Raw genomic sequence first — 54639 nt, 5'->3', positions numbered from 1 at the left:
TGTTGCACCTGGCATTGGGCCCATCCGGCCTGGCAAGCGCAGATGCTTTCGGCTCACGGATTGGAGGTTGATACATGTGCCGCCGTGGCCCGCAGTCGGCAGGCGGATTTGCTCGCCAGCCTCGGCATCATCCCCAGTCAACCGCCGGCACCGGACGCCGATGTGCTGTTGTGGTTGTCGCTGAGTGCGGAACAACGCCAGCAAGCGTTGTCCCTCGCACAATCGATCTGCTGCGCGCCAATACGCGCCGAAACCACGGTTACCGCACGCCACGATCCATGGTGTCGAAGCCTGGCCAAGGCCTTGCGCCCGGGACTTTGGGCCGACCCTCAAGCGACGGACATGCGCCCGCTGCTCGGCGCCTGGCTGGGCCCCGCAGTTTGGTCGCGCTTGCGACTGAGCTGGGCGCCGGGGGATGTCCAGGAGCCCGCGACAGACCTGCCACCGAACAAACTCGACACCCTATGGCGCGCGGTACTGTGGCGAGTCCAGGCACCATGAACACCACCCGAGTACTTCGCTGATGCTGGTTCGACGACGTTTGTCCCTGGGCGCCGAAGCGTTGCTGCGCGAACCGATCCTGCGCCATGAAGACCTGGCAGACGCGCAGCGGGCCAGTGATTTGTTACTCGCCGCCCAAACCGAGGCCGAGGCGTTGATTGCCGAGGCTCAAGGCCAATGCCAGCGTTCCCTTGATCAAGCGGCCGGTGAGTTCTGGGAGCAAGCCAACCACTTTCTTCAGACCCTGGAAGATCAACGCCTGGCCTTGCAACGCTCGGCGGTCGAGTCGGCCGAAGCCCTGCTCACGCAGGCGCTGACCCAACTGTTCGACGACACCAGCGTGGCTGAGCGCGGCCGGGCGCTGATCAATCATCTGGCGGCGAGCCAGAGTTACGCCTGCACCGCGACCCTCACGTGTCCCCCCGAACTGTTCGCCGATGTTCAGGCCTGGGTCGCCGGCAGTCGCTTCGCCGCACTCTGGCAATTGCGCGAAGACATCTCGATGCCGGCCCAGACCCTGCGCCTGAGCAGCGACGCCGGGGAGTTCGATCTCGATTGGCCGGGGTTGGTCCGCTGTCTGCTGGGGCAGGGCGACTGACCCTGTTGCACCTTCCGTTCGACATCTCATGCAAAAAGTGGAACCCACTGGCGGTTTTGCTCCACTCACTGGCGACCCCCTCCATGGAGCACTCTTCATGATCAGTTTCAAAGCCTTGCAACATCGCCTCGACCATTCGTTCAGCAACAGCCAGACCAGCACCGACGAGGCGGCACTCGACGCCGCCGACAGCGGCTCACCCGAGGACATGATGGCGTTCAGCGACGCGTCGCAAAAAATGGCCACCGCGACTTCGGTCTTGAGCGAAGGCTTGCGCGCCCAGCACGGTTTGACGAAAGCGATCATCGATGGAATTCAATGACTTCGTTGCCGTGGTCACGCAGTGGTGCGAGCAAGGTTCTGGCGCACCGCTGGACTGTTGGATCGACGAGGCCAACGCCCGGCTCGCCCGCTGCGAAGACGGCGTGCGCTGTAGCATCGACGTGCTTGATCCGTATGACGCCGCCGACCCCGATCGATTGACCGCGCTGCTGATCCAGAGCAGCGCCGGTGTGGCCTGCCACTGCGAAGGCGCGTTAGCGATCGATCCCGACAGTCATTGCCTGGTGCTGGTCAGTTGGCAGGCATCGCCCTGTTCCACACCGGGATTGCTGGCACGCCTGGAAAGCCTGGCCAACCAGCGCGCCGCGATGCTCAGCCTGTTACAGACCTCATTGGGTAGCCTGACGAATGCTTCGTTGCCCCGTTCGACCCTCAATACCTGGCAACCAGGAGCGTGAAATGAAGGCCTTTAAGTGGTTGCCTTGGCTATTGATCTGGATGAGTGCTTCGGCATTCGCCGCTGTACCGCCCGCCTGGAAACACACGGCGTATGCCTATGACGCCAGTCAGGCGGATCTCGCGACGGCCCTGGCCGATTTTGCCAAGGAGTTTGGCCTGGGCCTGGAAATGGAGCCGGTGGACGGCATTGTCGACGGCCGCATCAAGGCGCAAAACCCCCAGGCATTTCTTGAGCGGTTGAGCCAGGAGCATCACTTCCAATGGTTCGTCTACAACGAGACGCTGTACATCAGCCCGACCAGCGAGCAGACCTCGGCGCGCATCGAAGTCTCCCCGGATGCGGTGGATGACCTCAAGAGCGCGCTGACCGACGTCGGCTTGCTGGACTCTCGATTTGGTTGGGGCGCCTTGCCTGATGAAGGTGTGGTGTTGGTGCGCGGTCCGGCCAAGTACGTCAATTTTGTGCGTGACTACAGCAAGAAAGTCGACACCCCGGACGAGAAGCAGGACATCGTCGTGCTGCCGCTGAAATACGCCAACGCCGCCGACCGCACTATTCGTTATCGTGATCAGCAACTGACGGTGGCCGGGGTTGCGAGCATTCTCCAGGACTTGCTCGAAACCCGCTCCCGCGGTGATTCGATCAACGGCGTCAATCTGCTCCAGGGCGCGGGGCTGGGCGCCGGTGGCAGTCCTTACGGCGGCGGCTCGACGCTGCTCGGCGGACTCGACACCGACAACCTGCAAAAAGGCCTGGATCAGGTATTGGCCAACACCAGTTCGAAAAAAGGCAAAGGCGCGTCTGGCAGCAAGTCGCGGATCCGCGTCAGCGCCGATGTGCGCAACAACGCGGTGCTGATCTATGACCTGCCCAAGCGTAAAGCGCTGTACGAGAAACTGGTCAAACAGCTTGATCAACCGCGCAACCTGATCGAAATCGACGCGGTGATCCTCGACATCAACCGCGAAGATCTGGCCGAACTGTCCAGCAGCTGGAACATCTGGGCCGGCGGCACCAATGTCAGCGCGTCGTTGCTCGATTCCGGTTCCAGCTCGACCTTGTCCGTGGAAAACTCCGGTCGATTTGCCCTGGCCATTCATGCGCTGGAAGGCAAGGGCTCGGCCACAGTGGTGGGCAATCCATCGATCCTGACCCTGGAAAACCAACCGGCGGTGATCGATTTCAGCCGCACCGAATACCTCACCGCTACCGGCGAACGGGTCGCTGATATCCAGCCGATCACCGCCGGCACCAGCCTGCAGGTGATTCCCCGTTCGCTCAATCACGATGGCAAATCCCAGGTGCAGTTGATCCTCGACATCGAGGACGGGCAGATCGACGCCTCGGTGCTCAATCCATCGCAACCGAGTGTGCGCAAAGGCAACGTCAGCACCCAGGCGGTCATCGCTGAGCACGGATCGCTGGTGGTCGGTGGTTTCCATGTGCTGGAGTCCGACGACAAGGTCCGCAAGATTCCCTACCTCAGCGATATCCCGCTGATCGGCAAACTGCTGTTCACTTCCAGCAGCCATCGCACCAATAAACGCGAGCGCTTGTTCATCCTCACGCCAAGGTTAATCGGCGATCAGATCGACCCGTCGCGCTACGTCGAAAATGGCAACCCGGACGACGTGGATGCGGCGTCCAAACGCATCAGCGGCCGACGTGACGGCGCGCAGCCGACGCGCATCGACGTGCAGAAAGCCTTCACCCAATTGCTCGATGGCATCGCCCCGGCCGGGTTCACCAGCAGCGACCAATTGCCGTTCATCCCTAACACCTTGTGCGACGCAAACTCAGGGGTGGCCATCGATGGCGAACGCGCCCAGTGGTACACGCAAAAGCAATGGGGTGTGGCGGTGGTGGTGGCGCGCAACACCACCGACAAACCCCAGCGAATCGATGAAAGCACCTGCGGTGGTCGCTGGGTGCTGGGCGTCAGCGCCTGGCCCAAGGCCTGGCTGCAACCGGGGGAAGAAAGCGAAGTGTTCATTGCCGTGCGCCAACCCAAATCACTCACGGCCAACGCCCAGGCGCGTGCCTCGTTACTCAAGGGAACGACACCATGAACAAGGTTTTGTGTGGGGCGTTGCTGGCGTTGTGCGCGATGTTGGATGGCTGCGCGGCATCGCGTTCCGGTTGCTTTGCCGAGGCGTGCGAGCGGCCTGACTCCAATGATCGCGAACTGGTGATCTGGTGGCCGACGGACATGCGCCAGGGCCTCGAAGCCCGCGAGCGGACACTCGACTTCACCGTCGTGCCACTAAGGGATTGAACGCTATGATCCGAGTTTCAGAGAAGGCGGCGTTCTATGCAAAAGTCGCCGCAGAACAGGCCGCAGTTTGGCCGGTCGCCGCGGGAATTTCGTTTGTCAGTCGCCGTGAACATCAGGATTGGGGCATCGCCTTGCACATCGAAAGCCGCTCGTTGCAACCCCAGCAACTGCGCACGGCGTTGGAACGGCGCTTCATGCAATCGCATCTGTTTCCCGATTACTTTCTGTTCCTGGATTCCCAGCGCGACTTCGTGGTCTGGCACGCCACGCCAATGGCCTCGGGCAGCAACGCGTCCCTGGACGACATCCGCCAGCATCAACTGCTGCTGGCGGGACTGGATCACTTGGGCGATTGCGCTCACTGACCTTCCCGAACCACACCGCTGTTTTCTATCTCCATGCGCGTGGCATTCGCTCTGCGATTGATGACCTGACCGGCCTGGGGTTCCAGGCTCGCTCGGGCGGTGCTGGGTTGCGCCGCTGAAGGCGTGCGCGGCGGCGGGTTGTCGATGGCCTTGCGCACACTGCCGTGGGCCTGGAACGTCTGGTTCATGGTGCGATAAGCCAGCCCCATGGCCGCTGCGGTGCCGGCATTGCCGAGGAAACTGCCGAGGGCCGCTGAGGTATTGCCGCGAGTGACCTCGCCCATGGCCATGTTGATCGCACTGGCGAGGCTGGTCCATGCCACGCGCGCCGGGGACTGATCGAGTATCCGCCCATAATCCTTGAGCGGCAGGCTCGCTTCGAACTGCTGGGTGGTGCCTGCCTGGCGGGTGTCGAAATGCTTTTGCAGGTGATTGTCCATGATCGCGATCACGGTGTTGAACGCAGCTCGAGTGCCGGCCAGGGTCTGGATCGACTTCGCCAGCGCGTCGCCGCGGAGTGGCAGGTGGTTCGCCCCGGTCAGCGCCGGGCTCGACAGGGTTTGGCCGGGTGGCAAGGTCTGGGGGCTGACCGAGTCCTGGACGAAACCCATGGTCAGGGTCATCGCGCCGTAGGCCCAGCCGAGCAGGGCCATGTTGTCCTGATTGACGCCGTGGGTTTTGGTGTCGTCGTGTTTGCCGGTCATGCTCAGGCTGGCCTGCATGGCTTCGCGCGATACGGCGTAGATCACGTTGCGTAACTGGGTGGAGAGAATCCGCGCACTCAAGGCGCCGTCGCCGCGAGCTGCGCCCAATGCGCCGAGGCTCAAGTAGATCGCTTCAGCCGCCACCTGATTGCGGGTGACGTTGCGTGAGTCGCGTTTCATTTGCGTGCGCAGGGCGTCTTGTTTGTCGCTCGACAGGCCATTCCATTTCGCTTCGCTCAAGGCAAAGTGACCGCGCACGGCGACGTTCGACTCGGCGCCGAGACGCTCCAGGCGCGGTTGGCGCACGTAGACTTGCGTGGCAATCGATGCCAGGGAAATCGCCGCTTGCAGCGCCAGAGCACCACCAGGATTTTTTTTCGCCAGGCCATCGGCCAGCGCACTGTAGGCATGCATGAACGCGACTTCGCGCACGTAGGTCGGCAGGCCGCACGTGACCATCTGTTGCAAGGTCTGGCCGGCCGCCGCGAGGGTGGTGCGCCCCGACGGCAGATTCGCGGCGCTGTCACTCCAGGCCTGTAGCGCGCCACTCTTGAGGTGATCGCGAACCGCACCCCCGGCGGTGCTGGCGGTTGCATAGGCCGGCGCAAGGTAACTACGGTGGAACGTTTGGCCCAGGCTCATCGCCGCTTGCGCCGCCCGGGCAGTGAAGCCCGGTGGGGGCGGCGGTGTTTGCCCGCGTTCCAGGTCCGCCGGGGTTCGGCCGGTGCCGAGGGGGTGTAGTTCGAGGCGCGTTGGCGGGTGCGGGGCAATGCTTGGCGGTGTGGGTCTTATGTCCATGCCGGATTCCTCTTGGGTAGCGCGGCGGGCAAAGGCGCGACGAAACTGTCGGCCAGTCGGGCAAAATCCAGCAGCCAGTCGGCGAAGGCCTCGCCGTCCAGCCCGGTGCAATCCCAGCGCGCTTGCAGGCAACTGCCCTGCGGTGCGAGGGCAACGGCGCAACCGGTCAGCAGCATCAATTGCAGGTTGGCGCGCAAGGCTTGTTCACGTTGTGCCGCACTGTGCAGCGGCGCCTCGATAATTGTGCTGACCAGCACGTTGCGCTGGTCGCCATCGGCGATCACTTCGAACGACCGACCGCCGACCTGGATCACCCCAACGGTTTGAATCTGTGCCATTGGCGGTGGGTCGATACCCAACTGCTGCAAGGCCTGAATCAACAATGGCCGATGCCAGTGCTGGTCCATTGCCGCTTTGGCCGCTGGCGCCGTAGTGGGGCTCGACGCTGGCGGCGGGCCGGATGGCTGATCGGCGCGAGCGGCGGCTGAACTCAGCGCCGTGGCGCCGGCCACCAGGCTTTCCGCCACGGCAATCATATGGTCGAGTTCGGTGGCCAGCCCTCGGTGATCCGAGTAAGGCTGATACGAGAGGCGATTGACCAGCAAACCCTGACCGCGCTCGTCCAGCGCACTGGTGCAAGCGCTCATGGCGCTGATTGCGCAGTTGGCCCGCAACAGCAATTCGTTCCACTGCGCAGGCGCGAGCGAATCGGGGCGCGGTAGCTGCGCCAACACAATCCATTGCGCGAAGGGCTGGGTTTGCCAAAGGACCAGTTGCAGCGTCAGCCCCGGCAGTTGCAACTCGCCGCTGCGGGCGAAGTCCCGGGCCTGTTGTGGCGCCACGCCAAGCTGTTTTGCGGCGTTGAGTAACCAAGGTGCGGCGGCGTCGGGAATGGGCGTGTCGGGCGGCTGTCGATGGGACGAATTCATGAGCTGCACTGCCGAAAGTTTTGAAGGCCATTGAAGCCTTTTAACGTTGCAGTTTCGTGAACGCGCCGCTCTGAATCAGTGCTCTTCGAGTTGAATGATCTCGTCGGTGATTTCGTCGAGCTGACGGATCACTTGGTAGATATGCGCCACTTCCAGCAGCGTCGGGCGAGGGATGTGACGGCCGGTCCTGACCTTATACAACGTGCGCGCCAGCCACACGCTTTGCACGATTGGAATCTTCGCCCGTTTGGCTCGCTCGATCAGCGCCAAGGCGTCTTCGTCCTCGCCCTTGCAGTGGATCAGCGGCAGCGGCGTCTGGCCCGGCCGGTAATACAACGCCACCGCAAAGTGAGTCGGATTGACCAGCAGCAGGTCGGCATCCTCCACCGGTTTGGCCGGCGTCGTCGGTTCTTCGTTGAGCAGTTCGTGGGCCAGTTGCCGGCGATGACCTTTGACGTGTGGATCGCCCTCGGATTCCTTGTATTCCTTCTTGATGTCCTCGTGGCTCATGCGCATTTTCTTGGCGTGAAAGTATTTCTGCAGGGCGTAGTCGACCAATGCCAATACCAGCAACAAACCGAGGGTGGTGCGCAGGATGCTGCGAAACAGCGTCAGCAGCGCATGCCAATAGGTGGTCAGGTCCGAGTCTGCCAGCAGGATCAATTTGCCCAGCACCGGTTTGATTGACACGTACAGCGTTGCGCCGATGGCGATGGCCTTGAGGATGCTCAACAGCAGGGTGGTCAGGTTCTGCCCGGAAAACATCTGCTTGAGATGGCCGATCGGGTTGAGCTTGCCGAGGTCGATTTTCAATGCCTTGGGCGCGAACAGAAAACCGATCTGAATCCAGCTGCCGGCCAGGCGCATCAGCATGGCCATGCCGACACTCAGCAGGATGAACGTGATCAGGATCCAGGTCGCTTCGCCGATCAGTTCGGTCAGGGTGCTGAGGAAGGGTTCGTTCATGCGCTTCAATGAAAGCGTCAGCAGGTACTCCAGCTTCTCCACACTTTGATCGGCCATGCCCAGGCAAACCTCGCTGACCACCATCAATACCAGCAGTTTGCTCAGGTCCTGGCTTTGCCCGACCTGGCCCTTTTCCCGGGCGTCACGGAGTTTTTTCGGCGTGGCTTTCTCGGTTTTTTCGCTCATGGCACCAGCACCAGATGCCCGAGCAAAAATTTGATATCGAGCAGCTTTTGCAGTTGGCCGTTACCCAGTTCCAGCAGGGTCGGCATGTACACCAGCAGGAACGCCAACCCGGCCATGCTTTTGGCCGGCATCGCCAGCACCGAGACATTCAGTTGCTGGGCGTACAAGCCGACGATGGCGAACGCCGCTTCGATCAACAGCAGCAGGCCGATAAAAGGCGCGGCATACAGCAGCGCGTGTTGCAGGGTCAGGTTTAGTTGACCCAGGAAAATATCCAGGCCTTGGGCGTTCATTCCCGGCAGCCACACGGTGGGTGGCCAGACTTCATAACTGTCCCAAATCACCTGGGTGATCAACGATAAACCGCCGGACAGAATCACCAGCATGATCAGCGTTTCCTGGAACAACTCGCCCAACGGCGTAGCGTCCGGCCCGAGCGACGGGTTCATCTGCCCGCCGCTCAGGGCGCCGCGCTGGCTGTCGAGCAACGCGCCGACCGTGGCGAACATCCAGAACGGCGCGTACAGCAGCAACCCCAACAACACCCCCAGCACCGACTCCTTGAGCAGCAGCCCGACGATGGTGTACCAATTGTCGTTTTCCAGGGCCAGAACCCGGCCGATGCTCGGGGCCGGCACCAGTGAGATCGCGCAAGTAACGCCGTAGCGCAACGGCCCTTTGATGTGCTTGAAGCAGAACGCCGGGACCAGAATCAGGCACGGCAAAATCCGCGCGATGGCCAGGCCCATGCCGAGCATCAGCTCGAACAGGTGCTGGGCGTCGAACGGCATCAATGGGCGCCGCCGGAGCGGGCGATCAGGTCGAACGAGAGGTTGATGAACTGGATCAGTTCCACACCGATCCAGCGCCCGGTTGCCGCCAGCGTCAGGCCCACGGCGGCCAGTTTGATGCCGAAGGGCAGGGTCTGGTCCTGGATCTGCATCAGTGCCTGAAACAGCGACGTGAGTACACCCACCAAAACCGCCACGCCGAGGGTCGGCGCGGTGAGGATCACCACCAGGAACATGCCTTGCTTGAACAGTGCCAATGCTTCCACGGTGGGCCTCACATATAGGAATAAAACAGACTGTCGAGCAGCCGCGACCAGCCCTGTACCAGCACGAACAGCAACAGCTTGAGCGGCAGTGAAATGGTCATCGGTGAAACCATCTGCATGCCCAGCGCCAGCAGCAAATTGGAGACGATCAAGTCGATGACGATGAACGGGATGTAGATCAGAAACCCGATCTGAAACCCGGCCTGCAACTCCGAGAGCACGAACGCCGGGATCGCCAGCAGCAGGTCGTTGCTGCTGGCTTTCTCGGCCATTTCGGCCGGCCACATGCGGTGCGTGTTTTCCAGCAAGTGGGCTTGCACATCGGGGTCGGTGTTGCGGCTCATGAAGCGCTGGATCGGCTCCATCACGGTGTTGGCGCTGACCTGGAGTTTTTCCGTGGTACCAATTTCCAGCGGGTTGTCGTGAACCCGTTGTTGAATCTCATGGGCGACCGGGGCCATGACGAACATCGTTGCGGCCAGGGCGATGCCATACATCGCCATATTCGGCGGTACTTGCTGCACACCGATGGCGTTGCGGGTGATCAGCAGCACCATGGAGATTTTCAGGAACGCCGTGCAGACGATCAAAAACAACGGGACCAATGACAACGCGCCGAGCAGCAGCGCGAGCATGATCGGGTTCATGCCCTCCATGATCATCGGTCGAATACCACGCGGGTAATTTGCAGGCCGAGGCGGCCGTCCACGTCCACCAGCTCACCGTGGGCGACGACCCGCTCGCCATGGCACAGGGTTGCTTCGCCGAGCGTCACACCGGCAACGTCCAGCACCGAACCCGGCGCCAGGCGTTGCAAGGCTTCCAGACTCAGGCTGACGCCGCCACTGCGCACCGTCAGGTCCAGGCTCAGGCCCGTTAGGGCCGAGGAGGGCGGGACAGGATCCTCGGTTATCGATTCGGCCGTCGGTTCCTCTTCAAATGTCTCGGCCAGTTCGGCCTCAGCGATGTCGCCGTCCATGACCGGCGGTGCGTCTTCGTACAGTGCGTCATTGTCCATCGTGAAGGTCCTTTTCGCGGATCAGCCGCATCTGCAAGTTGTCGTCGAGTGCCTGGGCAGCGACGGTCCAGTGTCGGGCGCCCAACTGCAGTTGGCCGTTGCCGTCGCTGTCAAAACACGGCTCGGCGGGCAGTACGACATCGCCCACTCGTAACGAGCCCAATTGGTTAATCGTCAAAGTCAGGCGCCCCAGCACCACCGGGTAATGCAGCGGCCAATCCGCCGGCAATGCCTGTTCGATGGCCTGCCACGGTGCGGCGTCGAATATCCGCAGCAGCGTGTCGGCGGCGATGCTCAATACGCCGTGGGCGGTTTCGCCCGCCAGTTGCACGGTGATGCGGCAATCGAGGCGATCAGGCAGCGGCTCGTCGACGCCTTCGAGGGGTTCGAGCGGTGCGAACAGGCCGGCCAATGTCGGGCTCAGTTGTTGATTCACGTATTGCCAGTACCAAGGCTGCAACGGCCCGGCGCACACCACCGGTGCACTGCCAAACAGGCTCAGCAGCGCATTGGCATTGCTCAGGCGCAACAGGCCGCGGGCGCTGCCAAGGGCAACGGTTGCAGCGCTATCGATGGAAAGCATCGGGCTCAAGGTCAGCCGACCGTTGTCGCCTGCGTTGGAAAACTCCAGCCAGCGACCACGCCCCAACAATCGACTCGCGGCGGCGACGCTCGGCGAAACCTGGCGCAGTTTCAGCGGCCTCATGCCACACCCATCGACAGCTCGACGTCGTGCCCCAGTGCGTCGGCAAACGCGTCTTCACAGGCTTGATGGCGGGCACTCAAGCGCTCAAGCACATCACTGCGCTCAAAGCCCAGCTCGATGGCCCAACGGCTATCACGCTTGTTCGCCCGGACCTGCACCTTGCCCAGATTGGGCATCAACAACGTGGCGCTGAAGGGCCGGTCGCCGTGGGACGGCAGTTGCAGCGCCAGTTCGTCGATCAACTGCGTCGGCACACCGTCGGCGGCGGCAAACATGTTGAAACCGCCGCCACCCCCGGCACCGGACTGGTCGCCCTTGCCGTTGCCCGATGGCATCAGCAATTGCGCGAAGAACAAGCCGTCTGCATCCAGGTGGCGGGTGCTGTCGCGGCCCTGATTCAGTCGACTGTCAGCAAAACGACTGCGCTCAGGCTCGTTGCGCCGAGGCTGCGAATTGGCGGCCGGCGGATTGTCGGCCTGAGGCTGGATCGCCGCCGGCGCCGGTTTCTGTGGCGGGCGCGGGGCAGGGTGCTTGATCGGTGCGTTCAACAGCTCATTCCTCATTCAGGTTCTCGCTCATGCAGGCGAGTTTTTCCACGGCCCGCTGCCGGGCCTTGGCCTCCAACTGCGCTTGCTCGATCCGTTGCCGTTGCAGCTTGATGGCTTGACGCAACTGGCTGGCGTTCTGGCGGATGTAGGCGAGGCGATCGAGCATGCGGCGCTCCTTGTCGTGCCAGCGATCGACGTCGCTCAGTTCCATGGTTATTTCCAGGTGTGTGGCGGACAACTGCTGGCGCCGGACCTTCTGGTTGTCCCGTTCCTGAACCCAGGACTGTTCGGTTTGCAGCAGTTGTTGCTGCATGACCGTCAACTCGTCCTGCAACTGGCGCTGGGCACGCTCGGCACGGGCCTGACGGTGTTGACGAAGGGGCGTCAGCACTTTGATCAGTTGCTCCATGGCCACGCGGTCCGGGTCGGCTTCGAGGTCGTCGTCCATGCTCATTCCGGTAATTGCGAGGTGAGTTGCGTGAGCAGTTCCAGGGTGGTTTCCAGTGGCACCGGTTCGCGCAGGTCCTGGCGCAGAAAGTCATTGATCGCGTCGTTGAGTTGCACCGCGCAATCGGTGACCGGGTCGGACCCCGGCTGGTATTCCCCCAGGCGCAGCAGCATCTCCACTTGCCGATAGGCCGCCATCAAGCGACGCAGGCGATTGTTGGCTTGCTGGTGCTCGCGGCCGGTGACGTTGCTGAGGATCCGGCTGATGCTGGCGGGCACGTCGATGGCCGGGTAATGCCCGCGCTCGGCGAGTTTGCGTGAGAGCACGATGTGGCCGTCGAGCAGCGAGCGCACTTCGTCGGCCACCGGATCATTCATCGAATCCTGCTCGATCAGCACCGTGTAGATCGCCGTGATCGAGCCGTTTTCGCTCATGCCGGCGCGCTCGACCAGTTGCGGCAACAGGGTGTACACCGACGGTGGCAAACCACCCCGGCCCAAGGGCTCGCCGGCCGCGATGCCGATCTCGCGTTGGGCGCGGGCAAATCGGGTCAGGGAGTCGATCAGCAACAAGACTTTCATGCCGCGCTTGCGAAAAGCTTCGGCGATGGCCGTGGCGGTGAACGCGGCACGGGCGCGTTCCATGCTTGAGCGGTCGGAAGTGGCACAGATCAGCACCGAACGCTGGCGCAAAGTGTCGTCCAGTTCATGGTCGAGAAATTCGCGCAACTCGCGACCGCGCTCACCGATCAAACCGAAGACGATCACATCGCAATCCATGTTGCGCGCCATCTCGGCCAGCAGTGTGGTCTTGCCGCAACCGGCCCCCGCGAACAGCCCAACCCGTTGGCCTTCGCCCAGCAGAATCGCGCTGTCGATGGCGCGAATGCCGGTGGGTAGCGCTGAGCTGATCCGTGGCTTTTGCATCGGTGGCAAGGCGTCGGCGATCACCGGGGTGGTGGTGCGTCGGTCATAAGGACCGGCAAATGCACCGTCGCCATCCCCCAGCAGCGGCCGGCCGAAACCGTCGAGCACGCGACCGAGCAAACTGTCGTCGACGCCGATGCGGTGGGCCATGCCCAGCGGCCGGATGCGCGCGCCGACCTGGATGCCGTCCGGCGTGCCCAAGGCACTGAGTAAGGTGCATTGCGTGGTGAAACCGACGATTTCGGCAAGCATGGTGCTGCCATCGGCCTTGCTCACTTCGCACAAGTCGCCAATCTTCGCCGCCGGCACCTGGCATTCCAGCAGAATGCCGTTGACTGCCGACACACGGCCACTGATCCGCACCGCCGAGCAGCTCGACAGTCGCGAAGTCTGTTCGCGGGTCCATTGCGCCAGGGCTGCATTCACCAGCGCACCTCGACATGTTGGTCGCCGTCGAACTCGATGCGCTGATCGTCGATGCGGCTCAGGCGCAGACCGTTCAGCACGTCGCCGATGTACAGCCGCTGGCCCTCGCTGGTGACCAGGTGGGCGTTGGTGCCACTGATGATCTGCACGATCACGAAGGGCAGGCCGGCACCGGCCGTGGCGACCTGGTCGAGCAGCGGCACCGGCAGTTCGTAGCGCTCTTTGAAGCGTTGCAGCATCCGCTGATAAACCAGCAACGCGTCATCTTTCAGGCCACCCTTGAGGATCAGGCCTTCGGCGCTGTCTTCGATGCGCACGTCGGTCAACAAGCGATCGCTGAGCAACGCGTTGAGCTGACGACGTACCGCTTCGCGGGTGGCCAGTTTCACCTTCGACGCAGACGTGGCTCCGGGCGTTTTCGGCTGGCCGGCCGAGGTCGGCGCGACGATAGCGGTCGCGGGCGCGGTGATGGCCTCGGTTGACTGATTGGAAGCGCTGCGACTCAAGCCCCAGGCGCTGCCCATGATGCCCACCAGCACGCCGACAATGACCGCGCCGATACGGTCGAACCGCGTCGAGCGTGACGAAACTTTCTTCAGGGGCGGCGAATTTCCGGGGTTTTGCGGGTCGCTTTCGGTCTGTGCAAGCACTGGCACCAGCGGCCAGGCCTGCTCTGCCGCCGACAGGCACAACCAGACATTGCCCAGGGCAAACGTCTGGTTCGGCGCCAGTTCGGTCACCGTGCGTGCATGGCCTTCCTCGTCGTTGATCAGGCTGTCTTCGGCGTTAAGCCGCCAGCCGTCCTCGGTGCGGGTCAGACGGCAATGCAGGGCGGCGACGCCGGGGTCGTACAGCGCCAGATCATGATCGGCATCGGCGCCAATCAGCCACTGCTCACCGATCAACGGCAATGCGGCGCCCTGGTGCAGACCGCTCAATACCCGCAGTTCAAACATCACGACAGTCTCCAGGCATCAGGCCGCATAGTCGTCCTCCAGCACTTCCTGGTCTTCTTCCAGGTCGAAACGGCCCATCACTTTCACCTCGGCGACGTTGCTGATCTCGGCGAAGGACAGCACCGGGACATGGTGGAATTCGTCCTGCAACAAGGTGCGTAAGGGGCTGCGCAAGTCCTGGGCCACCAGCAGCACGGCACGTTCAGCGGTGCGCAGGGGAAAGGCGATGCGCAGTTGCTGCACCAGTTGCAGGCTTGATTCATTGCTCAGGGCAAAGAAGGTTTCGGTCTGGGTCTGGCGCAGGCTGTCGCGCAGGATGCCTTCGCTTTCCGGGGTCAGCAGCCACACCAGCAAACCGTTGGCGCCGCAGTATTGGTTGTAGATCAGCGATTTGAGGGCGATGCGTACGTAGTCGGTGAGGGCGGTGATGTCGCGTTCGTGCTGGCCGTGTTCGATCAGGGTTTCGGCGATCACCCGGATCGCCCGCAACGGCACGCATTCGGACGCCAGCCGTTGCAGTACGGAAGAGAACCGCGCCAGTGGCAGCACTCGCTGCATTTCCTGGGCGAGTTCCGGTTGCTCGGATTCCAGCCAGCCGAGGATCGCTTTGGTTTCCTGCAACCCGATGAACTGCGGCCCGCAAGCCTGTAATGCGCGCTCCATGCGCTCGACGATCAGGGTGCTGGCGCTGATGGTTTCCACCGGGCTTTGTTGCAACTGCGCGGCGTCGGCCGGCAACCACAGCCATTGGCTTTCCTGACGCTCAAGGCTGCCGGCCACTGCGTGTTCGAATTGCCCGGCATCCAGAGCATCGACATCGATGGCGACGTGGGTCTGGTTGAACGTGGCCTTAAGCATCGGCACTTCATAGACCGAGAAACGGAATTCGTCCGGTGCCAGGTGTTCGGCGGTTTCGATGATGAACGACGGTAAGGTCAGGCCGTAATGCACCACCAGGCGATTACGCCGTTGACGGATTTCGCTGACCAGCGCGTCGATCTGCGCCCTGTTCTGCTGGGGATGGAACTGCAACAGAAACTGCCGGCTCGGGGTAAAGGTGCGCAGGTCTTCGTTGCCGTTGTCCTCCGGCGCCACGGCGACCGGTTGCTCCTGCGTGGATTTGGGTTTGGCGCGTTGCAGTTGCAGCACGCCCCCCAGGCTACAGATGATCGCGATCACGATGAACACCGCTGTCGGCATCCCTGGCATCGCCGCAAAACCAAGCATCGCTACCGACGCGATGATCCAGGCCTTGGGCTGGCTGGTGATCTGCTCGGCGATCTCGCGGCCGATATTGGCTTCCACGCCCGGATTGTCGTTGGACACGCGGGTGATGATCATCCCCGAGGTGACGGAAATCAGCAGCGCCGGAATCTGCGCAATCAAGCCATCGCCAATGGTCAGCACGGTGTACAGCTGCACCGCGTCGCCAGCGGTCATGCCGTGCTGAATCATGCCGATGGCGATCCCGCCGATCATGTTGATCGCGACGATGATCAGGCTGGCAATCGCATCGCCGTTGACGAACTTCATTGCCCCGTCCATGGCGCCGAACAACTGGCTTTCCTTGCCCAGTTCCGAGCGTCGGCGGCGGGCTTCATGGACGCTGATCAGGTTGGCGCGCAAGTCGCTGTCGATGGACATTTGCTTGCCGGGCATGGCGTCGAGGGTGAACCGCGCGCCGACCTCCGCCACCCGCTCCGAACCCTTGGTGATCACCAGGAAGTTAACCACGGTGAGGATCATGAAAATCACCATGCCCACCGCCAGGTTACCGCCGACCACGAACTGCCCGAAGGCCTCGACGATGTGCCCGGCGTCCTGATCCAGCAGGATCAAACGGGTGGTGGAAATCGACAGCGCCAGGCGAAACATCGTGGTGATCAGCAACACTGAGGGGAAGGTCGAGAACGCAAGCGGGCGGGGCAGGTGCATGGCCAGCATGATCAGCAGGCAGGAAATACAGATGTTGATGGCGATCAGAATGTCCACCAGCCAGGTCGGCAGCGGCGTGATCATCATGAACACGATGGCGAGCACGACGAACGCGCCGACGATCTCCGAGCGACGCATGGCCGCCAGGGCGATCTGGTTCAGCACATTGATAATCCGTTCCATCAGGCGGGGCTCCCCTTGGGCAGGTCCTGCTCTTGGCGTGTGAGCTCCGCCATCAACGTCAGCAGGTTGCCCAGGGCGTTCTGTCGGGCCTTGAGATCGCGCCACAACAGAATGGGCAGCTGCTGCAGCATCGGACGCAGACCGTTGAGAAAAGCCAGTTGATGCTTGAGGTGTTTGCCGCCAATGAATTGCGCCAGTTGCAGCGTTTCATGCAGGTTCATGCCCTTGCCCGACAGCGTCAGCAGGTGCTTGAGGAAGGTCGGTGCATTCAACTGCAACGCCGGGTTCTTGCCGCGCATGCGGCCGAGCAAGTGCTCGCTGGTTTGCAAAAGGGTCGCGACATGGCGAGCCGTGTTCAGGCCGTGCATGAGGTTGCGCAATTGTTGCTGGGTGCTCGAGGGGCTCAGGGCTGCGAGGTCGTCGGCAATGGCGCCGCGCAGGTCGCGCAGGGTCGGTGCGAATTGCCGTTCGCCTTCTTCTTGGCCGAGCAGGGTGTCGATCAGGCTGGAAATGCTTTGCTGGCCGACTACGCCCGAGTAGTACAGGTCTCGCAGCGTCTGTCGGCGTCGCGGGTTGAGGCTGGACTTGGCAAAGGCCCGGGCGGTGTTGATGCCGGCCTGGGCCTTGTTGCCGTGTTCGCGACGCAGCAGCTTGAGTTGCTGATTCAGGTTGACGTGTTCGCCGCTGGCCCCTTCGTTATAGGCCTGGCGCGAGGCTGCTTGCAGCATCACGTGGGCCTTGGCGGCGTCGTCACCACTGAGTGCCAAAACTTGCGCAAGGGTCGGCGTCTGGTTCTTCAACTGCTTGCGCAGTTCCCGCGCCGCGCTGTCGAGGCCCTTGTCCTGGCTGCCCATCAGCAGCTGATAAAGCTCCCCCAGTTTGACGGCCTTGGACTGCAAGGCATTGGTGCTGGCCATCAAGTCGCGCTGGCTCAGGGTCCGGCTCTGCTGAATCAGCGCCGAAGCAAACCGCGTGACCTGTTGGGTCGATGTCCCCTGATTGGTCGGGGGTGTGCTCTGGGCAAGCAGTGCCGCCGACCTGACAGGCGTCGCCGGGGCCGGTTGCTGGACATGGGGAATGTTCGGAGCCGCGATCTTCATAGCGCATTTCTGTCAGGGGTCATGCGCAGTGAGTGGGTCGTCCTGGCCATCCGGTTCCATGTCGGCGGCAAACGGAACATCTGTGCCAGATCCAGTATTGGATCCAATCGGCTTGTGCAAGAACTTGCACAGAAATCATCAGTAACGGTTTTAAAAATCGTTAAAAATCAAACAAGTACATAAATGTGTCAATTGGCATACAAATCGCTATAGCCCTGGGACATATCCTGAAATGGTTTATAGCGATGCTTTCCAGCAATTCGATGACCTGTCCAGCTCCTGTTTCCGGCCTCCGTCAGCTCAATACCGAGCAGGTGCACAAGCTGAGAATCTTCATCAAAAAAAAGGTGATGAACCTTGATGATGTGGAGGACATCCTCCAATGCACGTTTCTCGAAGCGCTGCGTAATGAGCATAAATTTCGCTACGACTCCCAGCCGCAAACCTGGTTGTGCGGCATCGCGCTGAACCTGATCCGTAACCACTTTCGCAAACTGTACAAACAGCCCTTTCAGGAAAGCTGGGAAGACCGCGAAGAGCTGGAGGTTAGCGATGGTTGCGACATTGGTGCGCAAGTGGATGATCACCGACAGTTGGCGCGCGTCGTCCTGGCGATTGGCGCGTTGCCGGTGACCATGCAGCAAGTGCTGCGGGTCAGCCTGGAAATGGACGGCAACTATCAGGACACCGCCTCGAGCCTGGGCGTACCCATTGGCACCGTGCGCTCGCGTTTGTCCCGGGCGCGGGAGCAACTCAAGCGCAGCGTGCCCTGTGTTTTTTGAAGCTCATTCACCTCAAGTTGGGAACCGCATGAGCCTGTCATGCCACACATCGGCATGTCCGACTGAAAATGGCTAACCCTCATGCGCATTTCCAACACTCCGTTCCCCGCAACCGCCTCTCCATTGTTGGGCGGTGACAAGCCTTCGCGGCCAGCGTTGGAGAATGCCAAACCTAATGGTTCGTCCGCGTCGGGTGGTGGCGTGCAGTTCGGTCAGCAGACCGGGTCCCAGACGCTGGCCAGCCCAGCCAAAGACGCTCAATCGCCGAACCTGTTGGGCCTGGTGATGAAGCGTTTGCTCGGTGGCGATGAAGGCACTACGCCCTCGCGTCCGTTGACCGACACCCCACCCGCAACTCGTACCGCCGCTGCAACGCCGACGACCGACGCCACGGCGCCTTCGTCCAACCCGGCGGCGGCCAGCAGTCCCGAAGCCCGGTTGCTCGACGACTCGAAATACTCCTCACCCAAGGAGCTCGAACGCTGGGCGCCCCTGGTGGCGGACTTGCCGCCGGAGCAGCGGGAGCAAGCGGCCAAGGAACTCAATCGACCGATTGCCGCCGCCCTGATGGCCACCGAAAAAGGCCCGGATGCGGCCAAGGCGATGAAGTTCATCAACGACAATCCAGCCCTGAAAACCGCCGTCGATACCGGCAAACACGGCGGCAAGGCGGACGGCAAAATCACTGACGGCGACCTCAAGGCGTTTGCCAAGAAGATGCAAGGTGCGGCCGACAACGCTGACAAGGACCTGGCTAATTACCAGAAGGACCATCCCAATGCTGATCCTCAGTCGTTGCAGATGGTCCGCTCGGCCTCGTTGTTGCAGGCCAACGGTCCGCTGGCCAATGCTGCCGATCCCAAACATGCGGCCGGCGCGGAGGGTAAAACCAAAGTCGATCAGTACATGGACGCCGACGGCCTCAAGGCTTTGCAGGACAACAACCCCGGGCTCGCCGGACCGCTCAAACAAGCCTCGAAAACCTGGTCGCAGCCGGGCCTGCTCAACATGCTTGATCAGGGTGGACTCAAAGGCCGGGACCTGGCCACCCATGGCCCGGACAAGAAATTCGATGCAGCGAACATCAGCAACTGGATCAAGAACCAGGCTCCCACCAATGGCGGCGAGTTCGCCGGGATGCTCAGCGACGCAGCGACCCTGAATGCTGTCGCTGGCACTGATATCAGCAAACTGGGTAAAGAGGTTTTCGAGCAGCCGCAGAACTACACCGGCGCCGAGAAAGCGGCGGTGATGGTCAAGTTGCAACAGACCCAGCAGAGCGTTGTTGCCGGTTCCGATCTACGCAAAACCGGCAAGACCGAAGACGCTCTGGCGGAAAAGATCGGCCAGTTGCAGGACGATCCCGATGTGCAGACCTACATGAGCCAGGCCATCCCCAGTCAGGAACGAGCCCTGGTGGCCAGCGACCCGTCCCTGGAAAAAGCCGTGAAGGGCCAGTTGCAAAACGTAGTGAGTGGCCAGGCCCTGCGCAACGACATGAACAGCGCCGACAAGACCTCGAAAAAAGACGCCGCTCCCGACTACAGCGGCGCCATCGGCGGGCTATCGGCGCAACTGCAAATGCAGCAGGACTTGCTGGGCCCCGATGCCGACCTGCCGACGGCTGCGCAAGTGGTCGGCAACCAGCCGGACGTCCAGAGCAAGCTGCAACAGTCCTACGTCAGCAATTTCAGTGAGGGCGGTTCGCTCAAGCAGTTGCTGGGACAGAAAAAGGCCGACGCCGGGCAGTCCCTGCAAACCAGTGATGCGCAAAAAGCCGCCTATGACGCGGTGCTGCCACAGAGCTTCGTCCAGCGTCAGCAAGCGAGTTATGTGGACGCCACGGTCGGCCAGTTGCAGCAGTCGAAAAAAGGTCGCGAGTTACTCGAAAACGCCGGTGATGCGACAGGTCAGTCCGGCTCGGTTTCCGATGCCGTTGCGCCGAAAAACAAGGCCCAGCAAGTCAAGGATGCCTACGACAACACCAAGCAGGGTCTTTCGACGGCCAAGGATGGCGTTGATGCGGTGCGCAAATTGGCTGGCCGTGAAGCGTCGGCCGGGCTCGGGCGCATGGCCGGTTCTATCGGCGGACGGATTGCCGGGGCCGTTGCCGGTGAGGCAGCAGGGCTGGCGGCGGCTTCGGCCATCGGCGCGGCTGCCGGTCCTGTGGGTTGGGTGATCGACGCGGCCATGAGCATCGGTTTCGGCATCGCGGCGATTGTCGAGGCAGTGAAAAAGCACTCCGCGCAAAAGCAATTCGACCACAACGTCGATCCGACCCTGGAGCAGTTTGGAATTCCCAAGGCGCACTGATCGAACGTTCTATTTGATCTCAACGCTTCACTCCAACAAAAGGAATGTCCATGGACCCGTTATCTTCCAGCCGTACACAACCTTTGATCGATCGCAACGAGATCGAAATGCAGCCGCCCACATCCACCAACGCTGCCGCATCCACCAGTGCTACCGCAGCGATAACCAGTGGCGATCCGCAGGTCCTGCACGACCTTAAGACAAAAATGACCGAGCTGTTCAGGGGTGACCGAACCGATACAAACGGGGAAGCAATGGACGCGCTGGTGGAAGGGCGGGCCAACAGACTGCATGAATTGAATTATTCCTCCGCTGACGTCGATCGTCTGTTGGACAAGGCCGAACGTATGGACCGAGTGACGGTTCCGACCCAGGGCGCTGTCGGTGGCTTGCCGTTTGGTGTGGTCACCGTGGTGCTCGACAAAGTGCCAGGGGTAACAGCCGACGCCACCGGTAACCCGGGGTATACCGGTTTTATCGCCGGGGCGATGTCCGGCGCGGCCGATGTGGTGGGCGGTGGGGTGCTCGCTAAAACGACCGAAGATTCGCTGTGGCTCAAAGCGCCGGCTGACAAGCTTGAAACGATTATGGCTGACTCCCAAAAGGCCAAATCGGAGGCTCATCCGATCAAGCAGGCCGGGCAAAGCGCCCTGGCCCTCCAGACATTTTCCGTGCGTAACGTCGTTCGTCTGGGGGCAGCGGCAGCGCTCAATGCAACGGCCGGGCCTAAAGTTGCCGCTGCATTCGATACGGCCATTGGTTCGGCCGGCGGGATGGTGGCCGGCGCCGGGTATGCGGTGCTCATGCACAACAATCAAAAAGCCGCGGGACTGGTCGGCGGGGCGCAGTTGTTCGGGCGCAAAGACTGGGAAGATCAATTCAAGGAGCTGGACAAGTGCAGTCCTTCCCGGCCTTACATCAACGGCGCCAAGCGCGCCGCCAAATTCCCACTGGACGTTGCGACCGAGACCTTGAGCTCTGTGCGCAAGGTGTTTGAAGGCGGCAACCTCCTGACTAACGGCGGCGCGCTGGCTGGAGGTTTCGCGCTGACAGGCATGGCGCGTAACGCGGCCAAGCAGGCGGCACTCAATCAGGGGCTGCCGAAGGGGGCCGTTGCCGCGGCGGACCATGCGGTGAACGTCGCGGGTTCGGCGTTGACCTTCGCCGCCTACGGTGCTGCCGGTGTGCTGGCCGGAAAAGCGGCGGACAAAGGCGTCAAGGTTATTCAGGAAGACATTCCGCCCAAGGCTCTGAAGCTGGCCAAAAAAGTCCAGGATGGTATTGAGGAAGGGGCGAAGGATACGGGCGAATTTGTCGAGAATAACTATAACTCGGCCAAGAAAGGCTTTCAGGAGGCCGGCACTGCGATCAAGGGGGCTTATACCTCCGGTACGCAAGCGCTGGGTCTGCGCGAGCGTCGGGTACCTACCGGTGATGGTGCAGACCAGGTGTGATGGGGATGCCCCGACATGAAAATGTCGGGGCATCAGTGAGTTTGTCGCGTTTGTAAAAACTCAACGATCACCCGCGCAGCTTTATCGGGGGTCGCCTGAAGCAGGCAGTGCGGCGCCTCGACTTCGATCACTTGTACCTGCGGTTTTAGTTCGCAGATCCGCAGCGAGGCAGTCTTCGGCACCACCCGATCCTGGGTTGCACGCAGATAAACAGCGGGAACTTTGATTTGGGACAGTTGCGTCGATACATCGACTTTGAGCACCGATCGCAGTCGCTTGCGCATCACCGAAGGACTGACCTTGTTGATCGCCCGACTCAGCGCGGCGCGCAAAGCAGCGCTAGAAAATCGACCGAGCAACATTGGGCTGAGCCATCGGGCAGGCACGAGTCCTATCGGCAGAATATTGAGCAGAAAGCCCAAGTGGCTGAACAGCGGCCGCGGGTTGCTGGCAAAGGTGCAGCAGAGCACCAGCCCGACCTGCCGAGGCAGATTCAAGGCCGTCAGAGCAATGGCGATCGGCCCCGAGAAGGATTCGCCCAGCAACACGAACGGCCGGTCAGTGGGCAGCGATTGCCTGGCAATGGCTTGCAGTTCCCCATAGTTCAACGGGATGTCGCAGGGGTAAGTCAACACAACGATGTCGCAAGCTTGCCCCACGGCCGCCACGAAAGGCTGGAACAGTTCACCCGTTCCATCCATTCCCGGTAGCAGGACCAGCGTCGGCAGGTTTGATCGGTTCATGTATTCCTTCCTTGGCGAATGGCCATTCTGCCCATTTGGTCCACATCACGCTTCGAAAAATCCCCCTTCGGTCTATGGGCAGATTTCCGGGTTTTGGACTACTACTGACGAACCCTTTTCCATTCCCCTGTCTGGAGCATTCAATGCTATCTCACTGGTTTCTTGCGGCGATCCACCTCTTGGCTGTGGCCTTGGGTCTTTGGGCGGTGCTCACTCGCGGCACGGCGTTAAGCCGCTTGGCCGCTGGAACGGCGCAGATTCGTAGCGTGCTGGTCGCGGATAACGTGTGGGGGATTTGTGCCGGGATTTTGCTGGTCACGGGACTGATGCGAGCCTTCGGTGGGTATGAAAAAGGCACCGACTACTACCTTCATCAGCCGCTGTTTCATCTCAAGATGACGCTGTTCGTGATCATTTTGCTAATGGAACTGGCGCCGATGATCACCTTGATCAAATGGCGGATCGCGTTGGGGCGTGGCGCTTCGATTGACCAGGGACGGGCGAAACTGTTTGCCCGGATCAGCCACACGGAAGCCCTGTTGCTGATGCTGATGATCATCGCAGCCACCGGCATGGCGCGCGGTGTGACCTTCGGCTAGCAACGCTGATTCGTCGGGTTTAAAGCGAATAGTCTGACAGCCAAGGCGTGGCCGACGCCGGTAGTATCGGCTTAACGAAAGGGGGGAGGGACAGGAGGCGAGTGCTCAGCAGAACGCCGAGCATGAATCTTTAGCCAGCCATTGCGCTGAAGCGAACGGGCTGGCTACTGATGCAGCAGGACTCAGGGGGTTTGTGGCTTGTCTGGTGCGGTCAGACCGGCCTGAATGCGCTGATAGATTTCTTCGCGATGTACGGCAACATCTTTCGGGGCGTTGATGCCAATCCGGACTTGCTGGCCGCTAACGCCCAGAATAGTGATCGTAATGTCATCACCGATATTTATGCTTTCACCGACTTTGCGGGTGAGTATCAGCATGGTCTTCTCCTTGATTGCTTGTAGGGCACCTGATTCAGACAGTGCAGAGGTCGGTGTAGTTATAGATTAGTGCGAAGTCTCACAGTTTGGGTGCCTCTTTCTGACGCGCAGATGCTGCATTAATTCCCAAGGCGTAACTATACAGAGGCCGCAACCATCATTCTCGTTGTTTTAAGGCCATTTTGCGGCACTCGGGAAGTATTCATGAATGTTAAAATCCGCACTTTCAGCATTCAGAGGGAAACGTTGTGCGCAAAATGGCCTTGGTAATCGCAGTATTGGCGTTGGCGGGATGTGGTGAGGGCAAGGAAGCGAGCACTCAAAAGACGCCATCCAGCGCAGTTTCCGTACAGGCTTCAGCTCCTGTTCCGGCAGCCGGTCCGCAATGGGATCTCGAAGTGCGCGGCGAAACAACCCAGGCAGTCAGCGACCTCAGCGGCTGGTTGATCGAGCACAGCTTCGTTTCCAATGTGGTTCGGGAAAACGGCAAGGACCGGATCCTGCTCGGGCCGTTCGGATCCAAAGCCGAGGCCGAGGCGCGTCAGGCTGACTTAAACGCGGCGCTGACCAAGGCGAAAAAAATGAACATCGAATCGCTGATCATCGAGCGTCCGGCGGCTCAGTAACCGCACAACTGTTCAGGCGCCGTTCAGCAGCGACTCTTAAAAGGGGAGCTGGAGGACGTCAACGTGGACGAGGAGATCCTCAGGGGAACCTCCGAATCGGCCAGCGATGGTTTCTACGGCTGGGTCGCCTCTCAGCCTGATGGGCTACTGGCGCTACAACAAAGTCGGTGGTTAGAAACAAAAAAAGGCCTCGGGTTTAATGCCCGAGGCCTTTGTGTTTTCAGCGGTTGTTCAACCACAGGCTTTCATGTTTACCGGGCCGACAAACTCATTACCGCGACCCATCACGCAGGCCACGCTCTGGTTGCGCTGGCGCTCCCAGGCTTGCACCGGGTAGGTCTTGTTCCAGGCTTCATACAGTTGGCGATCCTGTTTGGACAGCTTCAAGCCGTACTGCTTGCTCATGTAGAAATACGTCCGGGCGATCATCCCGCGTATCGAAGGGCGCGGCATGACCTTCTTGGCCTTGAAGTCGACCTGCGTCAGGCACGAACCGTATTGGCCCGATTGTACCGGCAGCCAGCCAAAGCTGAAGTTGCTGCGGTCGCCATTCACCTCGCCGATGCTCGGCACCAGGTTGTGCAAGTCGGCCTCGGCCTTCTGATAAGTCGGGTCGTAGCGCGTGCAGTTTTTGCGTCCGCCCGACTGCCAGCATTGGCGCTGATGACCGATCTGCCAGGCGGGGACAATGTGTTCCCACTCGATGCGCGAGGCGCGCTTGAGGCTTTTGCGCGGCACATACCCACAGGCGGCGAGGTCCACCTTGTTACCGGTGTATTTGCAGCCGCAATAAAACTCGGTGGATTGCGGTGCGTAAAGCTTCCAGGCGACTTTCTTGGCTTCGTTGAAGGTGCGCGGAGCGCCAGCCTGGGCGCCCATGGCGATGAACAGAAACAACAAAGCAAAACAACGGACACTCATTGACTCAATCTTCCTTCGGCACAACCCAAAAAATCTGCACGCCGCCATCGTCGCGATAGGCGAGGGTGACGTTATCGTTTTCGTCGATTTCTTCGAGCAGTTGTTCCCACTCATCCACCGGTTCGTCAGGAAGACGGAAGATCAGGGCGGCTTTGGCTTTCTGGGCACTTTGGGAATTGATGATTTTTTGGACGCGAATGCCCATGCGTTGATAGGAGTCAGGAGAGGCGGAAGTGGTGGCCACAGGATTATCCTTATTAAGCTGTACGTGCATACAGTATTTAACTGTAAGCATTTTCGCAACTGCTTAAAATTCAAGAAAATCCTCTGACAGTGGTTTTTTCCGTTTGGTGTAAGACGGTCAGGATTTTTTTGTAGGACTATGACCCCTCGCCAGAGTGGCGAAGGGTGTAAGCGGTGCCCGACCGGAGCTGGTCGGGCGAGGGCGGATCAGTATTCCCAGAACATCCGTTGCAGCTCTTTGCTGTCATTGGTTTTGGTCAGCGCGACCATGGCCAGGATCCGGGCTTTTTGTGGGTTGAGGTCATGCGCTACAACCCAGTCGTACTTGTCATCAGGCTGTTCAGCGTTACGCAGTACGAAACCGCCGGCGTTGACGTGGGACGAGCGGATGATTTGCACGCCGTCCTTGCGCAGGGCCTGCAGGGTTGGAACGACGCGCGAAGACACCGAGCCGTTGCCGGTGCCGGCGTGAATGATCGCTTTGGCGCCCGATTGAGCCAGGGCTTTGTAGGCGACATCGCTAACGTTGCCGTAGGAATAGGCGATTTCGACGTCAGGCAGGCTCTTGATGGTTTTGATGTCGAATTCCGAGTCCATGGTGTGACGCTTGGCCGGCAGGCGGAACCAGTAGGATTTGCCTTCGACCACCATGCCCAGCGGGCCCCAGGCACTTTTGAAAGCCTCGGTCTTGATGTTGATCATTTTGCTGACGTCGCGACCGGACTGGATTTCATCGTTCATGGTCACCAGCACACCTTTGCCGCGTGCTTCTTTGCTGCTGGCCACGGCCACGGCGTTGTAGAGGTTCAGCATACCGTCAGCCGACATCGCAGTGCCTGGGCGCATGGAGCCGACCACGATGATCGGCTTGTCGGTTTTTTCCACCAGGTTCAGGAAGTAGGCGGTTTCTTCCAGGGTGTCGGTGCCATGGGTGATGACGATGCCATCGACGTCTTTGCTGTCGGCCAGTTCTGCCACTCGACGACCCAGTTGCAACAGGTTGTCGTTGGTGATGCTTTCAGAGGCGATCTGCATGATCTGTTCGCCACGCACATTTGCCAATTTGCCGAGTTCCGGCACGCCGGCAATCAGTTGCTCGATACCGACTTTGGCCGCTTGATAAGTGGCACTGTTGGCCGCGCTGGCGCCAGCGCCGGCGATGGTGCCGCCGGTGGCGAGGATCACCACATTAGCCAGTTTCTGTTGGGTTTCGGCTTCTTTCGCTTGAAGGGCGGTCGGCAGGAGCAGCAGGAGGGCCAAAGCGCCCGGAATAAAAGTGTTGAATACAGATTTCATTATTTTCTCTCTAGTAGTGACGGTGCTGATGCAGGTTCATCTAGATGCGCCCCCGGCAGATCTGAACGCCTGGGGTGCACGAGTAGGAGCAGGATCTGTACCAGCCGTACTTTGAATGAGAAAAAACTTTAATCTGCTGATTTATATAGGTATTTTTGTGATTGTCGGGACAGGTTCACATCTTGTTGTCCGGGTTCTCGAACACGTTTGGTGTTTGTGTTCGGTTCTCCGAAAAAACCTACGACTTTCGTTGAGAAAATCGCCTTGCGAAATTTCAGACCGCTGCTAAAGAAATTCGCGTTCAGGTCGATGCTCCTTTAAAGGACCTTACTTTTTCAGGAGCTCACATGTCGTTATCCGTCGGTATTCCGAATGCTGCAGGCATCACAATCGGTGGCAAATCAGCCGCTACCATCCGAGCGTTGAACGAAGCTACAGCGGAGGCGGCAGATAAAGCGCTGGGTGTCAGCAAGGACGACGGTAAGCAAGTCAAGACAAGCGCCGTGGGCCTGGCATCGGGTGCAGATGCGCAGGAAGTCCCGGACAACACCAGTGTGACGGTGAAAATGCTGCTCAAGCGCATGCAAGAGCTGCAACAGCAACTGCGCGAGGAGCAGCAACAATTGGCGGCAGCCCAGGCGGCTTCTTATCCAACGCCGGAAGCCAAGACCACTGCGGTCATGGGTGTTCAGGGCCAAATAGCCGAAACCAACGGCGCTTTGATGGAGGTATCCGCCGCCTTGGTCAAGGAGATGTCCAAGGGCTCCGGTAGCGGGTCGGTGGTCAACACCTCGGCCTGATGTGATTGCCCGGTTTTTGCCAACCAGTACAAAAAATTGGTCGTTTCTGCTCGTTGACAAATCCCTGCAGGGTTCGCATAGTTCGGTCTACGCAAACGTTTGCGCGGCGTTCCCGATGACTTGATTCATCGGCGACGCCCTGAAGCTACGCCAGCGCAAGCGTTGCTCACAATAATCATAAGATCGGAGTGAACCCATGAAGCTGCCATTCGCTGGACGTCTTCTCGCTGTCGCTATGCTGGCTGCCGCATCCGCCGCTTTGCCCCTCTCTTCGGCTTTCGCCGACACCCCCGAAAAACCTAAAGTTGCCCTGGTCATGAAATCCCTGGCCAACGAATTCTTCCTGACCATGGAAGACGGCGCCAAGGCCTACCAGAAGGAACACTCCGCCGATTTTGACCTGATCTCCAACGGCATCAAGGACGAAACGGACACGAGTAACCAGATTCGCATCGTCGAGCAGATGATTGTGAACAAGGTCAATGCTCTGATCATCGCACCAGCAGACTCCAAGGCTATGGTCCCGGTGCTCAAGAAAGCCGTCGATGCCGGTATTACCGTGATCAACATCGACAACCAACTTGATCCGGCCGTCGTCAAAAGCAAGAACATCACCATACCGTTCGTAGGCCCGGACAACCGCAAAGGTGCGCGTCTGGTGGGCGATTACCTGGCCAAGCAACTGAAGGCCGGTGACGAAGTTGGCATCATCGAAGGCGTGTCCACCACCACCAACGCCCAAGCCCGCACCGCAGGCTTCAAGGATGCGATGGAAGCGGCCAATATCAAGGTTGTCTCGTTGCAGTCCGGCCAATGGGAAATGGACGGTGGTAACAAAGTCGCCGCTGCAATCCTCAGTGAATACCCGAACATCAAAGCCCTGCTGGCCGGTAACGACAACATGGCCCTCGGCGCCGTTTCCGCCGTCCGTGCAGCGGGCAAGGCTGGCAAGGTTCAGGTAGTCGGTTACGACAACATCAACGCCATCAAGCCGATGCTCAAGGACGGCCGCGTCCTGGCGACCGCTGACCAGTTCGCTGCCAAGCAAGCCGTGTTCGGCATCGAGACTGCGCTGAAAATCATCAAGGGCGAGAAAGTCGACAGCGGCACCAACGGTGTGATCGAAACTCCGGTAGAGCTGGTTACCAAGTAGTCCTTCTGGCGACACAACGGTGCTCGCCCGTCCGGGCGAGCGCATGGAGAGTTTTTTATGTCAGTTTGCGCCCCGAACGCTGTCCTCTCGGTCAGCGGTATCGGTAAGACCTATGCCCAACCGGTCCTGACCGGCATCGACCTGACGCTGATGCGCGGTGAAGTGCTGGCGCTGACCGGTGAGAACGGCGCCGGCAAAAGCACCTTGTCGAAGATCATCGGCGGGCTGGTCACGCCGACCACCGGCCAGATGCAATTCCAGGGTCAGGAATACCGCCCCGGCAGCCGCACCCAGGCCGAAGACCTGGGCATTCGAATGGTCATGCAAGAACTCAATCTGTTGCCGACGCTGTCGGTGGCGGAAAACCTGTTTCTCGATAACCTGCCCAGCAGCGGTGGCTGGATCAGTCGCAAGCAACTGCGCAAGGCTGCGATCGAGGCCATGGCCCAAGTCGGTCTCGACGCGATCGACCCGGACACCCTGGTCGGCGAGCTGGGCATCGGTCATCAGCAAATGGTCGAGATCGCCCGTAACCTGATCGGCGACTGCCATGTGCTGATCCTCGACGAACCGACCGCGATGCTGACGGCTCGTGAAGTCGAGATGCTGTTCGAACAGATCACTCGCCTGCAAGCCCGCGGCGTGTCGATCATCTACATCTCCCACCGCCTCGAAGAACTGGCGCGAGTGGCACAGCGCATTGCCGTGCTGCGTGACGGCAACCTGGTCTGCGTCGAGCCGATGGCCAATTACAACAGCGAGCAACTGGTCACCCTGATGGTGGGCCGTGAGTTGGGCGAACACATGGACTTGGGGCCGCGCAACATCGGCGCGCCGGCGCTGACGGTCAAAGGGCTGACCCGCTCCGACAAGGTTCGCGATGTGTCTTTCGAAGTGCGCGCCGGTGAGATCTACGGCATTTCCGGGCTGATCGGGGCAGGGCGCACCGAGTTGCTGCGCCTGATCTTTGGCGCCGATACCGCGGACAGCGGCACGGTCGCGCTGGGTTCTCCGGCTAAAGTCGTCAGCATCCGTTCGCCGGCTGATGCGGTCGGTCACGGCATCGCCCTGATCACCGAGGACCGCAAGGGCGAAGGCCTGCTACTGACCCAATCGATCAGCGCCAACATTGCCTTGGGCAACATGCCGGTGATTTCCAGCGCGGGCGTCGTCAATAACGGTGACGAGATGGCACTGGCCCAACGTCAAATCGACGCGATGCGCATCCGCAGTTCAAGTCCAACACAACTGGTGTCCGAGTTGTCCGGTGGCAACCAGCAGAAAGTCGTGATCGGCCGTTGGCTGGAGCGCGATTGTTCGGTGATGTTGTTCGATGAGCCGACTCGCGGTATCGACGTCGGCGCCAAGTTCGACATCTATGCCTTGCTGGGTGAATTGACTCGCCAGGGCAAAGCGTTGGTGGTGGTGTCCAGTGACCTGCGCGAGCTGATGCTGATCTGCGACCGGATCGGCGTGTTGTCTGCGGGGCGCCTGATCGACACCTTCGAGCGCGACAGCTGGACCCAGGATGATTTGCTTGCCGCCGCTTTTGCCGGCTACCAAAAACGTGATGCGTTGCTCAACGAAGCAGCGCCTAGGGATCTTCCATGAAAACTGCAGCATCTGCCGGTAAACGTAGTGGCAATTTTTACGGGCTAGGCACCTACCTGGGCCTGGCCGGTGCCTTGCTGGCGATGGTCGCGCTGTTCTCGGCCCTGAGCAGCCATTTTCTGTCGTATGACACCTTCAGTACCCTAGCCAACCAGATCCCCGACTTGATGGTATTGGCGGTCGGCATGACGTTCGTGTTGATCATCGGCGGTATCGATCTGTCGGTCGGTTCAGTGCTGGCGCTCGCAGCTTCAGCGGTCAGCGTGGCGATTCTCGGCTGGGGCTGGAGCGTCTTGCCCGCAGCGTTGCTCGGCATGGCGGTTGCGGCACTGGCCGGGACCATCACCGGTTCGATCACCGTGGCCTGGCGAATCCCGTCGTTCATCGTGTCCTTGGGCGTGCTGGAAATGGCCCGTGGTCTGGCGTACCAGATGACCGGCTCGCGCACGGCTTACATCGGTGATGCCTTTGCCTGGCTGTCCAACCCGATTGCCTTCGGTATTTCGCCGTCGTTCATCATTGCCTTTGTGATCATCATCGTCGCCCAGGCTGTGTTGACCCGGACTGTGTTCGGTCGTTACCTGATCGGCATTGGCACCAACGAAGAGGCCGTGCGTCTGGCCGGGATCAATCCAAAACCCTATAAGATTCTGGTGTTCAGCCTGATGGGCTTGCTCGCCGGTATCGCCGCGCTGTTTCAGATTTCCCGTCTGGAAGCGGCGGACCCGAATGCCGGCTCCGGCCTGGAGCTGCAAGTGATCGCCGCTGTGGTGATCGGCGGCACCAGCCTGATGGGCGGCCGCGGTTCGGTCATCAGCACGTTCTTCGGTGTATTGATCATCTCGGTATTGGCGGCGGGCCTGGCGCAGATTGGTGCGACCGAACCGACCAAACGCATCATCACCGGTGCGGTTATCGTGGTGGCGGTGGTGCTTGATACTTATCGCAGTCAGCGCGCAAGCCGGCGGACTTGATTCATGGCAACGATCAAGGATGTGGCGGCACTTGCAGGGATTTCCTACACCACGGTGTCCCACGTGGTGAACAAGACGCGGCCGGTCAGTGAAGAAGTGCGGGTGAAAGTCGAGGCGGCGATCAAAAGCCTCGACTACGTCCCCAGCGCCGTCGCGCGTTCGTTAAAAGCGAAAACCACGGCGACCATCGGTTTGCTGGTGCCCAACAGCCTCAACCCGTACTTCGCCGAACTGGCCCGGGGCATCGAGGATTACTGCGAGCGTAACGGCTACTGCGTAATCCTCTGCAACTCCGACGATAACCCGGACAAGCAGCGCAGCTACCTGCGGGTGCTGCTGGAAAAACGCATCGACGGCTTGATCGTTGCCTCGGCCGGTGGCGATGCCGTGCTCGCTGAAGGTCTGGCGGGCGTGCGCACGCCGATGGTGATTGTCGACCGTGGCCTGGAAGGTGTGAATGCCGATCTGGTGCGCATCGACCACGAATACGGCGCCTACCTGGCGACCCGGCATCTACTGGAGTTGGGGCATCGGGACATCGCCACAATCGGCGGGCCGGCGGACACCAGTGTGGCGCAAATGCGTCTGGCCGGTTACTGCCGGGCGTTGAAAGAGGCGGGCGTCGAAGTGCCCCGCGAGCGCATGCTGGAAAGCGACTTTACCAGCACCGGTGGCTACACAGCCGCCGCGATCCTGCTGGAAAAGAACCCGCCCAGCGCGATTTTCGCCGGTAACGACATGATCGGTATCGGTGTGCTGCGCGCGGCCGCCGAACGCAATATTCGCGTGCCCACAGAGTTGTCGGTGATCGGCTTCGATGACATCCAAATGAGCCGTTATGTTTATCCGGCGCTGACCACCGTGGGCCAGTCGATCCTGCAGCTAGGTGAGATGGCTGCCGAGGTGCTGTTGCGAAGGATTGCCACGCCGGACCTGGCCACTGATCAACGGATCGTGACCCCAAGTATTGTCTTGCGGGAGTCGACTGCACCGCTGGCTGGTGTGTTTGCTGAGTACCGCTAAACAAAAGCACCGCTGAAACCGAATTGATGAGTAATGATGTATGCCAGCAAAAGTAGTGGTAATAGGCAGCTTGAATATGGACCTGGTGACCCGGGCGCCACGGTTGCCCCGTGGCGGTGAAACGCTGATTGGTCAGTCGTTCACCACGGTCTCTGGCGGCAAGGGTGCGAACCAGGCCGTGGCCGCCGCGCGACTGGGTGCCAAGGTATCGATGGTCGGCTGCGTCGGGACCGACGCTTATGGTCAAGAGCTGCGCGGGGCATTGTTGGCGGAACGGATCGATTGTCAGGCGGTCAGCATCGTCGATGGCGCCAGTGGCGTGGCGTTGATTGTGGTTGATGACAACAGCCAGAACGCGATCGTGATTGTCGCCGGTGCCAACGGCGCGCTGACGCCGCCAGTGATCGACCGTTTCGACGCGGTGCTGCAAGCGGCGGACGTGATCATCTGTCAGCTGGAAGTGCCGGACGCCACCGTCGGTCATGCGCTCAAGCGCGGCCGTGAGCTGGGCAAAATCGTGATTCTCAACCCGGCGCCGGCCAGTCGTCCGTTACCGGCGGATTGGTATGCGTCCATCGACTACCTGATCCCGAATGAAAGCGAGGCGTCGGCCCTGAGTGGTTTGCCGGTGGATTCCCTCGACACCGCGCAAACCGCCGCGACCCGATTGATCGCGATGGGCGCCGGCAAGGTGATCATCACCCTCGGTGCCCAAGGCTCCCTGTTTGCCAACGGCACAGGTTTTGAGCATTTCCCTGCGCCGACAGTGAAGGCAGTTGATACAACGGCGGCCGGCGACACCTTTGTCGGCGGTTTTGCCGCTGCCCTGGCTTCCGGCAAAAGCGAGGCCGAGGCGATCCGTTTTGGTCAAGTCGCAGCAGCACTGTCGGTCACCCGAGCGGGTGCGCAACCTTCGATTCCTACTTTGTCCGACGTACAGGCCTTTAAAATCCCATGAAAAAGACACCTTTGCTCAACGTCGCGCTGTCGCGGCTGATCGCGTCCCTGGGTCATGGCGACATCGTGGTGATCGGTGATGCTGGCCTGCCAGTGCCGCCGGGCGTCGAACTGATCGATCTGGCGCTGACCCACGGTATTCCGGATTTCATCAGCACCTTAAAAGTGGTGCTCAGCGAAATGCAGGTCGAAAACCATGTACTCGCCCAGGAGATCCTCGACAAGCAACCGACGGCCCTGGCGACACTGGAAGAGCTGAATGCCGAAGGTGCCTTGGGCCGGCGCGACTTGCTCAGCCATGATCAATTCAAGGTCCTCAGCCGACAGGCGCGGGCGATTGTTCGTACGGGCGAATGTCAGCCGTACTGCAACATCGTGCTGGTGTCCGGGGTGACGTTCTAACTTGCTGTAACCCTTTCTGCTTTCCCACGCACAAGGAGTGCGCTATGCACCGCTATGCTCAGAAACTGCATCATCTGCTCCGGAGTCTGCTGCTTTTGTCCCTGATTACCGCAACAAGCGCCCAGGCGGCGGAAAAGATCGACTTGATCATCGACACCGACCCGGGTGCCGACGACGTGGTCGCCTTGCTGTTTGCCCTGGCCTCGCCGGAAGAACTGAACATTCGCGCACTAACCACCGTCGCTGGCAACGTACGCCTGGACAAGACTTCGCGTAATGCACGCCTGGCCCGCGAGTGGGCAGGGCGCGAAGAAGTGCCGGTCTACGCTGGCGCGCCGAAGCCGCTGATGCGCACGCCGATCTACGCCGAGAACATCCATGGCAAGGAAGGCCTGTCGGGTGTCACCGTGCACGAACCGAAGCAAGGCCTGGCCAAGGGGAATGCGGTCAATTACCTGATCGATACCCTTAAAACTGCCAAACCCCACAGCATCACCATCGCCATGCTCGGTCCACAGACCAACCTGGCCCTGGCGCTGATCCAGGAACCTGAAATCGTTCAGGGCATCAAGGAAGTGGTAATCATGGGCGGTGCGCACTTCAATGGCGGCAACATCACCCCGGTGGCTGAATTCAACCTGTTCGCTGACCCGCAGGCTGCGGAAGTGGTGCTCAAAAGTGGGGTGAAACTGACCTACCTGCCGCTGGACGTGACCCACAAGATCCTCACTAGCGACGCGCGCCTGAAGCAGATCGCCGCGCTCAACAACAATGCCGGCAAGATCGTGGGCGATATTCTCAACGAATACGTCAAAGGCGACATGGAGCACTACGGTATTCCGGGCGGCCCGGTGCATGACGCCACCGTCATCGCTTACCTGCTGAAGCCGGAGCTGTTCACCGGTCGTTCGGTCAATGTGGTGATCGACAGTCGTGAAGGTCCGACATTCGGCCAGACCGTCGTCGATTGGTATGACGGCCTGAAAGCACCAAAGAATGCTTTCTGGGTTGAAAACGGCGACGCTCAAGGCTTTTTCGATCTGCTGACCCAGCGTCTGGCTCGTTTGAAGTAAGCCGCAGACCCGCAGGTGCCAGCCTGCGGGTTTTACTCCCTTTCTGAATCCACCACGCCGGGGTAGTCGGCCGGGTATTTCTCGAATATCTGGGCGATGAACGACTGGGCGGCTTGTGTTCCCAGTTCCTTGACCAGTAGGTCGATGCCAATGATTGCCAACTCTTCCGGGCTGCCCGGGCTGTAGGAACTGTGGCCCTGTGCCCACTTGGCTTTGATGTCGGCGTCGATACTTACGGTGGTCATGATGGCGCTCGTGAAGTCGGGAAAGTCTGAGTGTCGAGTTAACCATTTTGCGCAGCGTTTGGCACTCCGACTTAGGCATGAGGGAAGGGCTATGCGACACTTGGCCTTTGATGGATTTTCAAGGACCGCGCTGTGCAGATCGATTTGAATACTCCCGACGGCTTGACCCTTGAGGCCGTGCGCCAGCTCCTGGCCTCTGCCAGCGACGATGAGCACACGCAGTTGCGGGTAACCAAGGGCGGCATCGCTTACATTTCGTCGGGCGTTGTCGGCGGCACTGATATCAATGGTCTGCTGTTTCGCCTGGAGACGTGGGCCAAGGGCTCGGGTTATGTGGGATTAGTCGCCGCCAGTGACGAGGTCTGGGTCATGCAGATCTTCAACGCGCTGAAAGAGAACTGGCCGAATCCGCTTTACGACTACATCGACGTCTATTGAGTGCTGTTCATATTCAGTCACGATTGAGTGATGAACGATGCTGCGACGCTCAGGCAAACTCGCTGACCGTCCAGATTGGGGGCAGGGTGACAGTACTGTCCGTGAAACCAAACGCCAGATTGGCGGTCGCACGATCTCAGATTAACTATTTAAAGAAGGAGGCTTCATGCCTTGGAAGCTCGCGTCATTGGGTACTTTGTTGGCCGTTGCCATGCTGGCCGGTTGCAGCACTCCCTCCACCGAGTCGACAGCAAAAGACCCTGTGGTGACCGACACCGGTCACAGCCGTTGTGATTCAAAGGCTGCAGAATTCACCATCGGCAAAAAGGCCTCGCCAGAACTGCTGGAGCAGGCACGTACTCGCGCGGGCGCGCAGAGTGCGCGGATTCTCAAGCCCAGCGATATGGTGACCCTGGAGTATCGCTCCGATCGCTTGAACCTGAACACTGACGACAACTTGGTGATCACGCGCATCAACTGCGGCTGATACCGTCAGGCTTTTGTTTCGCCCATAAAAAACCCCGTCACATGGACGGGGTTTTTTTAGTGCGCCAGAAACTTACTCTGGGCGAACTTGTGCAGCTTGCATACCCTTTTGGCCTTTCTCAGCCACGAAGGAAACGGTCTGGCCTTCTTTCAGGCTTTTGAAACCGTCGCTTTCGATAGCTTTGAAGTGTACGAACAGGTCGTCACCGCCACCTTGAGGAGTGATGAAGCCGAAGCCTTTTTCATCGTTGAACCATTTAACGGTGCCGGTTTGGCGATTAGACATGGTGTATCTCCAAGAAACATATATTTTCAGTAGTACTGTGCTGCTCAGGCCAACTGGGCACACGGGACTATCATAGTCGAAATGTACGGTTTGGGAGCCCCCCGCAGGTGCTGTTTGCCCTTAAACCGTGCTTTCTTTGCTGCTTGATCTGGCTGTAAGCCCCGTTTTAAAAGGCTTTCAGCCAAAAGTAAAGACGATAAAAAAAGCTGTAAAACCTGTATAAAATGTCCGAAAAAGCGACGCTCGGGCTCTTTTTACAGTCATCGGTGGCGTAAAAACGACTTCGCCTGGCTTATTTTTTCTCACCATTCTCGAGCCTGCATGTGGCAATTTTTTCCATTGCCTGTTTCCCCAGTGCGTCACTGGCCGTGCCGTTCATCAATGCCGTAAGGTCACTGGCAGGATATGATTTGAGCTGATCGGCGCCGCAACCACACACGGCTTTTGCCTGAGCGTTACTGATCTTCTTTTCGGCAGCAGGAACGCACTGGGCCATGTATTTATCCCGCTCGCCCTTCGGCCAATCGGCATGGGCCGCCAGAGGCAGCAGAAGGACGAGAGGGGCGACTACTGCGAATAAACGATTCAGACGCATGCTTGGATGCTCCTTGTGGGTCAAATGTCTTGTTATCTGATGGATAAAACCGGGTTCAAGTTCAGCACTCTGGCATAAAAAGCGTCGTTTTACGCTGGCATAAGGCGTGGGTGCATCGACGACCGTTCATCTGTGCTAGGATTCTGCGCTCGTGCTTTTGCAGGCTCCGGCTGACATTCAGTCCCGGCAGCGGCAACTGTACGAATAACCCTGATTTGAATCCCAGTCACTCTGGTTCGGTTTTCCGGTTGGCCGCAAGGCTCCTGCCGCTGTAAGGCAGGCGTTCGTCATTGAATGGCCTGGATCGGATCTTGTACTGGCTCATCCCAACCCACGTGACCTTTGGTAGGGGTCACCACTAGGAGAGGAGGCGCCATGCCAACTATTACTCTTCCCGACGGCAGTCAACGTTCATTCGATCACCCGGTTTCCGTGGCCGAGGTCGCCGCATCCATTGGTGCTGGCCTGGCCAAAGCCACCGTGGCCGGCAAGGTCAATGGCAAGCTGGTCGACGCCAGCGACATCATCGACAGCGATTCCACGCTGCAAATCATTACGCCAAAGGATGAAGAGGGGCTGGAGATCATTCGCCACTCTTGCGCCCACCTGGTTGGCCACGCGGTCAAGCAGCTGTACCCGACGGCCAAAATGGTCATCGGCCCGGTCATCGACGAAGGCTTCTATTACGATATCGCCTTCGAGCGTCCTTTTACGCCTGACGACCTGGCTGCAATCGAACAGCGCATGCAGCAGCTGATCGAAAAAGATTACGACGTGATCAAGAAAGTCACTCCGCGCGCCGAAGTGATCGAAGTGTTCAAGGCCCGTGGCGAAGACTACAAGCTGCGCCTGGTCGAGGACATGCCGAACGAGCAGGCCATGGGCCTGTACTATCACGAAGAATACGTCGACATGTGCCGCGGTCCGCACGTGCCGAACACGCGCTTCCTGAAATCCTTCAAGCTGACCAAGTTGTCCGGCGCCTACTGGCGTGGCGATGCCAAGAACGAGCAATTGCAGCGCGTTTACGGCACGGCTTGGGCTGACAAGAAGCAGCTGGCGGCTTACATCCAGCGCATCGAAGAAGCTGAAAAGCGCGATCACCGCAAAATCGGCAAGCGCCTGGGCCTGTTCCACACCCAGGAAGAGTCGCCGGGCATGGTGTTCTGGCACCCGAACGGCTGGACCCTGTATCAAGTGCTTGAGCAGTACATGCGCAAGGTTCAGCGCGACAATGGCTATCTGGAGATCAAGACTCCGCAGGTCGTTGACCGCAGCCTGTGGGAGAAATCCGGGCACTGGGCCAACTACGCCGACAACATGTTCACCACTCAGTCGGAAAACCGCGACTACGCGATCAAGCCAATGAACTGCCCTTGCCACGTGCAGGTGTTCAACCAAGGCTTGAAGAGCTACCGCGAACTGCCAATGCGCCTGGCCGAGTTCGGTGCTTGCCACCGTAACGAGCCATCGGGCGCGTTGCACGGCATCATGCGAGTACGTGCATTCACTCAGGACGATGCCCACATCTTCTGCACCGAAGAGCAGATGCTGGCTGAATCCGCTGCGTTTATCAAACTGACCATGGACGTTTATGCCGACTTCGGCTTTAAAGACGTCGAAATGAAGCTGTCCACTCGTCCGGAAAAACGCGTTGGTTCCGACGAATTGTGGGATCGCGCTGAAGCCGCATTGGCCGCAGCCCTTGATAACGCTGGCCTGCCGTACGATTTGCAGCCGGGCGAAGGTGCGTTCTACGGTCCGAAGATCGAATTCTCCCTGAAAGATTGCCTCGGCCGCGTCTGGCAGTGTGGTACCCTTCAGCTCGATTTTAACCTGCCTGTCCGTCTGGGAGCCGAATACGTCTCCGAAGACAACAGTCGCAAGCACCCGGTTATGTTGCACCGGGCGATCCTTGGATCCTTCGAACGTTTCGTCGGAATCCTGATCGAGCACTACGAGGGTGCATTCCCTGCGTGGCTGGCTCCGACCCAGGCAGTGATCATGAATATCACTGATAAACAGGCTGATTTCGCCGCTGAGGTTGAAAAAACTCTCAACGAAAGCGGATTTCGTGCCAAGTCTGACTTGAGAAATGAAAAGATCGGCTTTAAAATCCGCGAGCATACTTTGCTCAAGGTTCCTTATCTCTTGGTTATCGGAGATCGGGAAGTCGAGATGCAGACTGTCGCTGTGCGTACTCGTGAAGGTGCTGACCTGGGCTCGATGCCCGTCGCCCAGTTCGCTGAGTTTCTCGCGCAAGCGGTTTCCCGGCGTGGTCGCCCAGATTCGGAGTAATTACTATTAAGCGTGAAATGAGACAAGATAAACGAGCTGCACCGAAAGCCCCGATCAACGAGAATATCTCGGCACGCGAGGTTCGGTTAATTGGGGCTGAAGGTGAACAGCTTGGGATTGTGTCAATTGAAGACGCGCTTCTTAAGGCTGAAGAGGCCAAGCTGGATCTGGTGGAGATTTCCGCCGATGCAGTACCCCCTGTTTGCAAACTGATGGACTACGGCAAATCGATCTTCGAAAAGAAGAAGCAGGTTGCCGCGGCCAAGAAAAACCAGAAGCAGATTCAGGTTAAAGAAATCAAGTTTCGTCCAGGGACGGAGGAAGGGGATTACCAGGTAAAACTGCGCAACCTGGTACGTTTCCTGAGTGATGGGGACAGGGCCAAGGTATCCTTGCGATTCCGCGGCCGTGAGATGGCCCACCAGGAGCTGGGGATGGAACTCCTCAAGCGAGTTGAAGGTGACTTGCTCGAGTACGGTTCGGTCGAACAGCATCCTAAGATGGAAGGACGCCAACTGATCATGGTCATCGCCCCGAAAAAGAAGAAGTAATCAATAGGGCACGGCAGGCCTTCTGATTATGTTTATCAACTGAATGCGGAGTATCCGAACATGCCAAAAATGAAAACTAAAAGTGGTGCTGCTAAGCGGTTTCTGAAAACTGCTAACGGTATCAAGCACAAGCACGCTTTCAAGAGCCACATCCTGACTAAAATGTCGACCAAGCGTAAGCGTCAACTGCGCGGTAGCAGCTTGCTGGCACCGTGTGACGTGGCAAAAGTCGAGCGCATGCTGCGCCTTCGTTAATTTAGTCAAGAATAGAGGAAGTAACTCATGGCTCGTGTAAAGCGTGGCGTCATTGCCCGTAAACGTCACAAAAAAATTCTGAAACTTGCTAAAGGCTACTACGGCGCTCGCTCGCGCGTATTCCGTGTTGCCAAGCAAGCGGTAATCAAGGCAGGCCAATACGCCTACCGTGACCGTCGTCAGAAAAAACGTCAGTTCCGCGCTCTGTGGATCGCTCGTATCAACGCTGGTGCACGTATCAACGGTCTGTCCTACAGCCGTTTCATCGCCGGCCTGAAAAAAGCGTCCATCGAGATCGACCGTAAGGTTCTGGCTGATCTGGCAGTGAACGAAAAAGCGGCGTTTGCTGCGATTGTCGAGAAAGCTAAAGCCACCTTGGCTTAAGTACCCCCGACAGTCACCCGGCCTCACCTCTGTGGGGCCAGGTGTTAAACGTCATAAATAGGGGAAGAGCCTTCAAGCTCTTCCCCTATTTTGTATCTGGAGTCTGTACATGGAAAACCTGGACGCGCTGGTCTCTCAAGCTCTAGAGGCTGTGCAAAGCGCTGAAGATATCAATGCCCTGGAGCAAATCCGGGTTCACTACCTTGGCAAAAAGGGCGAATTGACTCAGGTGATGAAGACCCTGGGGAATTTGCCGGCAGAAGAGCGTCCGCAAGTCGGCGCCCTGATCAACGTTGCCAAGGAGCGTGTCACAGAGGTTCTCAATGCACGCAAGGCACTGTTTGAAGAGGCCGACCTGGCCGCCAAACTGTCTGCCGAGTCCATTGACGTGACCCTGCCTGGCCGTGGCCAGACCTCGGGTGGTCTGCATCCGGTTACGCGTACTCTGGAACGTATCGAACAGTTCTTTACCCACATTGGCTACGGCATCGCCGAAGGCCCTGAGGTCGAAGACGATTACCACAACTTCGAAGCGCTCAACATCCCAGGCCATCACCCGGCCCGTTCGATGCATGACACCTTCTATTTTAATGCCAACATGTTGTTGCGCACCCATACCTCGCCGGTACAGGTCCGCACCATGGAATCGAAAAAACCGCCGATCCGCATTGTCTGCCCAGGCCGTGTGTACCGCAGCGACTCCGATATCACCCACTCGCCGATGTTCCACCAGGTCGAAGGCCTGCTGGTTGATCGCGACATCAATTTCGCCGACCTCAAAGGCACCATCGAAGAGTTCCTGCGCGTGTTCTTCGAAAAAGAACTGGCCGTGCGTTTCCGTCCTTCGTACTTCCCGTTCACCGAGCCATCCGCCGAAGTCGACATGGAATGCGTGATGTGCAGCGGTAAAGGCTGCCGTGTCTGCAAGCAGACTGGCTGGCTGGAAGTGATGGGCTGCGGCATGGTTCACCCGAACGTGTTGCGTATGTCCGGGATCGACCCGGAAGAGTTCTCGGGCTTTGCCTTCGGCATGGGCGTTGAGCGTCTGGCCATGCTGCGTTACGGCGTGAACGACTTGCGTCTGTTCTTCGACAACGACTTGCGGTTCCTCGCGCAATTTCGCTAGTCGTAACGAATTCTTAGGAGAGCAGGATGAAATTCAGTGAACAATGGCTGCGTGGCTGGGTAAGCCCGCAGGTAAGTCGTGACGAGCTGGTTGCTCGTCTGTCGATGGCCGGTCTTGAGGTCGATAGCGTTACGCCGGCCGCCGGCGTATTCACCGGTGTCGTAGTGGGCGAGGTGCTGAGCACCGAGCAGCACCCGGACGCCGACAAGCTGCGTGTTTGTCAGGTCAGCAATGGCTCGGAGACCTTCCAGGTCGTTTGCGGTGCGCCAAACGTGCGCCCGGGCCTGAAGATCCCGTTCGCCATGATCGGTGCCGAACTGCCAGGCGACTTCAAAATCAAGAAAGCCAAGCTGCGTGGCGTTGAGTCCAACGGCATGCTGTGCTCCCAAGCCGAGCTGCAAGTCGGCGAAGGCAACGATGGCCTGATGGAATTGCCGGCTGATGCGCCGGTCGGTCAGGACATTCGTGAATACCTGAGCCTGGACGACGCCAGCATCGAGGTCGACCTGACCCCGAACCGCGGCGACTGCCTGTCCCTGGCCGGCATGGCCCGTGAAGTTGGCGCGCTATACGCCGCTAAAGTCACTCGTCCGGTCGTAGTCGTTGTGCCAGCCGTGCACGATGAAGTACGTTCGGTTGAAGTGCTGGCGCCAGCGGCGTGCCCACGTTACCTGGGTCGTGTGATCCGTAACGTCGACCTGTCCAAGCCTACGCCGTTGTGGATGGTTGAGCGTCTGCGTCGTGGCGACGTGCGCAGCATTGACGCTGCGGTCGACATCACCAACTACGTGATGCTGGAGCTGGGTCAACCGTTGCACGCGTTTGATCTCGCCGAAATCAATGGCGGCATCCGCGTGCGCATGGCTGAAGAAGGCGAGAAGCTGGTGCTGCTCGACGGTCAGGAAGTCAGCCTGCGTAGCGATACGCTGGTAATTGCCGACCACACCCGCGCCCTGGCAATCGCCGGCGTCATGGGTGGCGAGCACAGCGGCGTCAACACCGCGACCACTCGCGATATTTTCCTGGAAAGCGCGTTCTTCGATCAGATTGCTGTCGCTGGCAAGGCCCGTTCCTACGGCCTGCACACCGATGCCTCGCACCGCTACGAGCGTGGCGTGGACTGGCAACTGGCCCGTGAAGCCATGGAGCGCGCCACCGGCCTGCTGCTGGAAATCACTGGCGGCGAAGCCGGCCCGATCATCGAAACCGTCAGCGAGCAGCACCTGCCGAAAATCGCGCCGGTTACATTGCGTGCGCAGCGCATCACCCAGATGCTGGGCATGGAAATGGATTCGGCCGAAGTCGAGCGTCTGCTGAACGCTTTGGGGCTGACCGTTTCTGCCGATGGGGCAGGGCAGTGGCAAGTAGAAGTGCCAAGCCATCGCTTCGACATTAGCCTGGAAGTTGACCTGATCGAAGAGCTGGCCCGTCTGTACGGTTACAACCGTCTGCCGGTTCGCTACCCACAAGCCCGTCTGGCGCCACAAGCCAAGGCTGAAGCCCGTAGCGATCTGCCAGAGCTGCGTCGTCTGCTGGTGGCCCGTGGTTATCAGGAAGCGATCACTTACAGCTTCATCGATCCGAAACAGTTCGAGCTGTTTAATCCGGGTGTAGAGCCGCTGCTGCTGGCTAACCCGATTTCGAACGATATGGCCGCCATGCGTTCGTCCCTGTGGCCAGGCCTGGTCAAGGCGCTTCAGCACAACCTGAACCGTCAGCAGGATCGTGTCCGTCTGTTCGAAAGCGGTCTGCGCTTCGTCGGTCAGTTGGAAGGCTTGAAGCAAGAGCCGATGCTGGCGGGTGTTGTTTGCGGTAGCCGTCTGCCGGAAGGCTGGGCGCAAGGTCGCGATGTCGTCGACTTCTTCGACGTCAAGGCTGACGTGGAAGCGGTGCTGGGCTTCGCCGGTGCACTGGATTCGTTCACTTTCGTGCCGGGCAAGCATCCAGCGCTGCATCCGGGTCAAACCGCCCGCATCGAGCGTGAAGGTCGTTTGGTTGGTTTCGTTGGTGCTATCCACCCTGAATTGTCGAAAACCCTCGGTCTCGATCGCCCGGTCTTCGTTTTCGAGCTGGTTCTGGCCGAAGTGGCGTTGGGTAAAATGCCTAAATTCCAGGAGTTGTCGCGCTTTCCTGAAGTGCGTCGTGACCTTGCGCTGATCGCCGAAAAAGACGTCGCAGCCAGTGCCGTACTGGACGTAATCCGTGAAAATGCAGGCGAATGGCTGACAGACCTCAGGCTATTTGACGTGTATCAGGGTAAAGGTATTGATCCTGATAGAAAAAGCCTTGCAGTCGGCTTGACCTGGCAGCATCCATCGCGCACTCTTAATGACGATGAGGTGAATACTACGACGCAAAATATCCTCACCTCGCTCGAACAAAGGTTGAACGCCACGTTAAGGAAGTGACGTATGGGGGCTCTGACGAAAGCTGAGATGGCGGAACGTCTGTATGAGGAGCTGGGCCTGAATAAACGGGAGGCCAAGGAATTGGTCGAACTGTTTTTTGAAGAAATCAGGCACGCTCTTGAAGACAACGAACAAGTCAAATTGTCCGGTTTCGGCAATTTCGACCTTCGGGACAAACGCCAGCGGCCTGGCCGCAATCCGAAAACGGGTGAAGAAATCCCGATCACGGCTCGCCGTGTGGTCACCTTTCGTCCAGGGCAGAAGTTGAAGGCCCGAGTTGAGGCTTATGCTGGAACCAAGTCATAACGACGAGCTACCCGTCATCCCAGGCAAACGCTACTTCACCATCGGTGAAGTCAGCGAGCTGTGTGCGGTAAAACCACACGTGCTGCGCTACTGGGAACAGGAGTTTCCTCAACTCAACCCCGTCAAACGCCGCGGAAACCGCCGGTATTATCAGCGACAAGACGTGTTGATGATCCGGCAAATCCGCGCGCTTCTTTACGATCAAGGGTTCACCATCGGTGGCGCGCGCCTGCGTTTGTCCGGCGATGAAGCCAAAGACGACACCACTCAGTACAAGCAGATGATTCGGCAGATGATCGCTGAATTGGAAGATGTGCTGGTTGTGCTCAAGAAATAATTTCCTGCGTTTGAATACTTCCAGTTTTCAAAAGCTTGCGATATATTCTTGAGCGTTCTTCGAGATGAGGGACGAGTATCACGCCTAGTCGGGGCGTAGCGCAGTCCGGTAGCGCACTAGCATGGGGTGCTAGGGGTCGAGTGTTCGAATCACTCCGTCCCGACCATATAATTCAAGGGGTTGCGAGATTTTATTTCGCGACCCCTTTTTATTTTGTGGCGTTTTTACCCCTACAAAATGGCTAGCTCTCGGTGGAATCAACAGCTCAAAGGGGGCAGAAACTCTGCTCAAGGTTCGCCCCTTTTGGCAGCAGCCTTCACCACAGGCTCACCGGCATCCCGCCTTTTTGAGATCCGTCTTATTCACCTGCCGCCTCGCCACGCTTAACTTCTCGGCGATGAAACTCAAACATTTCCTGCAACCGCTCGACTCCTCCTTCTCCACGCCTAAGGCCGCCAGAAAACTGTTGCGTCTGTTCGCTCTAGCGTTGGTGCTTGGCGTTTACGTGGGCGCCTACAGTTACCTGCGGGCAGCGTTTAATGAGGAGATTTCGCTGCGGCGTAGTTATATGAATGAGGCGATTTCCGATGCGCAGAGTTTTTTTGTCAGTCGCCAGACGTTGCTGAAGAGCTTGGGCTTGTCGACGGTGCGTCATGTCACGGCGCCGGTGGGCAATTTCAACGAAGTGCCGGCCGAGGAGGTGCATATCACCCTGGGCGAGGCGGGCAATATCTGGAGCCTGTGGCTGACCAAGCGCATGCTCGATTACCTGGAGGTCAATCAGGTCAATCTGATTTACGTGGCCCAGCGTGCCGAGCCTGTGGTGGAACGCCTGTTTACCGTAGGCATTGCCCCCGCGAATGTGCCGGAGCCGGTATTGCGGCGGTTGATGGCGGTGGACACTGGCAAGGTTTCGGTCAGCGATGAGTTGTGGCTGACCGAGCAGAACCGCCTGGATTCGCCGCTGTACATCTTCACCCGCCTCGACGACCGTAGCCCCACCTCGGGTTGGCTCGGGTTGGAGGTGGACGGGCCGGACCTGATCAATGCCTTGCAGCATGAAAAAGCCGGCGACTTCATGTTGCTCGACGGCTCAGGCCAGCTGATTTTCAGCAGCTCGCCGCATCAACCCGCCGCTGTGCAGGTGCTGCGTCAGTATCATTCCACGGCCAGTTTCGGTTGGGAGGGCAGTCGTTGGTTGCCGGACCGATTGGCTATTCGAAAGCACCTCGGTTATTCCCAATGGCAGATCGTCTACAGCCTGGAGTTGCGTTCACTGTTGCCCAGTCTGGCCTTGCCGTTGCTGGTGTGCCTGATGCTGTGCGTATTGGCGAGCCTGGTGATGGTGCGGCTGGTGCGGCGCATCGATCAGCGGTTGATTATCCCGGCGGCCAATCGCATCGAAGCGCTGGTGGAGAGTGAGGCGTTCAGCAGCGCGGTGATTCGCATCGCCCCGGTGGCCTTGTGTGTACTGCGTCGCAGCGATGGCGAGGTGGTGCTGGAAAACCCCTTGTCTCGCCAATGGCTGGGCAACGGTCAGGAGCGCCAGCAGTTGTGCCACGGCTGGATTCGCCGCGCCTTCCATGAGTCCGAGCAAGGCAGTACCGACGAGCTGCAAACGGCCGACGGCCGCCACCTGTACCTGAGTTTCGCGCCAACCCGTTACCAGCGTGAAGATGTGTTGATCTGCGCCTTCAGTGATATCACCGAGCGCAAACAGGTGGAGTTGGCGTTGCAGCAGGCGCGCACTCTGGCGGACGCGGCGAATGAGGCCAAGACCCTGTTCCTGGCGACTATGAGCCATGAAATCCGCACGCCGCTGTATGGCGTGCTGGGTACTCTGGAATTGCTGGCGCGCACCGACCTCAACAGCCAGCAGCGCGGCTACCTGAATGCCATCGAAGGCTCGTCGGCGAATTTGCTGCAAATGATCTGTGATGTGTTGGATGTGTCGAAAATCGAGGCTGGGCAACTGTCCCTCGAGTTCAGCACTTTTTCGCCGATTGAGTTGGTGCAGAAGGTGATCCAAGGCTACGCTGGCGCCGCCCAAAGCAAGGGCCTGCAGTTGTTTGCCTGCCTGGACCCGCAACTGCCCGACCGCGTGCGCGGGGATGCCACGCGCATCCGTCAGATCCTCAATAACCTGCTGAACAACGCGCTGAAATTCACCGAGAGCGGCCGGATTGTGTTGCGCCTGCGCCTGGAAAGCCGTGAAGGAGAGCGCGCCATGTTGCAGTGGCAGGTGGTCGATACCGGCAAGGGCATTGCCGAGGAGGACCAGCAGTATCTGTTCGAGCCGTTCTTCCAGGCCAGTGGCAATGCCAATGTTGTCGCCGGCACCGGCCTTGGGTTGTCGATCTGCAAGCGCCTGATGCACTTGATGAACGGCTCGTTGCGGGTGGTCAGCGAGCCGGGCCTGGGCAGCAGTTTTTCCTTCACTTTGCCACTGGAGCAAGTCAGTGACGACGGCAATGACCCTTGGGCCCAATCACTGCTGGGGGAGCGGGTCTATGTTGTGTCGCCGGTGCGGGAGCTGGCGGAAAGTGTCGGCGGCTGGTTGCGCCGCTGGGGCGCTCGGGCGCAACTCGGCGCGCCGGAGTCCGCCGAGGCCGACCCCGGCGCGGTTCTGGTAGAGCTTTATCCCGGCCCGACCGAGCCCGGCCAGTTGATGCGTTGGTCAGGGCCGCGGGTCAGGGCCGCCGTCGATGAACATGGCGCCTATAAAGGGCCCGGTGCGTGCTGGCAGATCGGCCTGAACAACTTGCAGGCCCTCAATCGTGCGGTCAGCCGCGCCCAGGGGGGCGAAGAGCAGCTGTCACCCAGGAACAGCGAGAAACCCACCGAGTTCAGCCTCAACCTGCGTCTGCTGGTGGCCGAAGACAACCTGATCAACCAGTTGATCCTGCGCGACCAACTGGAAGAGCTCGGCTGCACCGTGGTGCTGGCCGGCGATGGCGTTGAGGCCCTTTCACTGTGGGACGACACCGTGTTCGACATGATCCTCACCGACGTCAACATGCCGCGCATGAATGGTTACGAACTCACCGAACAACTACGCCGTCTGGGTTGCTCGCTGCCGATCATCGGCGCCACAGCCAACGCGATGCTCGACGAAGCCGAGCGTTGCCTGAGCGCGGGCATGGATCATTGTCTGGTCAAACCCTTTACCCTGCGGGCCCTCTATCAGTGCTTGCATCGCTATCAGAGGAGGGTGCTTTGAGTGCCTATCGCGTGCTCATTGTGGAGGACCATCCTTTTCAGCATGAGTACCTGATCAACGTCTTCCAGGCCATTGGCGGCTTTGACGTCGACGTGGTTTGGGATGGCGTCACCGCATTGCAACGCCTGGCCCGACAGCGCTACGACCTGTTGCTCAGCGATTTGATGATGCCGGGGATGGACGGCGTGCAACTGATCCAGCAATTGGCCCGAATGCAGGCGCCGCCGGCACTGGCGCTGATGAGCGTGGCGTCGCGGCGCATGCTGGTGGGCGCCGGGCAGGTAGCGGGGAATCTGGGGCTGATCGTCGCAGGGCTGATCTCCAAGCCGGTGCGCGAACCCGAGGTGCGCACTCTGCGCGATTGCCTGGACAAACTGGCCGAGCAGGCGCGCACGCCGTGTTGCCATCGGGGTGTCAGCCATGCCCGGGAAAACCTGGTGCACGCCTTGGCCAACGGTGAGGTCCAGGCCTGGTTCCAACCCAAGAAATCCCTGCACGACGGGCGGATCGTCGGCGCTGAAGCCCTGGCGCGCTGGGTGCACCCGGTGGAAGGGTTATTGATGCCAGGGGAGTTCCTCGGTGAGATCGAGCGCCAGGGCCTAGAAACCCAGTTGCTGACCTGCATCCTTGCCCAGGCCCTCACCGCGCAGGCCCAGTGGGCGCAGCTTGGTTACAGGCTGCCGGTGTCGATCAACCTGCCCACGCATTTACTCGACCAGTGCGACCTGGTCGACCGCCTGCTAGCCCAGGTGCAGAGCAGCGACGCCGAACCCCGGCAAATCACCTTCGAATTGATGGAAAGCTCCACCACACTGTTGCCCAGTAACTACTTCGCTGGAGCATGCCGCTTGCGCATGATGGGCTTTGGGCTGGCGCAGGATGATTTCGGCAAGGGATTCAGTTCCTACTTTAATCTGGTGTCCACGCCGTTCAATGAGGTCAAGATTGACCGCTCACTGGTGCATGGGTGTGCTGAGAACGAGAGCCTGGCGTCGGCCTTGCAGAGCATTGTCGAACTGGGCCGTAAACTCGGGCTGACCACCATCGCCGAGGGGGCCGAGACCCAGGCGGAGCTGGCTGTCTTGCGGCGCATTCGATGCGATCAGGTACAAGGCTTCCTGATCTCCCAAGCCGTGGCGGTGGATAAATTCAGTGCGTTGTTGATAGAGGATGGCCCTACGCCAGCACTTATGTAAACTGCCAGGGTCACACAGTCATGAAGCCCAAAGGAAGGGTCGCCCGGTCAGTCGGGCGTTATTGGCCAATGCCGGGATCAAGCATAGGCCCCACGTCCTGATACAGGCTTCTGCGGTACTGACGATGAAACATGCAAGTCTGCGCTTGGATAAGCTGGCGCAAAGCTCCCAACGCCTGAACAAAGCCCTGTTATTACTGACGGGATTCGCCTTGTTGCTGTCCAGCAGTTGCTACTGGGCGGTGTCGCGGTTGCTCGAAGCCGAACAAGAAAAAGTCGAGTTTCACTTCGCCCGGGTAGTGGAGATCATCCATGAGCATGAGGCGTTCCTGCGTAATGTGGCCACCGGCTACAGCCGCAGCAACGCGCCGCCGCTGCCGGCAGTGCAGTCGACTTCTGTGGTGGAGTTGCAGCGCGATGCCGGTCAGGTGGTATTGCAGGCCAAGGGGTTCGCCTTATCGCTGCCGTTCACTTTGTCCCACGCTGAGACTTTCTCGGCGGATGACACGCGGCGGGCGCTGGCGTTTGGCGTGCAACTGACCGACTACTATGGCAGCTTCTGGTCCAGTTCGTTTTACGCCTCACCGCAGTTGTTCGTGTCTACCCCCAATAATGTCTCCAGCCTGGCCGTGCCTGGCATTGGCGGGTTGCGCCAGCACCAGCCGTTGTCGCGCGAGCAATACCGCGAGGTGGTGAGCCGTTTGCATCAACTGCAGCAGAGCCAGAGTACGCTGCTCAATGACAGACGCGTGCGCTGGATGCGCGCGCCGTTGCAGCTATATCACAACAGTCGCAGTGTGGTTGCGATGATCGGCCTCGATGCGCCCGCCGCCGTACTGCCGGCCAATCAGCCCCAAGGCCTGCTGACTTTGGCGGCCGTGGTAGACACGTCCCAGGTCGATGAATTCGAGCGGGTGCTTCAACTGTCGGTCTACAACCAGTTCACCCTGATCTCGCCCCAGGGCGACGTGTTGCTTGGCAGCCTCGGCGATGAACATATGGTGCCCCTGGGCTTGAGCTTCAACAGCCAGGGCTTGCGGTTCAAGATGGTCAGCGAGGGCGGTGAGCACTGGACGGGCTTGTACGCCATCAGCTACCAAGACTTTCTGCGCTACGCCAAATGGCCGCTGTTAGGCTTGGGCCTGACGTTTCTTGCGGCCGTGCTGCTGGGCTGGTGGATCAACCATTGGTACAAGACGCGTATCGTCAGCCCGGCCCAGCGAGCCCAGGAGCGCCTGTTCGAGAGCGAAGCGTTCAACCGCATCATGCTGCACAACGCCCCGGCGGGTCTGTGCGTGGTGCGTCGCAGCGACCGCCAGTTGCTCCTGGAAAACCAGCGCGCCCTGCAACTGCGCGGCACCGCGCCATTGCTGGAGGTGTTGAAAGCCAACGATGGCCCGGACACACCCGGCGAAATGTGCCTGGCGGTAGAGGGGCGCTACCTGCAGGTTGTGGTGGTGGCCGCGCGCTACGAGGGCGAAGACGTATTTCTCTGCGGCTGTAACGACATCACCCGGCATGTGGACGAAACCCTGCTTTTGAACCAGGCCCGCCAGGAAGCCACCGCCGCCAACGAGGCCAAGACGGTGTTCCTGGCGACCATGAGTCATGAGATCCGCACACCCTTGTATGGCGTGCTGGGCAACCTGGAACTGATGGCCCTGACCGATATGAGCGAACGCCAGCGGCAGTACCTGGAAGTTATCCAAGGTTCCTCCACCGTTCTGTTCCAACTGATCAGCAACGTGCTGGATGTGTCGAAAATCGAGTCCGGGCAAATGGCCGTGGAAGCGGCGGCGTTCAACCCGGGCCAGTTGGTGGAAGAGTCGGTGCTGGTGTTTACCGCGACGGCGCGCAACAAAGGCTTGCAGATCGATGCCGAAATTGACCCGCAACTACCGCCGCGACTGCTTGGCGATGCCGGTCGGATCCGGCAGATCTTGCATAACCTGTTGGGTAACGCCATCAAGTTCACTGATTCCGGGCGGGTGCGTTTGCGCTTGACGGTGCAACAGTTGCTTGAGGATGAAGTCGCCTTGCAATGGCAGGTCACCGACACTGGCGTGGGCATTCCGGAAAAGGCTCTGGACCAGTTGTTCAAGCCTTTTTATCAGGTGACGGGCGGCCAGGACGGCAATGGCGCGGGCCTGGGCTTGTCTATCTGCTCGCGGTTGAGTGAACTGATGGGCGGCAGCATGCGCGTGGTCAGTGAGCCTGGGTTGGGCAGCAGCTTTTCGCTGTTCATCACCTTGCCGGTGCTCAAGGAGACCCCGTCATCAGCCGCGCAACCGTCGATGCCACTGTGTACTGATGCACCTTGTTTGAACGTGCGCGTGCTGGTGGCCGAAGACAACCCGGTCAGCCAGGCGGTGCTGCAAGAGCAGCTCGAAGCCCTGGGGGCTCACCCTACCGTGGCGCGGGACGGCGAGCACGCCTTGCAAATCTGGGGCTCCCAGCCGTTCGACCTAGTGATCACCGATATCAATATGCCGCGGCTCAATGGCTACGACTTGGCCCGCGCCTTGCGCGAACAAGGCGTGCAGGTGCCGATTATCGGGGTAACCGCCAATGCCCTGCGTGAGGAGGGCGAGCGTTGTCTGGCGGTGGGCATGAACGCGTGGGTGGTCAAGCCGTTGAGCTTGAGCATGCTGCGCCAGGCGTTGATGGCGCACTGTCGGCGGGCGACTGCCTTGTCGGTTGCGCAGCCGGATCGGGACCGCGAAGGCTGGATCGAGTTATCCCCGGCCATGCGCCAATTGATGGGCGACACCTTGCTGGTCGACGTCCAGCAGATCGAACAAGGTCTGGCTGCCGCCGATGCCACGCTGGTCCGCCAGCGCCTGCACTGCCTCAATGGCGCGCTGGCCAGCGTGCACGCCGGGGCGCTGTCCAACGCTTGCCAGGAGTGGGAGAGCACCCTGTGCGAAGGCCCACTGGATACGCACGCCACCACACAGATCCGGGTGTTGTGTTCACGGTTGACGGCGGTGGCGCAATGCTTACTGGCAGAGTCATCCACTCGATGAATGTCCACTACAAGAAAGGTAAAAAATGCGAGAAATAAACGTCGTCATCGCCGATGACCACCCCATCGTGCTGGTGGGCGTGCGGGAAATCGTCCAGCGCGATTCGCGCTATAGCCTGGTGGGCGAGGCAGTCAGCTCCAGCCAACTGATCGAACAGTTGCGCATTCATCGGCCGCAAGTCTTGATCACCGATTTCAACATGCCGGGTGACGATACCTACGGCGATGGCTTGAAGCTGATCGAATACATCCTGCGGCACTTCCCCGAGACCCAGGTGCTGGTGCTGACCATGATCTCCAACACCCTGATCCTCACCCGCTTGCAGGAGTTGGGCGTGGCGGGGGTGATCCAGAAAAACCACCTGCATGGCGAAATCGAAAAAGCCTTGAGCGCCATCAGTGCCCAGCGCAGTTACCAGGGGCCGGAGCCTGTGGCGACGTCGGTGGTGGGCAACCCGTATCAGGTACAGGAGCGTTTCCAGAGCCTGTCGCCCCGGGAGATGGAAGTGCTGCGTTTGTTTGTCACGGGGATGAGCGTCAGCGATATCGCGCGGCAACTGAGCCGCAGCAACAAGACCGTCAGCGCGCAAAAGATCTCGGCCATGCGCAAGTTGGATGTCGACAGTGACCAGGCCTTGCTGACCTATTGCATCGAGACCAGGCAGTTCCAGTAGTCAGCGGTAGGTCATCTGCATCAACAGCGTCGCGCTGTAGCTGCCTGCTTCGGGCAGTTCACCCAGTGACACGGGCTTGACCCGCAGGGTCAGTTCCAGCGGTCCTTCTTCCACCGGCCAGGTGCCGGTTTCCCCCAGGCTGAAATCTGCCTTGGCGCTTTTATTCAACAGGCTCAGACGCAGCCCCAGGGCAGGGCGATTGGTGAGCAGGGTCTGACTATCGGCGCTGCCCAAGCCCGCCGAGAGTGTAAGGGTCACTCGGCTGCCGGCGTTGCAATCGAAGATCAACGGCACATCGGTGGCGGCGACGTTGTCATCCTGCAGTTGGTTGAGGTTGGCCTCACCCAATTTCACCTGCTGTGAAGTCGGAAAGCGCGGCGTGCAGGGCGGGGCGATCAGCTTGCCGTTGATGTCGATCTTCGCCTCATCCGCCGGTTGCGCGACCGCCGCACTGGCCACGGTCATCAGTATCCAAAGCAGCGCTTTCATAGGTAATTGATGGTCATGACCATCGACGAAGTGAACGCTCCCGGCGTCAGTGCACCGCGAGCGACCAACTGAGCCCTGAGGCTGATATCGACGTTGCCGCTGAGGTTGTTGTAGGCCTTGGTGCTGCCGTTGAAATTCGCCGCCGAGTTGTCGTCCCATAGCAGCGACACGCCGAGGTTGTCGGCCGTGGTTTTGGCCACGGTGGCGGTGTGCGTGCCATTGTTGGAGGTGAAGCTGACGTTCAGCGAAGAACCTGCCGGGCAGACTAAAACTACCGGCACAAGCGCCGTGCCGGTGGTGGCCACCTGGTCGATGCGTACATCGCCGAACTCGGCGATCAGGTTGGTGTTGGTACTCATTACACAAGGCGGGCGTGTGAGGGTGCCACGCACGGTGATATTCACCGTGTCGGCGGCCTGGGCGGTGGCGCTGAGCAGCGCCAGGGCGAGCAGTGACGTTTTCATGGCAAAGGCCTCAACGGTAATCGATGGTCAGGGTGTATTGGCTCTGGAACGCACCAGCGGGCGACTGCCCTGCCTCAAGTTGCGGGGTGAACCCAAGAATCAGGCTGTTACTGCCCTGGCGCAGTTGCAGGGTGCGCGGACTATTGAGGGGCACAGGCGTATTGTTGTCATCCCAGCGCGCTTGCATGTTCAGGCCTGCCAGGGTGGTGCGCGACACGCCGGTGCTGGCGCTGACCACCGCCTGGCTTGGCGACAGGGTGGCGGTGGCTTGTACGGAGGCCGGACAGTTGACCGAGACCGTGGTCGATTGCTTCTGGTTGCTGAGGTCGGCGCTGCTGATGGTGCCGAAGGACAGGTTGACGCTGCTTGGCGAGCTCAGGGTGCAGGCAGGGTTGTAAACGGTGTAGTTAAAGGGCATCTCCAGAAACCACTGGGCCCAGGCCAAGTAGTTGAGGGAGGTCACTCCCAGTTGCACCAGCGTCTGCCGCGTACCTGTTGTTCTGGGCGCCGTGCCTACCAGGTTGTAGCGGTATCGAACCACCGTATTGATGGGTAATCTCTGGCACGTGCCCCCCAGGCAGGTACCGCTGTATTGGCCCAGCGGGAGCACGGGTACATAGGTCCAGCTCGAGGGGTCTACAAAGAGCAGAGTGGCGTGGTTGGAACCTGACAGGTAAGTGATGTTTGTGTTCACCCCGGCGGCGAAGGGAAAGGCACGGCGAATCGTACAAGTACCGCTGAACTCGACACTGATCGCTTCACCTGGTTGGAAACGGTAGCCGAAGGTCGGGTAGCCCGGCGTCGAGCAATCGAGGTTGCCGCCGATCAACGCCTGTGCGTGCTGTGGCATGCAGCACAACACCCCGCACAGCAGCGCGAGGCTAAGCCGCACGCGCACCTCATCGATTATGTTCACGATCATGATTGCGAATCCTTGGCACCCGACCCACCGGCCGCGCGCTCACATTGAATATTCATTTGAGTGATCCCGCCCTCGGTGGAGCTGTCGTCTTCCAGTTTCAATTCGCTGCTGCACCACGGCTGCCCATCCACGCTGATCAACAAACGCGACTGCGGCGGCACGCCGGTCAGGTAGGCCCGACCCTTGTCGGCCACCAGGGTGCTGCCCAGGGAGCGGTCATC

60 protein-coding genes and 1 tRNA gene (2 of these 61 only partly in view) are annotated in these 54639 nt (G+C 59.8%); 35 read left to right on the top strand and 26 right to left on the bottom strand.

All coding sequences use genetic code 11. The features are described 5' to 3' along the window. From AC1MEW_RS26555 to AC1MEW_RS26525, 7 genes are all read left to right on the top strand, one after another. Positions 1-501: the 3' portion of a type III secretion protein gene (locus AC1MEW_RS26555; protein ID WP_480424212.1), read on the top strand. 30 nt of this gene lie to the left of the window's left edge; 501 of the gene's 531 nt are visible here — the last part of the coding sequence; its start codon lies off the left edge, out of view; the stop codon is at positions 499-501. A gap of 22 nt (positions 502-523) precedes the next feature. Beyond that, complete coding sequence (gene sctL, locus AC1MEW_RS26550) at positions 524-1099, top strand: type III secretion system stator protein SctL (protein WP_480424211.1); 576 nt, start codon at positions 524-526, stop codon at positions 1097-1099. Positions 1100-1196: 97 nt separating this feature from the next. Next, positions 1197-1421, top strand: a complete 225-nt coding sequence (locus AC1MEW_RS26545) for a type III secretion protein (RefSeq protein WP_201257308.1) — start codon at positions 1197-1199, stop codon at positions 1419-1421. After that, on the top strand, positions 1408-1839 hold the full coding sequence (locus AC1MEW_RS26540) for a type III secretion protein (protein WP_201257307.1): 432 nt from the start codon (positions 1408-1410) through the stop codon (positions 1837-1839). The genes AC1MEW_RS26545 and AC1MEW_RS26540 overlap by 14 nt, the downstream gene beginning before the upstream one ends. A gap of 1 nt (position 1840) precedes the next feature. Beyond that, positions 1841-3910: a type III secretion system outer membrane ring subunit SctC gene (gene sctC / locus AC1MEW_RS26535; protein ID WP_480424209.1), complete on the top strand. Its 2070-nt coding sequence runs from the start codon at positions 1841-1843 to the stop codon at positions 3908-3910. Then, complete coding sequence (hrpT, locus tag AC1MEW_RS26530; protein WP_201257305.1) at positions 3907-4116, top strand: HrpT family type III secretion system protein; 210 nt, start codon at positions 3907-3909, stop codon at positions 4114-4116. Before sctC ends, hrpT begins: the two co-directional genes overlap by 4 nt. Before the next feature lie 5 nt (positions 4117-4121). Continuing rightward, positions 4122-4481 carry a type III secretion protein HrpV gene (locus tag AC1MEW_RS26525; protein WP_201257304.1) on the top strand — a complete coding sequence of 120 codons (360 nt, stop codon included), beginning with the start codon at positions 4122-4124 and terminating at the stop codon, positions 4479-4481. Here AC1MEW_RS26525 and AC1MEW_RS26520 read toward each other — a convergent pair. The 14 genes from AC1MEW_RS26520 to sctW form a co-directional block, all read right to left on the bottom strand. Continuing rightward, positions 4475-5983 carry a hypothetical protein gene (locus AC1MEW_RS26520; RefSeq protein WP_480424207.1) on the bottom strand — a complete coding sequence of 503 codons (1509 nt, stop codon included), beginning with the start codon at positions 5981-5983 and terminating at the stop codon, positions 4475-4477. The two genes, AC1MEW_RS26525 and AC1MEW_RS26520, sit on opposite strands and share 7 nt — an antisense overlap. Continuing rightward, the gene (locus AC1MEW_RS26515) at positions 5974-6912 is read right to left on the bottom strand and encodes a type III secretion system chaperone (RefSeq protein ID WP_322267932.1); all 939 of its coding nucleotides are present in this window, start codon (positions 6910-6912) and stop codon (positions 5974-5976) included. The genes AC1MEW_RS26520 and AC1MEW_RS26515 overlap by 10 nt, the downstream gene beginning before the upstream one ends. Before the next feature lie 75 nt (positions 6913-6987). Next, positions 6988-8064, bottom strand: a complete 1077-nt coding sequence (gene sctU, locus AC1MEW_RS26510; protein WP_322267933.1) for a type III secretion system export apparatus subunit SctU — start codon at positions 8062-8064, stop codon at positions 6988-6990. Beyond that, entirely contained in the window at positions 8061-8855 is a 795-nt protein-coding gene (gene sctT / locus AC1MEW_RS26505) for a type III secretion system export apparatus subunit SctT (protein ID WP_201257300.1), read from the bottom strand. Before sctT ends, sctU begins: the two co-directional genes overlap by 4 nt. Next, entirely contained in the window at positions 8855-9121 is a 267-nt protein-coding gene (gene sctS / locus AC1MEW_RS26500; RefSeq protein ID WP_201257299.1) for a type III secretion system export apparatus subunit SctS, read from the bottom strand. The genes sctT and sctS overlap by 1 nt, the downstream gene beginning before the upstream one ends. Positions 9122-9129: 8 nt before the next feature. Further along, complete coding sequence (sctR, locus tag AC1MEW_RS26495; RefSeq protein ID WP_201257298.1) at positions 9130-9783, bottom strand: type III secretion system export apparatus subunit SctR; 654 nt, start codon at positions 9781-9783, stop codon at positions 9130-9132. Beyond that, positions 9780-10139, bottom strand: coding sequence for a FliM/FliN family flagellar motor switch protein (locus AC1MEW_RS26490; RefSeq protein ID WP_201257297.1), 360 nt, complete (start codon positions 10137-10139; stop codon positions 9780-9782). Before AC1MEW_RS26490 ends, sctR begins: the two co-directional genes overlap by 4 nt. Beyond that, the gene (locus AC1MEW_RS26485; RefSeq protein WP_201257296.1) at positions 10129-10845 is read right to left on the bottom strand and encodes a type III secretion system protein; all 717 of its coding nucleotides are present in this window, start codon (positions 10843-10845) and stop codon (positions 10129-10131) included. The genes AC1MEW_RS26490 and AC1MEW_RS26485 overlap by 11 nt, the downstream gene beginning before the upstream one ends. Continuing rightward, positions 10842-11393, bottom strand: a complete 552-nt coding sequence (locus AC1MEW_RS26480; protein ID WP_480424204.1) for a type III secretion system HrpP C-terminal domain-containing protein — start codon at positions 11391-11393, stop codon at positions 10842-10844. The genes AC1MEW_RS26485 and AC1MEW_RS26480 overlap by 4 nt, the downstream gene beginning before the upstream one ends. Positions 11394-11397: 4 nt before the next feature. Then, a complete protein-coding gene (locus AC1MEW_RS26475) occupies positions 11398-11841 on the bottom strand; it encodes a type III secretion protein (protein ID WP_480424203.1) in 444 nt (147 codons plus the stop codon). 2 nt (positions 11842-11843) lie between these two features. Then, complete coding sequence (locus AC1MEW_RS26470) at positions 11844-13193, bottom strand: FliI/YscN family ATPase (RefSeq protein ID WP_201257294.1); 1350 nt, start codon at positions 13191-13193, stop codon at positions 11844-11846. Next, positions 13190-14149 carry an FHA domain-containing protein gene (locus tag AC1MEW_RS26465; protein ID WP_480427351.1) on the bottom strand — a complete coding sequence of 320 codons (960 nt, stop codon included), beginning with the start codon at positions 14147-14149 and terminating at the stop codon, positions 13190-13192. Before AC1MEW_RS26465 ends, AC1MEW_RS26470 begins: the two co-directional genes overlap by 4 nt. Before the next feature lie 18 nt (positions 14150-14167). Beyond that, positions 14168-16267, bottom strand: a complete 2100-nt coding sequence (gene sctV / locus AC1MEW_RS26460; protein WP_480424202.1) for a type III secretion system export apparatus subunit SctV — start codon at positions 16265-16267, stop codon at positions 14168-14170. Then, positions 16267-17367, bottom strand: coding sequence for a type III secretion system gatekeeper subunit SctW (gene sctW, locus AC1MEW_RS26455; RefSeq protein ID WP_201257291.1), 1101 nt, complete (start codon positions 17365-17367; stop codon positions 16267-16269). Before sctW ends, sctV begins: the two co-directional genes overlap by 1 nt. 245 nt (positions 17368-17612) lie before the next feature. On the opposite strand from sctW, the gene AC1MEW_RS26450 reads away from it, so the two are divergent. From AC1MEW_RS26450 to AC1MEW_RS26440, 3 genes are all read left to right on the top strand, one after another. Then, entirely contained in the window at positions 17613-18149 is a 537-nt protein-coding gene (locus tag AC1MEW_RS26450) for an RNA polymerase sigma factor (RefSeq protein WP_201257290.1), read from the top strand. 81 nt (positions 18150-18230) lie between these two features. Beyond that, positions 18231-20462 carry a type III effector HrpK domain-containing protein gene (locus AC1MEW_RS26445; protein WP_480424200.1) on the top strand — a complete coding sequence of 744 codons (2232 nt, stop codon included), beginning with the start codon at positions 18231-18233 and terminating at the stop codon, positions 20460-20462. 50 nt (positions 20463-20512) lie between these two features. Next, positions 20513-21916 carry a hypothetical protein gene (locus tag AC1MEW_RS26440; RefSeq protein ID WP_480424199.1) on the top strand — a complete coding sequence of 468 codons (1404 nt, stop codon included), beginning with the start codon at positions 20513-20515 and terminating at the stop codon, positions 21914-21916. Positions 21917-21948: 32 nt separating this feature from the next. Here the strand turns inward: AC1MEW_RS26440 and AC1MEW_RS26435 are convergent, their stop codons facing one another. Further along, on the bottom strand, positions 21949-22659 hold the full coding sequence (locus AC1MEW_RS26435) for an alpha/beta fold hydrolase (protein ID WP_480424197.1): 711 nt from the start codon (positions 22657-22659) through the stop codon (positions 21949-21951). Between the two features lie 143 nt (positions 22660-22802). On the opposite strand from AC1MEW_RS26435, the gene AC1MEW_RS26430 reads away from it, so the two are divergent. Continuing rightward, complete coding sequence (locus tag AC1MEW_RS26430; RefSeq protein ID WP_201257286.1) at positions 22803-23258, top strand: DUF2214 family protein; 456 nt, start codon at positions 22803-22805, stop codon at positions 23256-23258. A gap of 182 nt (positions 23259-23440) precedes the next feature. On the opposite strand, the gene csrA is transcribed toward AC1MEW_RS26430, so the two are convergent. Continuing rightward, entirely contained in the window at positions 23441-23635 is a 195-nt protein-coding gene (gene csrA, locus AC1MEW_RS26425) for a carbon storage regulator CsrA (protein ID WP_007938114.1), read from the bottom strand. Between the two features lie 248 nt (positions 23636-23883). On the opposite strand from csrA, the gene AC1MEW_RS26420 reads away from it, so the two are divergent. Then, a complete protein-coding gene (locus AC1MEW_RS26420) occupies positions 23884-24261 on the top strand; it encodes an SPOR domain-containing protein (RefSeq protein ID WP_322267941.1) in 378 nt (125 codons plus the stop codon). A 231-nt stretch (positions 24262-24492) separates the two neighbouring features. On the opposite strand, the gene AC1MEW_RS26415 is transcribed toward AC1MEW_RS26420, so the two are convergent. The 3 genes from AC1MEW_RS26415 to AC1MEW_RS26405 form a co-directional block, all read right to left on the bottom strand. Continuing rightward, positions 24493-25182, bottom strand: a complete 690-nt coding sequence (locus AC1MEW_RS26415) for an endonuclease (RefSeq protein ID WP_201202307.1) — start codon at positions 25180-25182, stop codon at positions 24493-24495. A 4-nt stretch (positions 25183-25186) separates the two neighbouring features. Continuing rightward, a complete protein-coding gene (locus AC1MEW_RS26410; RefSeq protein ID WP_201202308.1) occupies positions 25187-25477 on the bottom strand; it encodes a DUF1654 domain-containing protein in 291 nt (96 codons plus the stop codon). A 155-nt stretch (positions 25478-25632) separates the two neighbouring features. Further along, positions 25633-26721, bottom strand: coding sequence for an asparaginase (locus AC1MEW_RS26405; protein WP_201202309.1), 1089 nt, complete (start codon positions 26719-26721; stop codon positions 25633-25635). A gap of 347 nt (positions 26722-27068) precedes the next feature. On the opposite strand from AC1MEW_RS26405, the gene AC1MEW_RS26400 reads away from it, so the two are divergent. From AC1MEW_RS26400 to AC1MEW_RS26365, 8 genes are all read left to right on the top strand, one after another. Then, a complete protein-coding gene (locus tag AC1MEW_RS26400) occupies positions 27069-27521 on the top strand; it encodes a hypothetical protein (protein ID WP_201257284.1) in 453 nt (150 codons plus the stop codon). A gap of 196 nt (positions 27522-27717) precedes the next feature. Beyond that, positions 27718-28674: a substrate-binding domain-containing protein gene (locus tag AC1MEW_RS26395; protein WP_480424195.1), complete on the top strand. Its 957-nt coding sequence runs from the start codon at positions 27718-27720 to the stop codon at positions 28672-28674. Positions 28675-28731: 57 nt separating this feature from the next. Continuing rightward, the gene (locus AC1MEW_RS26390; RefSeq protein ID WP_323570111.1) at positions 28732-30285 is read left to right on the top strand and encodes a sugar ABC transporter ATP-binding protein; all 1554 of its coding nucleotides are present in this window, start codon (positions 28732-28734) and stop codon (positions 30283-30285) included. Continuing rightward, positions 30282-31259, top strand: a complete 978-nt coding sequence (locus AC1MEW_RS26385; protein WP_201202315.1) for an ABC transporter permease — start codon at positions 30282-30284, stop codon at positions 31257-31259. The genes AC1MEW_RS26390 and AC1MEW_RS26385 overlap by 4 nt, the downstream gene beginning before the upstream one ends. Positions 31260-31262: 3 nt before the next feature. Beyond that, positions 31263-32282 (top strand): LacI family DNA-binding transcriptional regulator, encoded by a 1020-nt coding sequence (locus AC1MEW_RS26380; protein ID WP_322267943.1) that lies wholly within the window; start codon positions 31263-31265, stop codon positions 32280-32282. Positions 32283-32322: 40 nt separating this feature from the next. Next, positions 32323-33240 (top strand): ribokinase, encoded by a 918-nt coding sequence (gene rbsK / locus AC1MEW_RS26375; protein WP_201202317.1) that lies wholly within the window; start codon positions 32323-32325, stop codon positions 33238-33240. Continuing rightward, positions 33237-33641, top strand: coding sequence for a D-ribose pyranase (rbsD, locus tag AC1MEW_RS26370; protein WP_480424193.1), 405 nt, complete (start codon positions 33237-33239; stop codon positions 33639-33641). The genes rbsK and rbsD overlap by 4 nt, the downstream gene beginning before the upstream one ends. A gap of 44 nt (positions 33642-33685) precedes the next feature. Continuing rightward, positions 33686-34714, top strand: coding sequence for a nucleoside hydrolase (locus AC1MEW_RS26365; protein ID WP_322267944.1), 1029 nt, complete (start codon positions 33686-33688; stop codon positions 34712-34714). Between the two features lie 32 nt (positions 34715-34746). Here AC1MEW_RS26365 and AC1MEW_RS26360 read toward each other — a convergent pair whose 3' ends face one another. Continuing rightward, positions 34747-34959, bottom strand: coding sequence for a hypothetical protein (locus AC1MEW_RS26360; protein WP_201188749.1), 213 nt, complete (start codon positions 34957-34959; stop codon positions 34747-34749). Positions 34960-35091: 132 nt separating this feature from the next. Here AC1MEW_RS26360 and AC1MEW_RS26355 point away from each other — a divergent pair, with 132 nt between their 5' ends. Then, on the top strand, positions 35092-35397 hold the full coding sequence (locus tag AC1MEW_RS26355) for a hypothetical protein (protein ID WP_201202326.1): 306 nt from the start codon (positions 35092-35094) through the stop codon (positions 35395-35397). Positions 35398-35563: 166 nt separating this feature from the next. Then, positions 35564-35884: an I78 family peptidase inhibitor gene (locus tag AC1MEW_RS26350; RefSeq protein WP_201202327.1), complete on the top strand. Its 321-nt coding sequence runs from the start codon at positions 35564-35566 to the stop codon at positions 35882-35884. A 72-nt stretch (positions 35885-35956) separates the two neighbouring features. On the opposite strand, the gene AC1MEW_RS26345 is transcribed toward AC1MEW_RS26350, so the two are convergent. After that, positions 35957-36169 (bottom strand): cold-shock protein, encoded by a 213-nt coding sequence (locus AC1MEW_RS26345; RefSeq protein WP_003179963.1) that lies wholly within the window; start codon positions 36167-36169, stop codon positions 35957-35959. 292 nt (positions 36170-36461) lie between these two features. Beyond that, positions 36462-36764, bottom strand: coding sequence for a hypothetical protein (locus AC1MEW_RS26340; RefSeq protein WP_201202328.1), 303 nt, complete (start codon positions 36762-36764; stop codon positions 36462-36464). A gap of 375 nt (positions 36765-37139) precedes the next feature. Here AC1MEW_RS26340 and thrS point away from each other — a divergent pair, with 375 nt between their 5' ends. The 13 genes from thrS to AC1MEW_RS26275 all read left to right on the top strand — a co-directional run bounded on the left by thrS (position 37140) and on the right by AC1MEW_RS26275 (position 52543). Next, on the top strand, positions 37140-39062 hold the full coding sequence (gene thrS, locus AC1MEW_RS26335) for a threonine--tRNA ligase (protein ID WP_322267945.1): 1923 nt from the start codon (positions 37140-37142) through the stop codon (positions 39060-39062). Continuing rightward, positions 39062-39613 (top strand): translation initiation factor IF-3, encoded by a 552-nt coding sequence (gene infC, locus AC1MEW_RS26330; protein ID WP_176469887.1) that lies wholly within the window; start codon positions 39062-39064, stop codon positions 39611-39613. The genes thrS and infC overlap by 1 nt, the downstream gene beginning before the upstream one ends. A gap of 60 nt (positions 39614-39673) precedes the next feature. Then, positions 39674-39868 (top strand): 50S ribosomal protein L35, encoded by a 195-nt coding sequence (gene rpmI, locus AC1MEW_RS26325; protein WP_008145659.1) that lies wholly within the window; start codon positions 39674-39676, stop codon positions 39866-39868. Positions 39869-39895: 27 nt separating this feature from the next. Continuing rightward, positions 39896-40252 carry a 50S ribosomal protein L20 gene (gene rplT / locus AC1MEW_RS26320; protein ID WP_007905879.1) on the top strand — a complete coding sequence of 119 codons (357 nt, stop codon included), beginning with the start codon at positions 39896-39898 and terminating at the stop codon, positions 40250-40252. 109 nt (positions 40253-40361) lie between these two features. Beyond that, on the top strand, positions 40362-41378 hold the full coding sequence (gene pheS, locus AC1MEW_RS26315) for a phenylalanine--tRNA ligase subunit alpha (RefSeq protein ID WP_054596661.1): 1017 nt from the start codon (positions 40362-40364) through the stop codon (positions 41376-41378). A gap of 26 nt (positions 41379-41404) precedes the next feature. After that, positions 41405-43786: a phenylalanine--tRNA ligase subunit beta gene (gene pheT / locus AC1MEW_RS26310; RefSeq protein ID WP_480424190.1), complete on the top strand. Its 2382-nt coding sequence runs from the start codon at positions 41405-41407 to the stop codon at positions 43784-43786. Positions 43787-43789: 3 nt separating this feature from the next. Further along, positions 43790-44092, top strand: a complete 303-nt coding sequence (gene ihfA / locus AC1MEW_RS26305; RefSeq protein ID WP_002553164.1) for an integration host factor subunit alpha — start codon at positions 43790-43792, stop codon at positions 44090-44092. Further along, positions 44073-44429 (top strand): MerR family transcriptional regulator, encoded by a 357-nt coding sequence (locus AC1MEW_RS26300; RefSeq protein ID WP_003179985.1) that lies wholly within the window; start codon positions 44073-44075, stop codon positions 44427-44429. The genes ihfA and AC1MEW_RS26300 overlap by 20 nt, the downstream gene beginning before the upstream one ends. A gap of 89 nt (positions 44430-44518) precedes the next feature. Then, positions 44519-44595: transfer RNA gene (locus tag AC1MEW_RS26295), tRNA-Pro, on the top strand. 231 nt (positions 44596-44826) lie between these two features. Further along, a complete protein-coding gene (locus AC1MEW_RS26290; protein WP_480427348.1) occupies positions 44827-47649 on the top strand; it encodes an ATP-binding protein in 2823 nt (940 codons plus the stop codon). After that, on the top strand, positions 47646-48845 hold the full coding sequence (gene pvrR, locus AC1MEW_RS26285) for a response regulator cyclic di-GMP phosphodiesterase PvrR (protein ID WP_480424188.1): 1200 nt from the start codon (positions 47646-47648) through the stop codon (positions 48843-48845). The genes AC1MEW_RS26290 and pvrR overlap by 4 nt, the downstream gene beginning before the upstream one ends. 124 nt (positions 48846-48969) lie before the next feature. Beyond that, complete coding sequence (locus AC1MEW_RS26280) at positions 48970-51870, top strand: ATP-binding protein (protein ID WP_480424187.1); 2901 nt, start codon at positions 48970-48972, stop codon at positions 51868-51870. 25 nt (positions 51871-51895) lie between these two features. Further along, positions 51896-52543, top strand: a complete 648-nt coding sequence (locus AC1MEW_RS26275) for a response regulator (protein ID WP_201180472.1) — start codon at positions 51896-51898, stop codon at positions 52541-52543. On the opposite strand, the gene AC1MEW_RS26270 is transcribed toward AC1MEW_RS26275, so the two are convergent. The 4 genes in view from AC1MEW_RS26270 to AC1MEW_RS26255 are tightly spaced (at most 10 nt apart) and all read right to left on the bottom strand, a layout consistent with a single transcriptional unit that may run on beyond the window. Next, positions 52544-53032, bottom strand: a complete 489-nt coding sequence (locus AC1MEW_RS26270; protein ID WP_480424185.1) for a fimbrial protein — start codon at positions 53030-53032, stop codon at positions 52544-52546. It lies immediately after the preceding gene. Beyond that, entirely contained in the window at positions 53029-53496 is a 468-nt protein-coding gene (locus tag AC1MEW_RS26265; RefSeq protein ID WP_201180474.1) for a fimbrial protein, read from the bottom strand. The genes AC1MEW_RS26270 and AC1MEW_RS26265 overlap by 4 nt, the downstream gene beginning before the upstream one ends. Before the next feature lie 10 nt (positions 53497-53506). Continuing rightward, entirely contained in the window at positions 53507-54418 is a 912-nt protein-coding gene (locus tag AC1MEW_RS26260) for a fimbrial protein (RefSeq protein WP_201180475.1), read from the bottom strand. After that, positions 54415-54639, bottom strand: the final stretch of a protein-coding gene (locus AC1MEW_RS26255; protein ID WP_480424183.1) for a fimbria/pilus outer membrane usher protein. Its footprint extends 2358 nt past the window's final position; only the last 225 of its 2583 coding nucleotides appear in the window; its start codon lies beyond the right edge, outside the window; its stop codon occupies positions 54415-54417. The genes AC1MEW_RS26260 and AC1MEW_RS26255 overlap by 4 nt, the downstream gene beginning before the upstream one ends.

This window comes from Pseudomonas sp. ASL4, assembly GCF_056680395.1.
This window is presented reverse-complemented; position numbering and strand designations above follow the sequence as displayed.

Excerpts from the sequence above, each read along its gene's own strand:
- sctL (WP_480424211.1), top strand. The coding sequence starts at position 524 with ATGCTGGTTCGACGACGTTTGTCCCTGGGCGCCGAAGCGTTGCTGCGC.
- AC1MEW_RS26545 (WP_201257308.1), top strand. The coding sequence starts at position 1,197 with ATGATCAGTTTCAAAGCCTTGCAACATCGCCTCGACCATTCGTTCAGC.
- AC1MEW_RS26540 (WP_201257307.1), top strand. The coding sequence starts at position 1,408 with ATGGAATTCAATGACTTCGTTGCCGTGGTCACGCAGTGGTGCGAGCAA.
- sctC (WP_480424209.1), top strand. The coding sequence starts at position 1,841 with ATGAAGGCCTTTAAGTGGTTGCCTTGGCTATTGATCTGGATGAGTGCT.
- hrpT (WP_201257305.1), top strand. The coding sequence starts at position 3,907 with ATGAACAAGGTTTTGTGTGGGGCGTTGCTGGCGTTGTGCGCGATGTTG.
- AC1MEW_RS26525 (WP_201257304.1), top strand. The coding sequence starts at position 4,122 with ATGATCCGAGTTTCAGAGAAGGCGGCGTTCTATGCAAAAGTCGCCGCA.
- AC1MEW_RS26520 (WP_480424207.1), bottom strand. The coding sequence starts at position 5,983 with ATGGACATAAGACCCACACCGCCAAGCATTGCCCCGCACCCGCCAACG.
- AC1MEW_RS26515 (WP_322267932.1), bottom strand. The coding sequence starts at position 6,912 with ATGAATTCGTCCCATCGACAGCCGCCCGACACGCCCATTCCCGACGCC.
- sctU (WP_322267933.1), bottom strand. The coding sequence starts at position 8,064 with ATGAGCGAAAAAACCGAGAAAGCCACGCCGAAAAAACTCCGTGACGCC.
- sctT (WP_201257300.1), bottom strand. The coding sequence starts at position 8,855 with ATGCCGTTCGACGCCCAGCACCTGTTCGAGCTGATGCTCGGCATGGGC.
- sctR (WP_201257298.1), bottom strand. The coding sequence starts at position 9,783 with ATGATCATGGAGGGCATGAACCCGATCATGCTCGCGCTGCTGCTCGGC.
- AC1MEW_RS26490 (WP_201257297.1), bottom strand. The coding sequence starts at position 10,139 with ATGGACAATGACGCACTGTACGAAGACGCACCGCCGGTCATGGACGGC.
- AC1MEW_RS26485 (WP_201257296.1), bottom strand. The coding sequence starts at position 10,845 with ATGAGGCCGCTGAAACTGCGCCAGGTTTCGCCGAGCGTCGCCGCCGCG.
- AC1MEW_RS26475 (WP_480424203.1), bottom strand. The coding sequence starts at position 11,841 with ATGGACGACGACCTCGAAGCCGACCCGGACCGCGTGGCCATGGAGCAA.
- AC1MEW_RS26465 (WP_480427351.1), bottom strand. The coding sequence starts at position 14,149 with ATGTTTGAACTGCGGGTATTGAGCGGTCTGCACCAGGGCGCCGCATTG.
- sctV (WP_480424202.1), bottom strand. The coding sequence starts at position 16,267 with ATGGAACGGATTATCAATGTGCTGAACCAGATCGCCCTGGCGGCCATG.
- sctW (WP_201257291.1), bottom strand. The coding sequence starts at position 17,367 with ATGAAGATCGCGGCTCCGAACATTCCCCATGTCCAGCAACCGGCCCCG.
- AC1MEW_RS26450 (WP_201257290.1), top strand. The coding sequence starts at position 17,613 with ATGCTTTCCAGCAATTCGATGACCTGTCCAGCTCCTGTTTCCGGCCTC.
- AC1MEW_RS26445 (WP_480424200.1), top strand. The coding sequence starts at position 18,231 with ATGCGCATTTCCAACACTCCGTTCCCCGCAACCGCCTCTCCATTGTTG.
- AC1MEW_RS26440 (WP_480424199.1), top strand. The coding sequence starts at position 20,513 with ATGGACCCGTTATCTTCCAGCCGTACACAACCTTTGATCGATCGCAAC.
- AC1MEW_RS26435 (WP_480424197.1), bottom strand. The coding sequence starts at position 22,659 with ATGAACCGATCAAACCTGCCGACGCTGGTCCTGCTACCGGGAATGGAT.
- AC1MEW_RS26430 (WP_201257286.1), top strand. The coding sequence starts at position 22,803 with ATGCTATCTCACTGGTTTCTTGCGGCGATCCACCTCTTGGCTGTGGCC.
- csrA (WP_007938114.1), bottom strand. The coding sequence starts at position 23,635 with ATGCTGATACTCACCCGCAAAGTCGGTGAAAGCATAAATATCGGTGAT.
- AC1MEW_RS26415 (WP_201202307.1), bottom strand. The coding sequence starts at position 25,182 with ATGAGTGTCCGTTGTTTTGCTTTGTTGTTTCTGTTCATCGCCATGGGC.
- AC1MEW_RS26410 (WP_201202308.1), bottom strand. The coding sequence starts at position 25,477 with ATGCTTACAGTTAAATACTGTATGCACGTACAGCTTAATAAGGATAAT.
- AC1MEW_RS26405 (WP_201202309.1), bottom strand. The coding sequence starts at position 26,721 with ATGAAATCTGTATTCAACACTTTTATTCCGGGCGCTTTGGCCCTCCTG.
- AC1MEW_RS26400 (WP_201257284.1), top strand. The coding sequence starts at position 27,069 with ATGTCGTTATCCGTCGGTATTCCGAATGCTGCAGGCATCACAATCGGT.
- AC1MEW_RS26395 (WP_480424195.1), top strand. The coding sequence starts at position 27,718 with ATGAAGCTGCCATTCGCTGGACGTCTTCTCGCTGTCGCTATGCTGGCT.
- AC1MEW_RS26390 (WP_323570111.1), top strand. The coding sequence starts at position 28,732 with ATGTCAGTTTGCGCCCCGAACGCTGTCCTCTCGGTCAGCGGTATCGGT.
- AC1MEW_RS26385 (WP_201202315.1), top strand. The coding sequence starts at position 30,282 with ATGAAAACTGCAGCATCTGCCGGTAAACGTAGTGGCAATTTTTACGGG.
- AC1MEW_RS26380 (WP_322267943.1), top strand. The coding sequence starts at position 31,263 with ATGGCAACGATCAAGGATGTGGCGGCACTTGCAGGGATTTCCTACACC.
- rbsK (WP_201202317.1), top strand. The coding sequence starts at position 32,323 with ATGCCAGCAAAAGTAGTGGTAATAGGCAGCTTGAATATGGACCTGGTG.
- rbsD (WP_480424193.1), top strand. The coding sequence starts at position 33,237 with ATGAAAAAGACACCTTTGCTCAACGTCGCGCTGTCGCGGCTGATCGCG.
- AC1MEW_RS26365 (WP_322267944.1), top strand. The coding sequence starts at position 33,686 with ATGCACCGCTATGCTCAGAAACTGCATCATCTGCTCCGGAGTCTGCTG.
- AC1MEW_RS26360 (WP_201188749.1), bottom strand. The coding sequence starts at position 34,959 with ATGACCACCGTAAGTATCGACGCCGACATCAAAGCCAAGTGGGCACAG.
- AC1MEW_RS26350 (WP_201202327.1), top strand. The coding sequence starts at position 35,564 with ATGCCTTGGAAGCTCGCGTCATTGGGTACTTTGTTGGCCGTTGCCATG.
- AC1MEW_RS26345 (WP_003179963.1), bottom strand. The coding sequence starts at position 36,169 with ATGTCTAATCGCCAAACCGGCACCGTTAAATGGTTCAACGATGAAAAA.
- AC1MEW_RS26340 (WP_201202328.1), bottom strand. The coding sequence starts at position 36,764 with ATGCGTCTGAATCGTTTATTCGCAGTAGTCGCCCCTCTCGTCCTTCTG.
- thrS (WP_322267945.1), top strand. The coding sequence starts at position 37,140 with ATGCCAACTATTACTCTTCCCGACGGCAGTCAACGTTCATTCGATCAC.
- rpmI (WP_008145659.1), top strand. The coding sequence starts at position 39,674 with ATGCCAAAAATGAAAACTAAAAGTGGTGCTGCTAAGCGGTTTCTGAAA.
- rplT (WP_007905879.1), top strand. The coding sequence starts at position 39,896 with ATGGCTCGTGTAAAGCGTGGCGTCATTGCCCGTAAACGTCACAAAAAA.
- pheS (WP_054596661.1), top strand. The coding sequence starts at position 40,362 with ATGGAAAACCTGGACGCGCTGGTCTCTCAAGCTCTAGAGGCTGTGCAA.
- pheT (WP_480424190.1), top strand. The coding sequence starts at position 41,405 with ATGAAATTCAGTGAACAATGGCTGCGTGGCTGGGTAAGCCCGCAGGTA.
- ihfA (WP_002553164.1), top strand. The coding sequence starts at position 43,790 with ATGGGGGCTCTGACGAAAGCTGAGATGGCGGAACGTCTGTATGAGGAG.
- AC1MEW_RS26300 (WP_003179985.1), top strand. The coding sequence starts at position 44,073 with ATGCTGGAACCAAGTCATAACGACGAGCTACCCGTCATCCCAGGCAAA.
- AC1MEW_RS26290 (WP_480427348.1), top strand. The coding sequence starts at position 44,827 with ATGAAACTCAAACATTTCCTGCAACCGCTCGACTCCTCCTTCTCCACG.
- AC1MEW_RS26280 (WP_480424187.1), top strand. The coding sequence starts at position 48,970 with ATGAAACATGCAAGTCTGCGCTTGGATAAGCTGGCGCAAAGCTCCCAA.
- AC1MEW_RS26275 (WP_201180472.1), top strand. The coding sequence starts at position 51,896 with ATGCGAGAAATAAACGTCGTCATCGCCGATGACCACCCCATCGTGCTG.
- AC1MEW_RS26270 (WP_480424185.1), bottom strand. The coding sequence starts at position 53,032 with ATGAAAGCGCTGCTTTGGATACTGATGACCGTGGCCAGTGCGGCGGTC.
- AC1MEW_RS26265 (WP_201180474.1), bottom strand. The coding sequence starts at position 53,496 with ATGAAAACGTCACTGCTCGCCCTGGCGCTGCTCAGCGCCACCGCCCAG.
- AC1MEW_RS26260 (WP_201180475.1), bottom strand. The coding sequence starts at position 54,418 with ATGATCGTGAACATAATCGATGAGGTGCGCGTGCGGCTTAGCCTCGCG.